56 protein-coding genes, 2 tRNA genes and 3 pseudogenes (2 of these 61 running past the window's edge) are annotated in these 56,128 nt (G+C 58.7%); 41 read left to right on the forward strand and 20 right to left on the reverse strand.

Translation table 11 applies throughout. The features are described 5' to 3' along the window. The 8 genes and pseudogenes from BM160_RS00525 to BM160_RS00560 form a co-directional block, all read left to right on the forward strand. Window positions 1-813, forward strand: the 3' portion of a protein-coding gene (locus tag BM160_RS00525) for a cytochrome b (RefSeq protein WP_091998706.1). The gene continues 621 nt to the left of window position 1, outside the view; the window shows 813 of its 1,434 coding nt (coding positions 622-1,434); its start codon lies beyond the left edge, outside the window; its stop codon occupies window positions 811-813. Between the two features lie 17 nt (window positions 814-830). Beyond that, window positions 831-1,586, forward strand: a complete 756-nt coding sequence (locus BM160_RS00530) for a cytochrome c1 (RefSeq protein WP_091998710.1) — start codon at window positions 831-833, stop codon at window positions 1,584-1,586. 87 nt (window positions 1,587-1,673) lie between these two features. Next, window positions 1,674-2,285 (forward strand): glutathione S-transferase N-terminal domain-containing protein, encoded by a 612-nt coding sequence (locus tag BM160_RS00535; RefSeq protein ID WP_091998714.1) that lies wholly within the window; start codon window positions 1,674-1,676, stop codon window positions 2,283-2,285. A gap of 42 nt (window positions 2,286-2,327) precedes the next feature. Further along, window positions 2,328-2,852: a ClpXP protease specificity-enhancing factor gene (locus BM160_RS00540; RefSeq protein WP_091998717.1), complete on the forward strand. Its 525-nt coding sequence runs from the start codon at window positions 2,328-2,330 to the stop codon at window positions 2,850-2,852. Window positions 2,853-2,864: 12 nt separating this feature from the next. Further along, window positions 2,865-2,940: transfer RNA gene (locus BM160_RS00545), tRNA-Thr, on the forward strand. Between the two features lie 174 nt (window positions 2,941-3,114). After that, window positions 3,115-3,504: pseudogene (locus tag BM160_RS00550) on the forward strand (Arm DNA-binding domain-containing protein); the annotation flags it as partial. A 360-nt stretch (window positions 3,505-3,864) separates the two neighbouring features. Beyond that, window positions 3,865-4,277 (forward strand): annotated as a pseudogene (locus BM160_RS00555) (IS5/IS1182 family transposase); the annotation flags it as partial. A 98-nt stretch (window positions 4,278-4,375) separates the two neighbouring features. Continuing rightward, a complete protein-coding gene (locus BM160_RS00560; protein WP_091998722.1) occupies window positions 4,376-5,092 on the forward strand; it encodes a Crp/Fnr family transcriptional regulator in 717 nt (238 codons plus the stop codon). A gap of 5 nt (window positions 5,093-5,097) precedes the next feature. Here BM160_RS00560 and BM160_RS22830 read toward each other — a convergent pair. From BM160_RS22830 to BM160_RS22835, 5 genes and pseudogenes are all read right to left on the reverse strand, one after another. Further along, window positions 5,098-5,220 (reverse strand): annotated as a pseudogene (locus BM160_RS22830) (IS6 family transposase); the annotation flags it as partial. 176 nt (window positions 5,221-5,396) lie between these two features. Then, window positions 5,397-6,221 (reverse strand): carbon-nitrogen hydrolase family protein, encoded by an 825-nt coding sequence (locus BM160_RS00570; protein WP_091998725.1) that lies wholly within the window; start codon window positions 6,219-6,221, stop codon window positions 5,397-5,399. Between the two features lie 89 nt (window positions 6,222-6,310). Beyond that, entirely contained in the window at window positions 6,311-7,306 is a 996-nt protein-coding gene (locus BM160_RS00575; protein ID WP_091998730.1) for a Bug family tripartite tricarboxylate transporter substrate binding protein, read from the reverse strand. 140 nt (window positions 7,307-7,446) lie between these two features. Next, the gene (locus tag BM160_RS00580; protein WP_091998734.1) at window positions 7,447-8,418 is read right to left on the reverse strand and encodes an IS481 family transposase; all 972 of its coding nucleotides are present in this window, start codon (window positions 8,416-8,418) and stop codon (window positions 7,447-7,449) included. Window positions 8,419-8,705: 287 nt separating this feature from the next. Continuing rightward, window positions 8,706-9,020 carry an endonuclease V gene (locus tag BM160_RS22835; protein ID WP_091998738.1) on the reverse strand — a complete coding sequence of 105 codons (315 nt, stop codon included), beginning with the start codon at window positions 9,018-9,020 and terminating at the stop codon, window positions 8,706-8,708. Window positions 9,021-9,469: 449 nt separating this feature from the next. Between BM160_RS22835 and secA the strand changes: the two genes are divergently transcribed. The 5 genes from secA (at window position 9,470) to BM160_RS00610 (ending at window position 16,444) form a co-directional block, all read left to right on the forward strand. Continuing rightward, complete coding sequence (gene secA / locus BM160_RS00590; RefSeq protein WP_091998742.1) at window positions 9,470-12,235, forward strand: preprotein translocase subunit SecA; 2,766 nt, start codon at window positions 9,470-9,472, stop codon at window positions 12,233-12,235. Window positions 12,236-12,296: 61 nt separating this feature from the next. Next, window positions 12,297-13,538 (forward strand): bifunctional glutamate N-acetyltransferase/amino-acid acetyltransferase ArgJ, encoded by a 1,242-nt coding sequence (gene argJ, locus BM160_RS00595; protein ID WP_091998746.1) that lies wholly within the window; start codon window positions 12,297-12,299, stop codon window positions 13,536-13,538. An 18-nt stretch (window positions 13,539-13,556) separates the two neighbouring features. Continuing rightward, window positions 13,557-14,507, forward strand: a complete 951-nt coding sequence (locus BM160_RS00600) for an ATP-binding protein (RefSeq protein WP_091998749.1) — start codon at window positions 13,557-13,559, stop codon at window positions 14,505-14,507. Between the two features lies 1 nt (window position 14,508). Further along, the gene (locus BM160_RS00605; protein ID WP_255368494.1) at window positions 14,509-15,009 is read left to right on the forward strand and encodes an NUDIX domain-containing protein; all 501 of its coding nucleotides are present in this window, start codon (window positions 14,509-14,511) and stop codon (window positions 15,007-15,009) included. An 85-nt stretch (window positions 15,010-15,094) separates the two neighbouring features. Further along, complete coding sequence (locus tag BM160_RS00610; protein ID WP_091998750.1) at window positions 15,095-16,444, forward strand: polyamine export protein PaeA; 1,350 nt, start codon at window positions 15,095-15,097, stop codon at window positions 16,442-16,444. Here the strand turns inward: BM160_RS00610 and BM160_RS00615 are convergent. Both BM160_RS00615 and BM160_RS00620 read right to left on the reverse strand, forming a co-directional pair. Continuing rightward, window positions 16,441-17,052 (reverse strand): lytic transglycosylase domain-containing protein, encoded by a 612-nt coding sequence (locus BM160_RS00615; RefSeq protein ID WP_255368496.1) that lies wholly within the window; start codon window positions 17,050-17,052, stop codon window positions 16,441-16,443. The genes BM160_RS00610 and BM160_RS00615 overlap by 4 nt on opposite strands. A gap of 127 nt (window positions 17,053-17,179) precedes the next feature. Further along, complete coding sequence (locus BM160_RS00620; protein WP_091998756.1) at window positions 17,180-18,922, reverse strand: proline--tRNA ligase; 1,743 nt, start codon at window positions 18,920-18,922, stop codon at window positions 17,180-17,182. A gap of 112 nt (window positions 18,923-19,034) precedes the next feature. Here BM160_RS00620 and BM160_RS00625 point away from each other — a divergent pair, with 112 nt between their 5' ends. Together BM160_RS00625 and BM160_RS00630 are read left to right on the forward strand one after the other, a co-directional pair. Beyond that, window positions 19,035-19,742, forward strand: coding sequence for an RNA pyrophosphohydrolase (locus tag BM160_RS00625; RefSeq protein WP_091998759.1), 708 nt, complete (start codon window positions 19,035-19,037; stop codon window positions 19,740-19,742). After that, the gene (locus BM160_RS00630) at window positions 19,739-20,245 is read left to right on the forward strand and encodes a CNP1-like family protein (RefSeq protein WP_091998762.1); all 507 of its coding nucleotides are present in this window, start codon (window positions 19,739-19,741) and stop codon (window positions 20,243-20,245) included. The genes BM160_RS00625 and BM160_RS00630 overlap by 4 nt, the downstream gene beginning before the upstream one ends. A gap of 25 nt (window positions 20,246-20,270) precedes the next feature. On the opposite strand, the gene proB is transcribed toward BM160_RS00630, so the two are convergent. From proB to rplU, 4 genes are all read right to left on the reverse strand, one after another. Beyond that, entirely contained in the window at window positions 20,271-21,407 is a 1,137-nt protein-coding gene (proB, locus tag BM160_RS00635) for a glutamate 5-kinase (RefSeq protein WP_091998765.1), read from the reverse strand. 96 nt (window positions 21,408-21,503) lie between these two features. Continuing rightward, window positions 21,504-22,589: an Obg family GTPase CgtA gene (cgtA, locus tag BM160_RS00640; protein WP_091998768.1), complete on the reverse strand. Its 1,086-nt coding sequence runs from the start codon at window positions 22,587-22,589 to the stop codon at window positions 21,504-21,506. Window positions 22,590-22,682: 93 nt separating this feature from the next. Next, complete coding sequence (gene rpmA, locus BM160_RS00645) at window positions 22,683-22,940, reverse strand: 50S ribosomal protein L27 (protein WP_091998773.1); 258 nt, start codon at window positions 22,938-22,940, stop codon at window positions 22,683-22,685. Between the two features lie 27 nt (window positions 22,941-22,967). Next, window positions 22,968-23,279: a 50S ribosomal protein L21 gene (rplU, locus tag BM160_RS00650; protein WP_091998776.1), complete on the reverse strand. Its 312-nt coding sequence runs from the start codon at window positions 23,277-23,279 to the stop codon at window positions 22,968-22,970. 175 nt (window positions 23,280-23,454) lie between these two features. On the opposite strand from rplU, the gene BM160_RS00655 reads away from it, so the two are divergent. The 10 genes from BM160_RS00655 to BM160_RS00695 all read left to right on the forward strand — a co-directional run bounded on the left by BM160_RS00655 (window position 23,455) and on the right by BM160_RS00695 (window position 30,795). Beyond that, window positions 23,455-24,438 carry a polyprenyl synthetase family protein gene (locus tag BM160_RS00655; RefSeq protein WP_177218868.1) on the forward strand — a complete coding sequence of 328 codons (984 nt, stop codon included), beginning with the start codon at window positions 23,455-23,457 and terminating at the stop codon, window positions 24,436-24,438. A 14-nt stretch (window positions 24,439-24,452) separates the two neighbouring features. Then, window positions 24,453-24,529, forward strand: a tRNA-Pro gene (locus BM160_RS00660). A gap of 24 nt (window positions 24,530-24,553) precedes the next feature. Continuing rightward, window positions 24,554-24,892 (forward strand): hypothetical protein, encoded by a 339-nt coding sequence (locus tag BM160_RS22050; RefSeq protein WP_143093152.1) that lies wholly within the window; start codon window positions 24,554-24,556, stop codon window positions 24,890-24,892. Between the two features lie 4 nt (window positions 24,893-24,896). Then, a complete protein-coding gene (gene pilB, locus BM160_RS00665) occupies window positions 24,897-26,627 on the forward strand; it encodes a type IV-A pilus assembly ATPase PilB (protein WP_091998782.1) in 1,731 nt (576 codons plus the stop codon). 84 nt (window positions 26,628-26,711) lie between these two features. After that, window positions 26,712-27,929, forward strand: coding sequence for a type II secretion system F family protein (locus tag BM160_RS00670; RefSeq protein WP_091998785.1), 1,218 nt, complete (start codon window positions 26,712-26,714; stop codon window positions 27,927-27,929). Between the two features lie 8 nt (window positions 27,930-27,937). After that, complete coding sequence (locus BM160_RS00675; protein WP_091999395.1) at window positions 27,938-28,783, forward strand: prepilin peptidase; 846 nt, start codon at window positions 27,938-27,940, stop codon at window positions 28,781-28,783. A 20-nt stretch (window positions 28,784-28,803) separates the two neighbouring features. Further along, window positions 28,804-29,409, forward strand: a complete 606-nt coding sequence (coaE, locus tag BM160_RS00680; RefSeq protein WP_091998790.1) for a dephospho-CoA kinase — start codon at window positions 28,804-28,806, stop codon at window positions 29,407-29,409. A gap of 43 nt (window positions 29,410-29,452) precedes the next feature. Then, window positions 29,453-30,208 (forward strand): cell division protein ZapD, encoded by a 756-nt coding sequence (gene zapD / locus BM160_RS00685; protein WP_091998795.1) that lies wholly within the window; start codon window positions 29,453-29,455, stop codon window positions 30,206-30,208. Between the two features lie 36 nt (window positions 30,209-30,244). Further along, window positions 30,245-30,460, forward strand: coding sequence for a DNA gyrase inhibitor YacG (locus tag BM160_RS00690; protein WP_091998800.1), 216 nt, complete (start codon window positions 30,245-30,247; stop codon window positions 30,458-30,460). Window positions 30,461-30,519: 59 nt separating this feature from the next. Next, on the forward strand, window positions 30,520-30,795 hold the full coding sequence (locus BM160_RS00695) for a hypothetical protein (protein ID WP_143093153.1): 276 nt from the start codon (window positions 30,520-30,522) through the stop codon (window positions 30,793-30,795). Window positions 30,796-30,842: 47 nt separating this feature from the next. On the opposite strand, the gene grxD is transcribed toward BM160_RS00695, so the two are convergent. The 4 genes from grxD to hemA form a co-directional block, all read right to left on the reverse strand. Next, complete coding sequence (grxD, locus tag BM160_RS00700) at window positions 30,843-31,163, reverse strand: Grx4 family monothiol glutaredoxin (protein WP_091998806.1); 321 nt, start codon at window positions 31,161-31,163, stop codon at window positions 30,843-30,845. 103 nt (window positions 31,164-31,266) lie between these two features. After that, window positions 31,267-32,145 carry a peptide chain release factor N(5)-glutamine methyltransferase gene (prmC, locus tag BM160_RS00705; protein WP_091998808.1) on the reverse strand — a complete coding sequence of 293 codons (879 nt, stop codon included), beginning with the start codon at window positions 32,143-32,145 and terminating at the stop codon, window positions 31,267-31,269. A 97-nt stretch (window positions 32,146-32,242) separates the two neighbouring features. Further along, a complete protein-coding gene (gene prfA / locus BM160_RS00710) occupies window positions 32,243-33,364 on the reverse strand; it encodes a peptide chain release factor 1 (protein ID WP_091998812.1) in 1,122 nt (373 codons plus the stop codon). A 74-nt stretch (window positions 33,365-33,438) separates the two neighbouring features. Next, the gene (gene hemA / locus BM160_RS00715; protein WP_091998815.1) at window positions 33,439-34,725 is read right to left on the reverse strand and encodes a glutamyl-tRNA reductase; all 1,287 of its coding nucleotides are present in this window, start codon (window positions 34,723-34,725) and stop codon (window positions 33,439-33,441) included. 235 nt (window positions 34,726-34,960) lie between these two features. Here hemA and BM160_RS23065 point away from each other — a divergent pair, with 235 nt between their 5' ends. Further along, window positions 34,961-35,131, forward strand: a complete 171-nt coding sequence (locus BM160_RS23065; RefSeq protein WP_369821731.1) for a hypothetical protein — start codon at window positions 34,961-34,963, stop codon at window positions 35,129-35,131. A gap of 3 nt (window positions 35,132-35,134) precedes the next feature. Here the strand turns inward: BM160_RS23065 and ugpQ are convergent, their stop codons facing one another. The 5 genes from ugpQ to ugpB all read right to left on the reverse strand — a co-directional run bounded on the left by ugpQ (window position 35,135) and on the right by ugpB (window position 40,218). Further along, complete coding sequence (ugpQ, locus tag BM160_RS00725; RefSeq protein WP_091998819.1) at window positions 35,135-35,899, reverse strand: glycerophosphodiester phosphodiesterase; 765 nt, start codon at window positions 35,897-35,899, stop codon at window positions 35,135-35,137. Between the two features lie 9 nt (window positions 35,900-35,908). Further along, a complete protein-coding gene (locus BM160_RS00730) occupies window positions 35,909-36,928 on the reverse strand; it encodes a sn-glycerol-3-phosphate import ATP-binding protein UgpC (protein WP_091998822.1) in 1,020 nt (339 codons plus the stop codon). A gap of 75 nt (window positions 36,929-37,003) precedes the next feature. Beyond that, complete coding sequence (gene ugpE / locus BM160_RS00735) at window positions 37,004-37,855, reverse strand: sn-glycerol-3-phosphate ABC transporter permease UgpE (RefSeq protein ID WP_091998826.1); 852 nt, start codon at window positions 37,853-37,855, stop codon at window positions 37,004-37,006. A 27-nt stretch (window positions 37,856-37,882) separates the two neighbouring features. After that, on the reverse strand, window positions 37,883-38,767 hold the full coding sequence (ugpA, locus tag BM160_RS00740; protein ID WP_091998829.1) for a sn-glycerol-3-phosphate ABC transporter permease UgpA: 885 nt from the start codon (window positions 38,765-38,767) through the stop codon (window positions 37,883-37,885). A gap of 137 nt (window positions 38,768-38,904) precedes the next feature. Next, complete coding sequence (gene ugpB, locus BM160_RS00745) at window positions 38,905-40,218, reverse strand: sn-glycerol-3-phosphate ABC transporter substrate-binding protein UgpB (RefSeq protein WP_091998832.1); 1,314 nt, start codon at window positions 40,216-40,218, stop codon at window positions 38,905-38,907. Between the two features lie 212 nt (window positions 40,219-40,430). On the opposite strand from ugpB, the gene BM160_RS00750 reads away from it, so the two are divergent. From BM160_RS00750 to BM160_RS00820, 15 genes are all read left to right on the forward strand, one after another. Further along, on the forward strand, window positions 40,431-44,375 hold the full coding sequence (locus BM160_RS00750) for a DUF3683 domain-containing protein (RefSeq protein WP_091998836.1): 3,945 nt from the start codon (window positions 40,431-40,433) through the stop codon (window positions 44,373-44,375). 2 nt (window positions 44,376-44,377) lie between these two features. Beyond that, window positions 44,378-44,806, forward strand: a complete 429-nt coding sequence (locus BM160_RS00755; RefSeq protein ID WP_091998838.1) for an HIT family protein — start codon at window positions 44,378-44,380, stop codon at window positions 44,804-44,806. Between the two features lie 34 nt (window positions 44,807-44,840). Then, on the forward strand, window positions 44,841-45,254 hold the full coding sequence (locus BM160_RS00760; RefSeq protein ID WP_091998841.1) for a gamma-butyrobetaine hydroxylase family protein: 414 nt from the start codon (window positions 44,841-44,843) through the stop codon (window positions 45,252-45,254). A gap of 156 nt (window positions 45,255-45,410) precedes the next feature. Then, window positions 45,411-46,142: a bifunctional demethylmenaquinone methyltransferase/2-methoxy-6-polyprenyl-1,4-benzoquinol methylase UbiE gene (ubiE, locus tag BM160_RS00765; RefSeq protein WP_091998843.1), complete on the forward strand. Its 732-nt coding sequence runs from the start codon at window positions 45,411-45,413 to the stop codon at window positions 46,140-46,142. Window positions 46,143-46,190: 48 nt separating this feature from the next. Continuing rightward, on the forward strand, window positions 46,191-47,201 hold the full coding sequence (locus tag BM160_RS00770; RefSeq protein WP_091998846.1) for a Tim44 domain-containing protein: 1,011 nt from the start codon (window positions 46,191-46,193) through the stop codon (window positions 47,199-47,201). 87 nt (window positions 47,202-47,288) lie between these two features. Then, window positions 47,289-47,918, forward strand: a complete 630-nt coding sequence (locus BM160_RS00775; protein WP_091998848.1) for a hypothetical protein — start codon at window positions 47,289-47,291, stop codon at window positions 47,916-47,918. Next, on the forward strand, window positions 47,915-49,468 hold the full coding sequence (gene ubiB, locus BM160_RS00780; RefSeq protein WP_091998852.1) for a ubiquinone biosynthesis regulatory protein kinase UbiB: 1,554 nt from the start codon (window positions 47,915-47,917) through the stop codon (window positions 49,466-49,468). The genes BM160_RS00775 and ubiB overlap by 4 nt, the downstream gene beginning before the upstream one ends. Before the next feature lie 140 nt (window positions 49,469-49,608). Next, window positions 49,609-49,965 (forward strand): FmdB family zinc ribbon protein, encoded by a 357-nt coding sequence (locus BM160_RS00785; protein WP_091998856.1) that lies wholly within the window; start codon window positions 49,609-49,611, stop codon window positions 49,963-49,965. Continuing rightward, entirely contained in the window at window positions 49,965-50,594 is a 630-nt protein-coding gene (locus BM160_RS00790) for a DUF502 domain-containing protein (RefSeq protein ID WP_091999400.1), read from the forward strand. Before BM160_RS00785 ends, BM160_RS00790 begins: the two co-directional genes overlap by 1 nt. 35 nt (window positions 50,595-50,629) lie before the next feature. Then, on the forward strand, window positions 50,630-52,435 hold the full coding sequence (gene aspS, locus BM160_RS00795) for an aspartate--tRNA ligase (protein WP_091998859.1): 1,806 nt from the start codon (window positions 50,630-50,632) through the stop codon (window positions 52,433-52,435). Window positions 52,436-52,545: 110 nt separating this feature from the next. Further along, the gene (gene nudB, locus BM160_RS00800) at window positions 52,546-52,986 is read left to right on the forward strand and encodes a dihydroneopterin triphosphate diphosphatase (protein ID WP_091998862.1); all 441 of its coding nucleotides are present in this window, start codon (window positions 52,546-52,548) and stop codon (window positions 52,984-52,986) included. A 168-nt stretch (window positions 52,987-53,154) separates the two neighbouring features. Further along, complete coding sequence (clsB, locus tag BM160_RS00805; RefSeq protein WP_091998866.1) at window positions 53,155-54,393, forward strand: cardiolipin synthase ClsB; 1,239 nt, start codon at window positions 53,155-53,157, stop codon at window positions 54,391-54,393. Window positions 54,394-54,550: 157 nt separating this feature from the next. Next, on the forward strand, window positions 54,551-55,273 hold the full coding sequence (gene folE / locus BM160_RS00810) for a GTP cyclohydrolase I (RefSeq protein WP_091998871.1): 723 nt from the start codon (window positions 54,551-54,553) through the stop codon (window positions 55,271-55,273). Window positions 55,274-55,277: 4 nt separating this feature from the next. Further along, entirely contained in the window at window positions 55,278-55,700 is a 423-nt protein-coding gene (locus BM160_RS00815) for a BLUF domain-containing protein (protein WP_091998874.1), read from the forward strand. Window positions 55,701-55,796: 96 nt separating this feature from the next. Beyond that, window positions 55,797-56,128, forward strand: the 5' end (the start) of a protein-coding gene (locus BM160_RS00820) for an EamA family transporter (protein WP_091998878.1). Its footprint extends 550 nt past the window's final position; the window shows 332 of its 882 coding nt (coding positions 1-332); the start codon lies at window positions 55,797-55,799; the stop codon falls past the right edge of the window.

Consider the following 56,128-nt stretch of genomic DNA (forward strand, 5'->3'; position numbering starts at 1 on the left):
GTGTTGCTGGGCTTGGTTGTGGCGCACATCATTGCATTGCATGAAGTTGGCTCCAACAACCCCGATGGCGTTGAAATCAAGGGCCCGAATGCGCCGCGTGATGCCAACGGCCACCCACTGGACGGTATCCCATTCCACCCTTACTACTCGGTGCATGACATTTTTGGCGTCAGCGTGTTCTTGATGATCTTCTCGGCCATCATTTTCTTCGCACCCGAGTTTGGTGGTTACTTCCTCGAATACAACAACTTCATTCCGGCTGATCCCTTGAAGACGCCGCTGCACATCGCTCCAGTCTGGTACTTCACGCCTTTTTATTCCATGCTGCGTGCCATTACCAGCGAGATGATGTATGCGCTGGTCGCCTGTGTGTTGGGTGCTGCCGTGCTGGGTGTGCTGAAGGCGAAAATCGCTGGCCTGTTCAAGGCCATCATCGTCGGTGCTGCGGTGGTGGTTGTGGCTTCCATGTTGATGATCGACGCCAAGTTCTGGGGCGTGGTCGTGATGGGTGGTGCCGTCGTCATCCTGTTCTTCCTGCCCTGGCTGGACAAGAGCGAGGTCAAGTCCATCCGCTATCGTCCAAGCTGGCACAAATATGTCTATGCGGTGTTTGTGTTCATGTTCCTGATTTTGGGATACCTTGGCATCCAGGCGCCAGGCGTTTGGGGTGAGTTCTTGGGCCAGGATATTGCACAGCGCGTCTCCCAACTGTTTACCCTGGGCTACTTCGGCTTCTTCCTGCTGATGCCCTGGTGGAGCCGCATGGGCACCTCCAAGCCTGTTCCTGATCGTGTGATTTTTTCCGCCCACTGAGCTGGAGAACAACAACAATGAAAAAATTGATCCTCGCCCTGATTACCGCGGTCGGCCTGATGGCCGGCGCACAGGCCTCTGAAGGGGGTATTGCCTGGGATAAAGCGCCCAACAAGACCAATGACCTCGCTGCCTTGCAACACGGCGCCAAGCTGTTTGTCAATTACTGCCTGAACTGCCACTCGGCTGCCTTCATGCGCTTTAATCGCTTGAAAGACATTGGCCTGACCGATCAGCAGATCAAGGACAATCTGCTCTTTACGACTGAAAAAGTCGGTGAGACCATGAAGGCCGCGATTGATCCCAAGCAGGCGAAGGACTGGTTTGGCGGCACGCCGCCCGACCTGACCGTGATTGCCCGTTCGCGCTCTGGCGCTGGCGGCACCGGGGCTGATTACCTCTATACCTATCTGCGTACCTATTACCGCGACGACACCAAGGCGACAGGCTGGAATAACCTGGCCTTCCCCAATGTGGCCATGCCGCACGCCTTGTGGGAACTGCAGGGTGAGCGCAAGCCGGTGTACTTCGAAAAGGAAGAGCATGGCCACAAGGTGTCAGTCTTTAAGGGCTGGGAGCAAGTGACGCCAGGCGCCTTGACACCATTGCAATACGATCAAGCCGTGGGTGATCTCGTGGGTTACTTGCAATGGATGGGTGAGCCGGCTCAAAATACCCGTGTACGCATTGGCGTCTGGGTGTTGATGTTCCTGCTCGTGTTGACCTTCTTTACCTGGCGCCTGAATGCGGCGTTCTGGAAAGACGTCAAGTAATTTTTTTCGCCGGGGTTTGCTTCCCGGCACCTTCTGGAGTGGATGCTTGCACTGTGTCCACTCCTTTGTATTTAGGAGTTCCGAACCATGATGGTCCTTTATTCAGGCACAACCTGCCCCTTCTCGCACCGCTGCCGCTTTGTGCTGTTTGAAAAAGGCATGGATTTCGAAATCCGCGACGTTGACCTGTACAACAAGCCGGAAGACATCAATGTGATGAATCCGTACGGTCAGGTGCCGATTCTGGTCGAGCGTGACTTGATCCTGTATGAGTCGAACATCATCAATGAGTACATTGACGAGCGTTTTCCGCACCCGCAACTCATGCCCGGCGACCCGGTTGACCGTGCACGTGTGCGCTTGTTTTTGCTGAATTTTGAAAAAGAGCTGTTCGTTCATGTCAGCGCGCTCGAATCCCGCGCTGCCAAGGGCAACGAGAAAGCACTGGAGAAATCCCGTGCACACATTCGTGATCGCCTGACGCAGCTGGCACCGATTTTTCTGAAGAACAAGTTCATGCTGGGCGACAACTTCTCCATGTTGGACGTTGCCATTGCACCGTTGCTTTGGCGCCTGGATTACTACGGCATCGAGTTGTCGAAAAATGCCGCGCCCCTGCTCAAATATGCCGAGCGCATTTTTTCGCGTCCGGCCTACATTGAAGCGTTGACGCCGTCCGAAAAAGTCATGCGCAAGTAATTGCCGCACTGAATTACAGGATCAAGCAACTTGGCTGAATTCATGAACGCGCCGGACGCCACCTCTACTCGCCCTTACCTGATACGTGCGCTCTATGAGTGGTGCACCGACAACGGCTTCACGCCCTATGTGGCCGTGTCTGTGGACGATAGCGTACAGGTGCCGCGCGAGTATGTGAAAAACAACGAGATTGTGCTCAATATCAGTTTTGACGCGACCAGTTCGCTGCAGCTGGGAAACGAGTTCATCGAGTTCAAGGCACGGTTTGCCGGCAGCGCTCGGGAAATCCTGGTGCCCATCAGCCATGTGATCGCCATTTACGCCCGAGAAAACGGGCAGGGTATGGCGTTCCCAATGGATACGGCACCACGAGGTTCTGTTGGCGATGCTGCTCACCCGGTACCGGGTATGGCGCCTTCTGCGTCGGGTCCTGCGGATGGGGTTGAAGGCAAGCTCATGCAACTGGTTCCGGAAAGCGGGTCTGGTGCTGCCGTGGAAGGCCCGGATACACCAGAGCCGCCCAAGCCACCATCACGTCCGCGGCCGTCGCTCAAGCGAGTGAAGTAAAATAGAATTTGTGCCGCTTTAGCTCAGTTGGTAGAGCAACCGCCTTGTAAGCGGTAGGTCGTCAGTTCGATTCCGACAAGCGGCACCATTTCACTGTTTCACACCATCTCAGAACCCCTCAGAACCCGCATGTTTATTGGCATGGCGGGTTTTTTGTTGTCTCACGCGGTTTCACCGGATACCATGAGATACCGTTAAAAAGACGGTATCTGTGACGGTATCTCACAGTACCGCAAACAGAGATACCGTTAAAGGGGCAGCAATGGCACTGGCAGACACATTCGTAAGGCAGGTGAAGCACACCGGCAAACCCACGGGTGACAAACACACCGACGGCGGCGGCATGTACCTGCTGGTGAAGGCGGGCGGCAAGTATTGGCGTATGGACTACACCCACGCGGACAAGCGCAAAACCCTGGCCTTGGGCGTGTACCCGACGGTCTCGCTGGCCAAAGCCCGGCAGCGGCGCGACAAGGCGCGGGAGCTGCTGGCGGACGGGATTGACCCCAGCACAGCCAAGAAAGAGGACAAGCAGGCCAAAGCCGACGCGGCGGTAAACACATTTAAGGCCGTCGCTCTGACGTGGCACACAATGAAGGCCAAAGGCGACACCTCTTCGACGACGTTAAAAAAGCGGCTGGCACACTTTGAAACCCATGTTTTCCCGGCCATCGGCAACCGTCCGGTTAATGCCATCAAGCCCGCAGAGATTCTGGCCTTGCTTCAAGCCGTAGCCGACAAGGGGACTGCTTACACGGCGGGGCGGTTGCGGGCGTTATGCGGGCAAGTGTTTTGCTTTGCAATTCAGACCGGGCTGGCAGAAAACGACCCGACCGTATCAATGCGCGGGGCCATCGAAAAACCGGCAGTGAAGCACCGGCCTGCACTGACGACACGGCGGGAGTTCGGGGAGTTTGTACGCGACCTGAGAGATACCACGCGGGCAGAGCCGTTAACCCGGCTGTGCGCAAGATTCGGCTTGCTGACCTGGACACGGCCGGGTGAGTTGCGGCATACGTTGGAAGAAACCCTGGAGCAGGTCGCCATCCTGGCCGAGCGAAAGCCCACGACGGCCATCGTGGACAAGGGCTATCGGGGCGTGGAGATCGAAGGCGTGCGCATCCTCAGATCGGGTCAAAAGCGAGGCATCACACGGACCTTGAAGGCGATGATCCATCGGCGCAGTGCCATCGAGCCGGCGATCGGGCACATGAAGATGGATGGGCGGCTGGGCCGCTGGGCCGCAATCCGCTCAAGGGTGCGTTGGGCGATGCGCTGCATGCGGTGATGTGCGGCGCGGGCCACAATCTGCGCTTGATCCTGGCGAAGCTGCGGCTTCTTTGCGCCCGCATCGGGCTGGATTTGCATTCGCTGCTGGCGGCACTCGTGCCATCCCAGCTTCGCGCTCAACTCCCCCGAGTTTGAAAACCGGATTGTTCAGGGCCGACGCATTATTCGCGTCGAGCCGATTCACTCAACTCCCCGAGGGCTGAAAACGGGATTGTTCAGGACGGACTAACTAAATGAACACATATAGCGATCCGCTGACGGTGCTATCCCTGATAGCCAGCATAACGATTTTCAGCGGATGGCCACCTCACCTTCTGGATCGGCTTCAAAGTCAGTCGCGCCGTTGGTTGCGCACCGAGGGCAGCATACTGCTTTCACAAGGGCAGACTGCTTCTGGCCTATTCATCATTCTGAAAGGCAGCGTGGAAGTCACTGCTTACAGCGACCAGGGGCAGCTATATATTCAACGATTTGCGCCTGCAGGCAACCTGTACGGATTGGTTAGTGTCATCGACGGTAATCCCAGCACATTCACCTATGTTGCGCAAACTGAGCTGGAATTGATTTTTATCCCCTCAGAGGTTTTCCTGGATGTCCTCGCGTCACAGCCCCACCTCTGGAAAAATATCGCCCTCTATGTTGCATCGGTTCAACGATCTGTTTTTGCAGCAGTCAGCGAACAAATGTTTGAAGGACTGAATGTGCGTCTCGTGAGAATCATTTTGAATCTCACTGAAACCCATGGCATTCGCGATTCCGAAACGGGGCACATACGAATTCGAGTCACGCAGGAGCAATTGGGAAATTTTCTGGGCGTTACACGTCAGACGATACACAAAGAGCTCAAGCATCTAGAGAAATTGAACTACATCGCGCTGGAGTATGGCGAATTGTTTGTGCTGGATAAAAAGGCGCTCGAAGGTGGGTGGGGACGGCAGCCTCAAATCTGAAGTGTCCACTTGCCCTTGATCTTCACGTAGGTTTCGTCGACGAGCCACGATCGACCGGCCTTGTGAGCGAATCGATTCCAGCGCTTATCGAGCTCAGGCACGAATCGCCGGACCCAGCGCACAATCGTTCCAGGGCAACCGCAGCGGCGCTATCGGGACCTGGAAAAACCGGGGACGCTCAATCCGGTGCTGCTATTGCGATAGAACCTTGTTTCGGAGATAAGCCGCTATGGCCGGGCCATGTGCGCACCCGCGAGCAACGTACAACTCGACACCATGCTCAAGAATTTACGGTTCTGGAACACTACATCAACGCATCGGCTTCGCGTGTAATCGCCGAATACAGATCAGGGCGTCGATCTCGCCAGCTTGGATATTTCCTTCTGGCAGAATCAATAACGGTATAGTCTAGTTCAGCCACGATAACGGTTTCAGTTTGTTTGTCGGCAGGCGCAGCGGCTAGCACTTTTCCAGTTGGGTCAATGATACAGCTTCCGCCCGATAGAATACGTTCGTGATACTGACCAACCTTATTGGCGGCGACAAAAAACACGCCATTATCAAAAGCTCGAGTTCGTATCATTTCCTGGAACATGAATGTTCTCGGTGTTGTAAATGGGGCAAAGATTATCTCCGCGCCATTGGCGGCAACGCAGCGCGACGCCTCGGGAAAGCCATTGTCGTAACAGATATTTATGCCGATACGCCAGTTCTTGAACTGTGCAGTGTCGAAGCGTGTGCCGTAGCGAAAGTATAGTTTCTCCAAACTATATACGGCAGCCGGATGTGTCTTGCGATATTTGAATATGATATCTCCCGATGCATCGATAAGTATTGCAGTATCGAAATACAAGCCGGGAGCCTCTTGTTCATAAATGGTGGCTATGATCGCAGCCTTGTTTCGAGTGGCAGATTCTCTCATTGCGGTAATGGTTGGGCCATCATCGCGCTCTGCAAGATTCATCATCTCCAGGTCTCTGTAATGCGCAAAATCAATCGTGTTGAAGAATTCTGGCAGAAGCACAATCTCTGCGCCTAAGGCCGCGCCTTGCGATATATAAGCGTCTGCTTTCTTTAAGTTCTCTGCCAGGTCATTGCCGCTGTGCATCTGAATACTTGCTACTTTCATTTCTATTGCTCCAGTTCTACGTGCAGTAAAGGTTATTTTGCGGATTATGCAGGAATGCGCAGAAGATCGTATTTAATCTCAAATACTGGTTACTGAAGTGGAATATTTGCCTCACTCAGAATAGTCCTGAATTTTTCAATCTCGGATGCAACGAATTTTTTGGTTTCTTCTGGATTCATTTTTGGGGCGGGGTCAAAGCCTAACGCTTCAAACTTACTCCATACTGCAGGATCCGCAAGAATTCCACTAACTGCTGCATTGAGCTTGTTGATGATATGTGGAGGGGTGTTTCTGGGTGCCGCCAATAGGGCCCATGTCGCCGGAACGATTCCGCGAATACCGGCTTCTTGAAATGTAGGTACGTCGGGGTGCTTCGGCGATCGCGTAGAGGCACCTATAGCCAGAGGCTTGATTGAGCCATTCACAATGTGCCCTTGAGCAAAGCCGAACGTTTCAAGCAGGAACTGAGTGTCACCTGAGAGCACCGATTGCAAGGCCGCGCTCGAACCCTTGAATGACACATGAGTAAGATCCATGCCTGTTCTGATGTTAATGATTTCTCCGTAGATATTTGACGTAGTGCCTATGCCCGCTGACGCAAACGCATTTTTCCCTGGCTCGGCTTTAATTTTCTTGACAAATTTCTCAAGTGTTGGGGGGCTATTCGGCCCCGCCAGCAGGACCAGCGCCTGTGTATTCAAAAGCGCTATGTGGCTAAAGTCTTCTAGCGCGTCATAAGGCAATGATTTCATTAGCGACGTGTTGATGGCATTTGTCGCTGCCGTACCTACCAGAAGTGTGTATCCATCAGGCTTGCTTCTTGCAACATACTGCGCGCCGATCGTGCCTCCAGCCCCTCCCTTGTTCAGCACAACCACCGACTGCCCCAATTTTTGAGTGAGATTGTCTGCCAGTACACGCGCGAAGTTGTCGGTGGGTCCGCCAGGATTGAAAGGCACCACTAAATTGATCGTCCGTATTGGGTACTCTTCTGCAGCATTCACCTCAGCCGTCCATAGCAGGGATAGCAGCATTCCGAATATGGAAAGACAATTGAAAATGCTTTTTGTTAGATAGTCATGCATATGAGGAGCTCCTGTTTTGCAAGTTGACAGCGTCAAAACATAAATAACTATTTGGCTTTTACTGGGGCATGCCAAAGTAGCGTACGGGATGCTCTTCGGTGAGACTGTCAAAGTATTTACAATCTCCTCTTTTCTCCTAACTAGTTGTCACATCCCGGACGATCATATGGCCGCTTATGAAACAAATCCGGATGCTCCTGGTACCACTCTTTCATGGCCTGCATCGGCGTCTTGCTGCCCAGTGCTGACTGCGGCAGTTGGTGGTTGTACAGGGCCACATAACGCAGCAGGGTTTCCTCCATGTCCTCACGGCTGTTGAATCTGTGGGTCTTCAGGACGTCCGCTATGCGGCCATTGAATCGCTCCACCATCCCATTGGTTTTTGGCGTCCTGGGCTTGGTCAGCCGGTGCTCGATGCCCAACTCCTGGCACAGCTGATCGAATTCATGGTTGCCGCTGGGCTCGCGTTCCTTGCTGGCAAACAGGCGGTCTGTGAACTCCTTGCCGTTGTCGGTCAGCAGCTTGTGGATTCTGATCGGGCAGGCCTTGTGCAGTGCCTTCAGAAAGGCCTGTGCGCTGGCAGCCGTCTTGTTGGCCTTGAGTTGCACAAACACCCATCGCGTGGCCCGGTCGATGGCAACGAACAGGTAGCGCCGGCTGCTCTCGTCCTGCATCTGGGGCAGGTACTTCACATCCATGTGCACGTAGCCTGGCTCGTAGCTCTTGAAAGCCTTGTGGGCCACCACAGGCTCCTGAGGCTTGAGGGCGTTGAGGTTGCCCGCCCCGTGGCGGCGCAGGCACCGGTCCAGGCCCGAGCGCGAGACATGGGGGCAAATGAACTCTCGCGTGACGGCAAGCAGGTCATCCAGGGGCAACAGCAAGGTATGCCGCAGGTGGACCACCACGGTCTCTTGTGCAGGCGTGAGTACCGTCTGCAGGCGGTGGGCCGTATGCGAGCGGTCGCCAAAGACAGAGCGCTTCTTCCACTTGTAGACGGTCTGTTCGGTGATGCCAAAGCGCTGGGCCAGGACACTGGCAGTCTCGTTGCTGGCCGCGATCTCGGCACGCACGGCAGGCGTGGTGCGTGCGTTCTTGTGCAGGGCAATCAACATGGTTTCACTCCCTGGGTGGATTGCAAGGACTCTATCAACTCTTGCAGAACGGCTCGGGCCATGAAGAGTGGATAGTTCTGTTGGTATGGCTAGAATTCAAACCAAAAATACCAACGGATAGCAGCACTTGGAGGCGGCACCATCCCTTCCGAGTTTCCAGGAAAACTCATCAAGCATCCTTGGTATCGATATTCAGCGGATGTCATGCGCTATCCATCAAGTAGCGCCTCCAGGCAGCAAAAAATATAACGACCAGACCACGCGTTCAGGTGGTGGTCTGCCGCAAATTATTTTGCCAGCAGTATCTTCAGCCGGATTGAGCTAACCTTCCAGCCCTTGCTGAGCAGACGGGCCTGGATCAAGGGGGTCAGTTGGCGTATTTTGGCTGCGGCCGCATTGCCGCTAACCAGCAGGCACCAGCTTTCGCCATCAATCGGTCCGGCCTTGACGGCAGCTCGCAGCGGTTCAGGTAGCAGTGACTCAATCGCCTTGAGCCTGTCATTGGACTCCCGGACCAATTCCGTCAGCCGAGCCAGGGACGGCGAGTTTCCGGCTGCTTGGAGAGCGGTCTGAGTCTGTGGAAGGCGCCTGTGTGTATTCACGGTGAGTTGGGCCGGCCCGGGTGAGCGCAAGCTTTATAAATGGTGGGCAAGTGCATTCGATTATCACGGATGCGTGTTTGGCGAGAAGTCGGACTACTGGAGCGGCAGAAAATTGTTGACGGGCCAGCATGTCGATTTGATGAGCGTTGCGGCGTCGTGCTTGGTGGATCAGAAGATAGGGCAAATGACGGTGTCTACCCGGGAACCTGTGGGTGACTGCAAGAAGGTGTGCCCTTGGCTGCATCATTCTGCGGGGTATTCTTTTGCGGCGGGAGCCGGCTCACAGGGCGTTTTACGCTGAATAGGCTCAAGGCTTCCGGGCAGCGCTAAAATCTAATGTTTGCGCACAGTTGAACTAATTGCTAGCGCCCACACTTAAGTTCCGTACTCAATAAGGGATTTCAGCCGCATTGCCAGCTCAAGGGAGCGGCTAAGGCGGCCTCGCATTTATGGCTTCCAACATCCTGACCAAAATTTTCGGTAGCCGCAACGACAGGCTGCTCAAAACCTACCGTAAAACCGTAGACCAAATCAATGCACTGGAAACACAGTACGAGAAGCTAGACGACGATCAGCTGCGCGCTAAAACCCAGGAGTTCAAGGATCGGGTAGCTGCCGGCGAGGAACTCGATGCGATTCTTCCCGAAGCCTTTGCCGTGGTTCGCGAGGGCGGCAAGCGCATCATGAAGATGCGGCATTTTGATGTCCAGATGCTGGGTGGCATGTCGCTGCACAACGGCAAGATTTCCGAAATGCGCACTGGTGAGGGCAAGACCCTGACCGCGACGCTGCCGGTTTACCTGAATGCCTTGACCGGCAAGGGCGTGCATGTGGTGACGGTCAATGATTACCTGGCCAGCCGCGATGCCCGTTGGATGGGCAAGCTCTACAACTTTCTGGGTCTGAGCGTCGGCATCAACCTGCCCAATATGTCGCGCGAAGAAAAGCAGGCGGCCTATAACTCCGACATCACCTACGGCACCAATAACGAGTATGGTTTTGACTACCTGCGCGACAACATGGTGTACGAGGTGGCTGACCGCGTGCAGCGCGGCCTGAATTACGCCATTGTCGATGAGGTGGATTCGATCTTGATCGACGAGGCCCGCACGCCACTCATCATCAGTGGTCAGGCCGAAGACCACACCGAGATGTATGTGGCGATGAACAAGGTTGTTCCTTCCTTGAAGCGCCAGGAAGGCGAAGCCGATCCACGCACCGGGGAAGGTGTCACCCAGCCAGGTGACTACACCATCGATGAAAAAACCCATCAGGTGTTTTTGACCGAGCAGGGACACGAAAACGCCGAAGGCATACTGTTCAATTTGGGCCTGATTCCCGAAGGTGCCACGCTTTACGATCCGGCCAATATCTCGCTGATGCACCATTTGTACGCGGCCCTGCGTGCCAATTTGTTGTATCACCGTGACCAGCACTACGTGGTGCAAGAGGGCGAGGTCGTCATCGTTGATGAGTTCACCGGCCGCCTGATGTCGGGTCGCCGCTGGAGCGATGGCTTGCACCAGGCCGTGGAAGCCAAGGAAGGCGTACAGATTCAGGCGGAAAACCAGACCCTGGCCTCGATTACCTTCCAAAATTACTTCCGTCTCTATAACAAGCTGTCGGGCATGACAGGCACGGCGGATACCGAAGCCTACGAGTTTCAGGAAATCTATGGGCTGGAAACCACCGTCATTCCCCCCAACCGGGTGAGCCGGCGTGACGACCAGCTGGACCGCGTTTACAAAACCACGCGTGAAAAATACGAAGCGGCCATCAAGGACATTCGTGAATGTTATGAGCGTGGCCAGCCGGTGCTGGTTGGCACGACCTCGATCGAGAACTCCGAAATCATCGACCAGTTGCTGCTCAAGGAAAACCTGCCGCACCAGGTGCTGAACGCCAAGCAGCATGCCCGCGAGGCAGATATCGTGGCGCAGGCCGGCCGGCCCAAGATGATCACCATTGCCACCAATATGGCCGGTCGCGGTACCGATATCGTGCTGGGCGGAAATGTTGAAAAATTGATTGAGGCGGTGGAGGCTGACGAGTCGCTGGATGCCGCTGCCAAAGAAGCGGAAATAGCCCGCTTGCGTGCCTTGTGGAAGCTGGAGCACGATCAGGTCACGGCATTGGGTGGTTTGCGTATCATCGCTACCGAACGCCATGAGTCACGCCGCATCGACAACCAGTTGCGTGGCCGCTCGGGTCGCCAGGGCGATCCCGGTTCCTCGCGTTTTTACCTGAGCCTGGACGACCCGCTGATGCGCATTTTTGCGGGCGATCGTGTCAAGGCCATCATGGAGCGGCTCAAGATGCCTGATGGCGAGGCCATTGAAGCCGGCATCGTGACGCGCAGCATTGAATCGGCGCAGCGCAAGGTGGAGGCGCGCAATTTCGATATTCGCAAGCAACTGCTTGAATACGATGATGTCTCCAATGACCAGCGCAAGGTGATTTACCAGCAGCGCAATGACATCATGGATGCCAGCAATTTGCAGGCACAAATTGCCTCGCTGCGCGAAGGCTGCTTCAGCGATCTGACGCGCCAGTACGTGCCGGCGGAAAGTGTCGAAGAACAATGGGATGTGGCGGGACTTGAGAAAGTGCTGAGTGATGAGTGGCAGATCGAGCTGCCGCTGCGCCAGGAACTCGAAGCTGCCACGGCCATTACCGACCATGATGTGCTTGAAAAAGTCGTGGCGGCAGCCGATGCCGCCTTTGCCGACAAAGTAGAAAAAATTGGCGAAGAAAATTTCATCCAGTTTGAACGAGTGGTGCTGCTGCAAAGCATAGACAGCCACTGGCGCGAACACCTGAGCGCGCTCGACTATCTGCGCCAGGGTATCCACTTGCGTGGCTATGCGCAGAAGCAGCCCAAGCAGGAATACAAGCGCGAAGCTTTTGAGCTGTTTGGCCAGTTGCTCGACAGTGTGAAAAATGCCGTCACCAAAATACTGATGACGGTCCAGATCCAGTCGAGTGAACAGCTGGAGCAGGCCGCGGAAGCCATGGAAAGCCGAGCTGAAAATATTGCCAATGTCACTTACACCGCACCAACCGAAACTGGTGGCGTAGAAACGACGGTTGATGAAGAGTCGCAGAAGCGGTCTCAGCCGGCGCCGGGAACGGCCACGGCGCGCGTCGGCCGCAACGACCCTTGTCCCTGCGGTTCGGGTAAGAAGTTCAAGCTCTGTCACGGCAAGTTGAGCTGATCCGCTGCGTAGTTCCTCCACCTTTCGTTGATCTCATCAGTCTTTTCCTGGAGCCAAGTTCATGCCTGTCAACCTGCTTGCCACGCCCGCCGCAGATCTTTACCCCGTGGCCGGTGTGCGCTGGGGTGTCGCTGAAGCCGGAATCCGCAAGGCCAATCGCAAAGACCTTGCCGTGCTGCTGCTGGACGAGGGTGCTTCGGTGGGCGCCGTGTTCACGCAGAACCGGTTTTGTGCCGCACCGGTGCAAATCTGCCGCGAGCACCTGGCCAAGAACTCGGGAAAAAGCCTGGGTATTCGTGCCATGCTGATCAATACCGGCAACGCCAATGCTGGCACCGGCGAGGACGGCTTGCATCGTGCGCAGGCCAGCTGCATCGCCTTGGCCCGCGAACTCAATTTGTCGCCCGAGCAAATCCTGCCGTTTTCCACCGGCGTGATCATGGAGCCCTTGCCGCATGAGCGCATCGCGGCGGGCCTGCCTGCGGCACTGGTCGATGCCGGGGCCGACAACTGGGCCACGGCCGCCGAAGCCATCATGACCACGGATACGGTGGCCAAGGCGTTTTCCACTCGCATCACATTGGGTGGAGTGAGCGTCACCATCACCGGCATCAGCAAGGGCGCCGGCATGATTCGCCCCAATATGGCGACCATGTTGGGTTTTCTGGCTACCGATGCCTGCGTCTCCCAGACCTTGATGGCACAACTGGCCAGGGAACTGGCCGAAGGCTCTTTCAACCGCGTGACGATCGACGGAGACACTTCCACCAATGATTCTTTCGTGGTGGTGGCGACGAATCAGGCCAAGCACCCGCAGATCACCTCGCTGGACAGCGTGGATGGTCAAGTGTTGCGTGCCGCCATGTTGCGCGTCGCCAAGCTCTTGGCGCAGGCCATCGTGCGTGACGGCGAGGGGGCGACCAAGTTCATTACCGTGCAGGTCGAGGGTGGAAAAACTGCTGAGGAATGCCGCCAGGTGGCTTATGCGATTGCCCATTCACCGCTGGTCAAGACGGCCTTTTTTGCCAGCGATCCCAATCTGGGGCGGATTCTGGCGGCCGTCGGCTATGCCGGCATCGCCGATCTGGATCAAACCGGCATAGATTTATACCTTGATGAGGTGCTGGTGGCTAAAAATGGCGGCCGTCATGCGGATTATCTCGAGGCCGATGGCCAGCGCGTGATGAAGCAAAGCGAAATCACCGTACGTGTGGTGCTGGGCCGCGGCGAGGCCATTGACACTGTCTGGACCTGCGACCTGTCCTATGACTACGTCAAGATCAACGCGGATTACCGCAGTTAAACCCTCAGGTCGCAGAACATGAACGAGCAGTTTGAACGCCTGATGCTTAGGGTCGAGTCGCTGATGACTCGCATTGAGTCCGTCTTGCCGCAACCCATGTCAGCGCCCGACTGGAGCCAGGCCGTAGCCTGGCGCTACCGCAAGCGCAGCTCGGGCCACGGTTCGTTGGAGCCGGTGAAACACCTGGGTGTGATGCGCCTGTTGGATCTTAAGGAAATCGACATCCAGAAGGAGAAGATTCAGCGCAACACCGAGCAGTTTGTGCAGGGTAAACCGGCCAACAACGTGCTGCTCACCGGCTCGCGCGGCACCGGCAAGTCCTCGCTGATCCGGGCCTGCCTGAATGAATACGCCTCTCAGGGCCTGCGTCTGATCGAAGTCGACAAGGCGGATTTGACCGACTTGCCCGACATCGTCGACGTGGTGGCCGGTCTGCCCGAGAAATTTATCGTCTTCAGTGACGACCTGAGTTTTGATGAGGGCGAGCCCGGTTACAAGGCGCTCAAGTCCATCCTCGACGGTTCGGTGGCGGCTACCGCGGCCAATGTGCTGATCTACGCCACCAGCAACCGCCGCCATCTGCTGCCCGAGTACATGAAGGACAACCTCACGTACAAGCACGGCGACGACGGCGAACTCCACCCGGGTGAAGTCATCGAAGAGAAGATTTCGCTGTCCGAGCGCTTCGGTCTATGGGTTAGTTTTTATCCCTTCAACCAGGACGAATACCTCGCCATCGTGGCGCAGTGGCTGTCGTCCTTTGGTGTGAATGCATCGGCGATTGCTGCTGCGCAGCCCGAGTCCTTGGTGTGGGCTCTGGAGCGTGGTTCGCGCAGTGGCCGCGTGGCCTACCAGTTCGCCCGCGACTATGCCGGCAGGTACACCGATAACCTGCCCGTGGCGCCGCAACGCACCAAGGTGGCGGACTACCAGCGCGGCAACCCCGCCGGCAACGCGCAGGACTACTGAGGTGGCTGTTCTGGTGGCACATGGCGACAGGCCGCGCGAAGGGCTGCAGGCCGGCCAGGAACGCAAGGTGGTGGAGGTGGCCGTGGGTGTGTTGCTGCGCCCCAACGGCGATTTCTTGCTGACTTCACGCCCGCTGGGCAAGGTCTATGAAGGCTACTGGGAGTTTCCCGGCGGCAAGCTGGAGCCCGGCGAAACGATAGAGCAGGCCTTGCGCCGAGAGCTGCAGGAAGAAATAGGTATCACCATAGGCGGCGTGCAGTCCTGGAAGGTCGAGCTGGTCGACTACCCGCACGCACTGGTCAGGCTTCACTTTTGCAAGGTGTTTGACTGGACGGGTGATTTGCAGATGCACGAAGGCCAGACCTGTGCCTGGCAGTCTTTGCCGGTTCAGCTGTCGCCCATTTTGCCGGGAACACTCCCGGTGCTGGATTGGTTTGCGCAAGAGCGCGAATTTGTCGGCCCAACCCACGGGGATGCTGCATCTGGCGCGCAGATGGCCTAGCACTTAAGTCATCGCAGTGCGGGCTGCGATGTGCCCCGTTACACTGGGGCATCGCGCGCCGTATGGGCCTACCAGCGCCTAAACCATGACACTAGCTCAAAGTCTTTTTGTGATTGGCATGCTGATTGCGGCCAGTGCTTTCTTTTCCGTGGCCGAGATTTCCCTGGCGGCTTCGCGTCGTCTGCGGCTCAGGCAAATGGCGGACGATGGCGATGGCCGCGCCGAACGCGTGCTACGCATGCAGGAGCAGCCGGGTGACTATTTCACGGTGGTGCAGATCGGTCAGAATGCCGTCGCCATTCTGGGCGGTATCGTTGGCGAAGGAGCGCTAAGCCCGCACTTCACCGCCCTGTTCAGTTTGTGGCTGAGTGCCGAGCCGGCGCAGACGGCAGGCTTTTTGGCCTCCTTCCTGGTGGTCACCTCGCTGTTCATCCTTTTGTCGGATTTGTTTCCCAAACGCCTGGGCATGGCCGAACCAGAACGGCTGGCCATGCGCCTCACCCAACCAATGGCGGCGTGCATGCTTGTGCTGCGCCCCTTGGTGTGGTTTTATAGCCGTGGGGCCGATGCTCTGTTTCGCCTTTTTGGCCTCTCCTCGCTACGCGACGACCGCATTACTTCCGACGACGTACTTGCCATGATGGAGGCCGGTGCCATGGCTGGCGTGCTGGCTGCGCGCGAGCAGCAAGTAATCACCAATGTGTTTGAACTCGATACGCGTACGGTGGCCAGCGCCATGTCGCAGCGCGATCGCATCGCTTTTTTCCTGCGTGACGAGTCGGATGCCGTGATTCGTTTGCGCATTGCGGCCGAGCCCTATTCCACCTACCCGGTCTGCGAGGGCGATATCGATCATGTGATTGGCTATGTCGATGCCAAGGATTTGTTCCAGCGGGTCCTTAACAATCAGCCGATCTCGCTGGCCGACGACAGTCTGATTCGCAAGGTGCTGATCGTGCCCGACAGGCTGACGCTATCCGAAGTGCTGGAGCAGTTCCGCCAGGCGCATGAAGATTTTGCTGTCATCGTCAATGAGTACAGCCTGGTGGTAGGCGTGGTCACGCTTAACGATGTGATGAGCACGGTGATGGGCGACTTGGTGTCGCCCTTCGATGAAGAGCAGATTGTGCGGCGCGACGACAAGTCCTGGCTGATCGATGGTGTGACGCCGATTGAGGACGTGCTGCATGCCCTTGCGCTTGACCATCTGCCGCATGCCGAAGATTACGAAACCCTGGCTGGTTTCCTGATGGTGATGCTGCGCCGCGTGCCACGGCGTACCGATAGCGTCATCTGCGCGGGTTACAAATTCGAGGTCTTGGACGTCGACAGCTACCGTATCGACCAAGTCATGGTGACCCGCCTGCCTGAGGGTCCGGTCTCGGCGGATGTGCCGAGTGGAGCGTCGCCGGCGTCGTCCGCTACGAGCCGCTAGCCAGCAGCAGCGCCCGAAGTTTTTCCGGTGGCGAGCTGCCCATCATGCAGCCAGTTGCGCTGCGCCGCAAACACCGCATCGGGGTAGGGCGAGCGACCACGGCTGCCGTTGTAGCGGCCCAGTCCCATGAATCGATCGCCGCGTTCACGGTCCAGGTAGTGGCGCAAAATCACGCAACCAAAACGAAGATTGGTCTGCATGTGAAACAGCTTGGCCGGGTCACCATCACCAATCACGCGTGTCCAGAAGGGCATCACCTGCATGTAGCCGCGCGCACCTACGCTGCTGACGGCAAACTTGCGGAAATTGCTCTCAACCTGGATCAGGCCCATGACCAGCGTCACGTCCAGCCCGGCGCGTTTGCTTTCGTACCAGACGGTTTGGAGGAATTCCTTGCGGATTTGCCACTCCGGTTTTTTCTTTTTCAGGCGCTCACTCATGGCCCCCAGCCAGCGTAGGTAGGCGATACGGCTTTCGGTATCCCTGAACTCGGGGATAGGGGGGGCTTGATTGGCGATGGCGGAGCTCAGCGCGGTACGCACCGAGTCCATCAGCGGCTCTTCAACTTGTCCGCCGGCGTTTGCGTGCTCTGAAAATAAGAGCGGCATGCAGCCGACTGGTAAGGCCTGCAGGCATTTTCTTCTTGAAAAAAAACTTGAAGCCGGTGGGCGGTCTGCAGCGGGCGCTCTCATGAGAGGCGCCCAGACCTGGCAAGGGCCTTGTCGCCGCTCACCGTCACAGGGCCAGTTTTCCCTTGAGGAAATCGAACACACCCGCGGCATCGACCTTGCTGGACTCGCTGTCACGGCGGTGCTGATATTCGATGTGGCCCTCTTTCAGGCCGCGGTCACCAATGGTGATACGGTGCGGCACGCCTATCAGCTCCCAGTCGGCAAACATGGCGCCTGGCCGTTCGCCACGGTCATCGAGGATCACGTCCACACCGGCCGTGAGCAATTGCTGGTAAAGCTGCTCGGCGGCTGCCTTGACATCCGGAAAGCGTTCAGGCGTGATGGGGCACAGCACGACCGTGAACGGGGCAATCGCATCGGGCCAGATGATGCCGCGCGCATCATGATTTTGTTCGATCGCCGCTGCGGGCAGGCGTGTGATGCCTATGCCGTAGCAGCCCATTTCCATGAATTGTGGCTTGCCGTTTTCACCGAGGAAGGTGGCGTTCATGGCCTGGCTGTATTTGGTGCCCAGGTAGAACACGTGGCCGACTTCGATGCCGCGCTCTATCGCCAGCACGCCCTTGCCGTCGGGCGAGGGATCGCCCGCGACGACATTGCGCAGGTCGGCCACCAGCTCGGGCTCGGGCAGGTCGCGGCCCCAGTTGACACCGGTGGTGTGGAAGTCTTCCTCGTTGGCACCGCAGACCCAGTCGGCCAGCGCCGCGACTTCGCGGTCCACCACCAGCGTGACCGGTTTTTGCAGGTTGAGCGGGCCGAGGTAGCCCGGCTTGCAGCCAAAGTGCTCCTCGATCTCGGTCAGCGTCGCGAAGCGGAAATCGGCCAGGCCGGCCACCTTGCCAACCTTGACTTCGTTCATGTCGTGGTCGCCGCGCAGCAGCAGCAGCCAGACCTGGGTCTTGACGATCTTGCCGGATTCATCCAGCGTATCGGTGGCCAGCACCAGCGACTTGACCGTCGTGTTCAGAGGTATGCCCAGAAGTTCGGCAACATCGGCGCAGGTGGCTTTGCCTGGCGTCGCCGTTTGGGTCATGGCTTGCGAGGCGGCCTTGCGTTCGCCCTGAGGCGCCAGCGCTTCGGCCTTTTCCATATTGGCGGCGTAGTCGCTGGTCGGGCAGTAAACAATGGCGTCTTCGCCGGTGGCTGCAATCACCTGGAACTCTTCGCTCAGGTCGCCGCCAATCGCTCCGCTGTCGGCGGCCACTGCGCGGTAGCTCAGGCCAAAGCGGTCAAAAATGCGCCGATAAGCCTGGGCCATGTTGTGGTAGCTGAGCTTGGCGGCGGCCTGGTCGCGGTCAAAGCTGTAGGCGTCCTTCATGATGAACTCGCGCCCGCGCATCAGGCCAAAACGCGGCCTGCGTTCGTCGCGGAACTTGGTCTGGATCTGGTACAGGTTTTTCGGCAGCTGTTTGTAGCTGCGGATGTCCTGGCGCATCACGTCAGTGACCACCTCTTCGCTGGTCGGCTGGACCACGAAGTCGCGGCCATGGCGGTCCTTGATGCGCAGCAGCTCGGGGCCCATTTTGTCGAAACGGCCGGTTTCCTGCCAGAACTCGGCGGGCTGGATCACTGGCATGCTCATCTCTATGGCGCCGGCGCGGTTCATCTCTTCGCGCACGATGGCCTCGACTTTGCGGATCACGCGCAAGCCCATGGGCATGTAGTTGTAAATGCCCGCACCCAGCTTTTTAATCAGACCCGCGCGCATCATGAGCTGGTGACTCACGATTTCCGCGTCGGCTGGTGCTTCCTTGAGGGTGGAAATGAAGAACTGGGAGGCTTTCATGGGCTTTTTTCTAGACTTTTGGAGGGTTTTAGGACTGTCGTCCTGCTGTGCGCTTGGCTCTGAGCATTCTGCTGTGCATAATGGACTCAGTTTAAAAAATTGAGGTTTGATTATGCTTGACCGGGACGGCTTTAGGCCCAACGTCGGCATCATCTTGCTCAACCAGAGAAGTCAGGTATTTTGGGGCAAACGTATCCGTACCCACTCATGGCAGTTTCCGCAGGGTGGCATTGATCGGGGCGAAAATCCCGAACAGGCCATGTTTCGCGAGTTGCACGAAGAGGTCGGATTGCATCCGCAGCACGTTCAGGTGCTGGCCCGTACCAGAGACTGGTTGCGCTATGAGGTGCCTGACCGGTTTATCCGCCGCGATGCGCGCGGACACTACAAAGGCCAGAAACAAATCTGGTTCCTGCTGCAACTGGTCGGACACGACTGGGATTTGAACCTGCGCGCCACAAATCACCCCGAGTTTGATGCTTGGCGCTGGAACGACTACTGGGTTCCGCTGGATGTCGTGGTGGAGTTCAAACGCGGCGTTTATGAAATGGCGCTCACCGAGTTGGCGCGTTTCGTGCCGCGCTCCGAGTTTCGCACCGACCATCGTCCGGATCTACGCAATCGCTACTTGCGTGGTGGCTTGCATCAGCGCGATCTAGCCGCAAGCCATGCTCCCGAATGCAATCTCCACCTAGCGGGTGACTCCATGCGTTCCTATGTGGCTAGACCCGGCCCGGCGTTTGAATTGCCCCCTGGAGCAACTTTTGAGCCGGACCCACAGACCAGCTTCGGCATTGATTCGCAGACGAAAAAGATATGACCTTCAAAACCCTGGCCGGTATTTTTCTGGGGCTCACGCTAAGCCTGAATGCGGTGGCTCAGCCGGCGCCGGATGAACCAGAGTGGCAGGAGTCCGAGTTGCCGCCGCCACCGGCTTTTGACGTCGGCAAGTTGATTCCCCTGGACGTGTCACCTAACTCTTCGCTGGTTTACGGCGTGGATCCGGCCTCTATAAGCATTTCAACCAAAGACGGGCTGGTACGCTACGTGATGGTGGCCACCAGTGCCAGCGGCGCCCGTAATGTGATGTACGAAGGTATACGCTGCGCGACCGGCGAATACAAGACCTATGGCCGCTACTCGTCAGACGGCCGTTGGAATATGGTCAGCAATCCCGAATGGCGGACTCTGTTTGGCAATATGCCATCCAAACATGCACTGCGCTTTGCCCGGGCGGGTGCTTGCGATAGCGCCGCGCCGGCACCGTCGGTTCATGTCCTGGTGAACCGGCTGAAAGACCCGAGCTTCAGAACAACGGAATAGCCGAAAGGGGCCGAGAAGGCTGGGCTTAACGGCTTAGAACCAAATTGGTTCTGTGCACCATTTCCGACTCACCGGTGTAGCCCAGCAACTTTTCAAATTCCGTGGATGCCTTGCGGCAGATCAGCCGGGCTTCGGCGCTGGAATAGTTGGCCAGGCCGCGAGCAATTTCTGTTCCGTCAATATCCCTGATGGCGATCACGTCACCGCGCGAAAAATCGCCCTCTACCCGGGTCATGCCTATGGGCAGCAGGCTCTTGCCTTCGTCGCGTACCTTGGCGGCTGCGCCGGCATCCACGCTGACCGAACCGCGTAGTTGCAGGTGATCTGCCATCCATTGCTTGCGCGCCTGCATCTTCTGGGTTTGCGCCACAAGCAGCGTGCCGATGGCCTCACCCTGGCTCAGCCGTATCAGGGCTTGCGGTTCACGGCCCCAAGCAATCACCGTGGATGCGCCTGAGCCAGCCGCACGTTTTGCGGCCAGGATTTTGGTGATCATGCCGCCCCGGCCTATGCTGGATCCGGCACCGCCCGCCATCGCTTCCAGCGCCGCATCGCCAGCCTTGGCCTGGTGGACGAATTGGGACGCTGGGTCTTTGCGCGGATCGGCGGTAAACAGGCCTTTTTGATCCGTCAGGATGATGAGGGCATCGGCTTCGACCAGGTTGGCGACCAGCGCACCCAGTGTGTCGTTGTCGCCAAACTTGATCTCGTCGTTGACGACGGTGTCGTTCTCGTTGATGACCGGCACCACCCCGAGCTGCAGCAAAGTCAGCAGGGTAGAGCGGGCATTGAGGTAGCGTTCGCGGTCGGCCAGGTCGGCGTGGGTCAGCAGGACCTGCGCGCTGCCTATGCCGTTTTCACGCAACTTGGTTTCGTAAACCTGAACCAGGCCCATCTGGCCCACTGCGGCGGCGGCTTGCAATTCGTGGATGGCCTTGGGACGGGTAGCCCAACCAAGGCGTTTCATGCCTTCGGCAACGGCGCCGCTGCTGACCATGATCACCTCGCGTCCGTCCTTGACCAGAGCCGCCAGCTGCTCACACCATTGGCCTATGGCAACGGCATCCAGACCGCGGCCTTCATTGGTGACGAGGCTGGATCCGACCTTGACCACAATGCGTTTGGCGTTACGCAGAACAGGGCTGCCTGTTTGATCTTGCATTTTCAGTGTTTTAGGGCTCTAGCCCAGTAGTAGTGGGCGATAGGTGCTATTGTTTGAATAGCATATTCGGCTGTGAGCTATGCGTTGGCCTGACGATCAAGTGGACGCAGGTGGCTCCGGCGGCAATTCGACAAACCGTGGATCGATTTCTTCCTCGGGCTGCTCATTTTTCTGAACTTGCTTGACGTGCTGGTAGATGGTCTTGACGAGCTGCTCGCAACCCTCGCGCGTCAGTGCTGAAATTTCAAAGACAGGGCCTTTGAACTTGAGGCGCTTGACGAAATCCTTGACCACGGCGGCGCGGTGATCGGCATCGACCATATCCAGCTTGTTGAGTACCAGCCAGCGTGGTTTGTTGTACAGCGCTTCGTCGTATTTCTTGAGCTCACCGACGATGGCCTTGGCTTGGGCGACCGGATCCACGTTTTCGTCAAAGGGCGCCAGATCCACAACATGGAGCAGCAGGCGGGTGCGCTGCAGGTGGCGCAAGAACAAGTGACCCAGCCCCGCGCCTTCCGAAGCACCTTCAATCAGGCCGGGCAAGTCAGCCACCACAAAACTTTGCTCCGGACCGACCCGAACCACGCCCAAATTCGGATGCAGGGTGGTGAAGGGATAGTCGGCAATGCGTGGCCGGGCATTGGAGACTGCTGAGATAAAGGTGGATTTGCCGGCATTGGGCATGCCCAGCAGGCCGACATCGGCCAGCACCTTCAGCTCTAGCTTGAGACTTTTGCGTTCACCGGGCCAGCCTGGGGTCTTGCTGCGCGGTGCTCGGTTGGTTGAACTTTTAAAGCGTAGATTGCCAAAGCCGCCATCGCCGCCTTTGGCGATCAGCAGGCGTTCACCAGGCACCAGCAGCTCAAACAGAACTTCGCCGGTTTCGCCGTCTGTCAGGATGGTGCCGACCGGCATTTTCAGGACGATGTCATCGCCCTTGGCGCCGAACATATCCGATCCCATGCCATGTTCGCCATTGCGGGCCTCGTGGCGGCGTGAGAAGCGGAAGTCCACCAGTGTGTTCAGGTTGACGTCCGCCACCGCATAAACGTGACCGCCGCGTCCGCCATCGCCACCGTTCGGGCCGCCGAACTCTTTGTATTTTTCGTGGCTGAACGAGACGCAGCCGCTCCCGCCATCGCCAGCGGCAATGTCAATATAAGCTTCGTCAACAAATTTCATGATGATGTGCGGGTAGTGCGGTGGATTGAAGGCTAGTTTACAAACAAAAAAGCCCCGACAGGTCGGGGCTTCGATGCCATCGAAGTGATCAGCTTACGCTGGTGTCACGTTGACAGTGTGCTTGTTCAGCGCGCCCTTGATGGCAAAGGAGACAGAACCGTCAACCAGTGCAAACAAAGTGTGGTCTTTGCCGATGCCGACATTGACGCCTGGGTGGAACTTGGTGCCACGCTGGCGCACGATGATGCTGCCTGCGTTGATCACTTCGCCGCCAAATTTCTTGACGCCCAGCATTTTGGGCTGTGAATCACGCCCGTTTCGCGTAGAGCCGCCGCCTTTTTTCTGTGCCATTTTCCGTTACTCCTGGTACTTTGCTGCTTAACCGACGATGGCGCCGATTTGCAACTCAGTGAAGTTTTGCCTGTGACCCTGGCGTTTTTGGTAGTGCTTACGACGGCGCATCTTGAAGATGCGAATCTTGTCGCCCCTGCCGTGAGACAGGACAGTTACCGTAACAGTTGCACCGGACACCAAGGGCGTACCGACCTTGATTGAACTGCCTTCGCCGACAGCCAATACCTGGTCAATAACGATCTCTTGGCCTACGTCCGCAGCAATCTGTTCTACTTTAATTTTTTCTCCAGCAGCAACTTTGTATTGTTTGCCACCGGTTTTTATGACCGCGTACATGTATGACCTCGTTTGTGAGTTCTGCGGACGGATTTCCACAGAGCCCAAGATTCTAGCATGATGCGTAAAAAATGACCAGCCGCTGCTATCGGGCCGCAGTTTTCGGTCCATTCCAGGATGGGTGGAGAAGCGGGGCTTTCTATAATCGGCCCAAACTCAACGTCTGGATTTTCTTTTGTCTGCCAATTCTTCAAGCACCGCTGCTGCCCTTGCACTGATCGCCGACGACATGAGCGCCATGGACGCAGTCATCGCCCGCAGGCTTCAATCGGAAGTACCTCTGGTCGCGCAAGTGTCGCAATACATCATTGCTGCGGGTGGCAAACGGTTGCGTCCGGCCCTGGTGCTATTGATGTGCGGTGCTTTGGGCTATCGTGGCGAGGAGCGCCTGAGTCTGGCGGCGGTGGTGGAGTTCATTCACACCGCGACCTTGCTGCACGACGATGTGGTTGACGAGTCGACGCTGCGTCGCGGCCGCTCAACCGCCCATGAAGTGTTTGGCAATCCAGCGAGTGTGCTGGTTGGCGATTTTCTGTATTCCCGCGCCTTCCAGATGATGGTTGAGGTCGGCGACATGCGCATCATGCAAACGCTTGCGGACGCCACCAACGTGATTGCCGAAGGGGAAGTACTGCAGCTCATGAATATGCATGATGCGGAGCTGTCCGAGGAGGGATATCTGCGGGTGATCCGATCCAAGACGGCCAAGCTCTTCGAGGCCAGTGCTAGGTTGGCTGCCTTGCTGTCGCAGTCGTCTGCGTCACTTGAACAAAACTGCGCCGAGTATGGTCAGGCTTTGGGCACGGCCTTTCAGGTGATTGATGATGTGCTGGACTATGACGGCGATGTTTCGGAAATGGGAAAGAATCTGGGTGACGACTTGCGTGAAGGCAAAGTGACGCTGCCGCTCATCATCGCGATGCAGCGCGGCACCGAGGCCGAGCGCAACATCATTCGTCAGGCTATTGAAACCGGCGGCACCGGGCAGATGGCCCAAATTGTTGCTATCGTTCAGCAGACCGGGGCTTTGGAAGCGACTCGGGGGGCAGCAGCAGCGGAGGCGCAGCGCGCCTTGAACGCCTTGCAGGCCCTGCCACAGAACGTGTACAGTGATTCATTGATGCAACTTGCCTCCCAATTGCTGGAGCGGCGCTTTTAGGCATCAATGCAAGCCGGGGTGTAGCTTAGCCTGGTAGAGCGCTACGTTCGGGACGTAGAGGCCGGAAGTTCGAATCTTCTCACCCCGACCAGAACTTGCTAAGTAGATCAACAACTTGGCAAAAGCAGATTCGGTGCGCCGCCTAAAAAAGCAGCGAAAACTGGCAATCGGTTCCAGAATTATTCCAAATCAGGGCTTTGACGCTTTCCTAGACCTTTATCTGGATGCGCCGAATTTTGCTCAAATTCCTCGCGAAGTATCAGCGAGCGCAGTCCATTTTTCGAGGCTGCATCTTTGGCGTCAATCGTTCGCTGTTCGAAAGGTGACGGCAGACCTTCGCAATTTTTATGCATTTCTTTGCATAGTTCCAACGCCGGATGCGATTGCTGGGCGTTTTCGATTTACACCCCGTAATCAATCAACGATGATGTTTTCATTTGACCTGAATGCATAGAACCATGGCCGCTATCGATACTGCTATCAACCCACCGCCGTCCATGGCCTTGCCGGGTTTGGGCCGGGCTTTGGTGGTAGCTGGCAAGTTGGGGCAAAAGGCGGCGGAAGACATTTTCCGTAAGGCACAAACCGGGCGTACCAGTTTTATTGCAGAGCTGACCGGCTCGGGCGCGGTGTCTGCATTCGACCTGGCGCACATCATGTCGACCGCATTTTCCGCGCCCTTGCTGGATCTGGATGCTATCGACGTGCAGCGTTTACCCAAGGGACTGCTCGACGCCAAGATTTGCTTGACCTACCGTATTGTGGTGCTGAGCAAGCGCAACAACCGTCTGATTGTGGCGACGGCTGATCCGTCCGATCAGGATGCGGCTGAGAAAATCAAGTTTTCCACGCAGATGGGTGTGGACTGGGTGATCGCTGAATATGACAAGCTGTCAAAACTGGTCGAGACGTCCAATGCCACGGCGGCCGAAGCCATGGAAAGCATCATCGGTGACGATTTTGAATTTGATGAAAACACCGAAGCGGCCGCAGAAGACAGCGAAGCCAGCGTTTCGGAGGTTGAAGACGCACCGGTAGTCAAGTTTTTGCAGAAAATGTTGCTTGACGCTTTCAATATGCGGGCCTCGGACTTGCACTTTGAGCCTTTTGAGCACACCTACCGCGTTCGTTTCCGGGTTGATGGCGAGTTGCGCGAAATTGCCTCGCCACCGGTGGCCATCAAGGAAAAGCTGGCGGCGCGCATCAAGGTGATATCCAAGCTGGATATTTCCGAAAAACGAGTGCCGCAAGACGGCAAGATGAAACTCAAGATTGGGCCGGATCGGGTTATCGACTTTCGGGTCAGCACCTTGCCCACCATGTACGGCGAAAAAATCGTCATTCGTATTCTGGACCCGAGCAGCGCCAAGCTGGGCATTGATGCGTTGGGCTACGAACCGGCAGAAAAAGAGCGCTTGCTGGCGGCGATCCAGCGGCCCTATGGCATGGTGCTTGTGACCGGGCCTACCGGTTCGGGAAAGACCGTTTCGCTTTACACCTGCCTGAATATTCTGAACCAGCCGGGCGTCAACATTGCCACGGCAGAAGATCCCGCTGAAATCACCTTGCCGGGTGTGAATCAGGTCAGCATGAACGAAAAGGCGGGCATGACGTTTTCTGTCGCGCTCAAGGCCTTTTTGCGACAGGATCCCGACATCATCATGGTCGGTGAGATCCGTGACCTGGAAACCGCCGATATTGCCATCAAGGCCGCGCAAACCGGTCACATGGTGATGTCCACGCTGCACACCAATGATGCGCCTACCACGCTGACCCGCATGCGCAATATGGGCATCGCGCCCTTTAACATTGCCTCCAGTGTGATCTTGATTACCGCACAGCGGCTGGCCCGCCGGCTTTGTCCCAATTGCAAGGCCCCGGCCGATATTCCCCGCGAAACCTTGCTGGAGGCTGGATTCAAGGAAGAGGAGGTAGATGGCTCCTGGACGCCTTATCGTCCGGTGGGTTGCTCTGCCTGTACCAACGGCTACAAAGGGCGCGTTGGTATTTACCAGGTCATGCCGATTTCCGAAGAAATTCAAAGAATCGTGCTACGTGACGGTAGTGCCCTGGAGATCGCCGCTCAGGCCGAAATCGAAGGCGTTAGAAGCTTGCGTCAATCCGGGTTGCATAAAGTTAAACTTGGCATGACTTCGCTGGAAGAGGTTTTGGGCTGCACCAATGTTTAAAGCGACGGACGTGAAAGTCGGAACATCGGCGTGTGACTGTAGCGACTGGGTGGCCTGAGAGCCTCCATACAACGAGAAGACACCATGGCAAGTGCGGTATCCAAAGGCATCAAGGAATTTGTTTTCGAATGGGAAGGCAAAGATAGGGGCGGGAAACAGGTTCGCGGTGAAATTCGAGCCGCAGGCGAAAATCAGGTCAAGGCTTCCTTGCGCAGGCAGGGCGTGTTGCCCACCAAGATCAAAAAACGTCGCATGCGCTCCGGTAGGTCTATCAAGCCCAAGGATATTGCCATCTTTACCCGCCAACTTGCCACCATGATGAAGGCTGGCGTGCCCTTGCTGCAGTCCTTTGACATCGTTGGCCGGGGAAATCCAAATGCCAGCGTCACTAAGCTGCTCAATGACGTGCGTACGGACGTGGAAACGGGGACTTCCCTGAGCGCCGCTTTTCGCAAACATCCGTTGTATTTCAATGCCTTGTATTGCAATCTGGTCGAGGCCGGTGAGGCCGCTGGTATTTTGGAAGCCCTGCTGGACCGCTTGGCGGTTTACATGGAAAAGACCGAGGCCATCAAGTCGAAAATAAAATCGGCCCTGATGTATCCGATTTCTGTGGTGGTGGTAGCTTTTGTGGTGGTTGCGGTGATCATGATCTTCGTGATCCCGGCGTTTAAAAGTGTCTTCTCCTCGTTTGGTGCGGACTTGCCGGCGCCCACGTTGTTTGTTATTGCGATCAGTGAGTTTTTCGTGGCTTACTGGTGGCTGATTTTTGGCGGCATAGGCGGGGGCTTGTATTTTTTCATGCAGGCTTGGAAGCGCAATGAAAAGATGCAGAAGTTCATGGACCGGCTCTTGCTAAAGGTACCGGTGTTTGGCCCCTTGATTGAAAAGTCCTGCATTGCGCGCTGGACCCGCACCCTGTCCACCATGTTTGCCGCTGGCGTACCGCTGGTGGAAGCCCTGGACTCCGTGGGAGGCGCTTCGGGAAACTCGCTGTATGCCGATGCCACAGAGAAAATCCAGCAAGAAGTCTCTACCGGTACCAGCTTGACGGCTGCTATGGGCAACGCCAATTTGTTTCCCACCATGGTGCTGCAGATGTGCGCCATCGGCGAAGAGTCGGGCTCGGTCGATCACATGCTGGGCAAGGCAGCCGACTTTTACGAGGCCGAAGTCGATGAAATGGTGGCTGGCCTATCCAGCCTTATGGAGCCGATCATCATCGTGTTTCTGGGGACGTTGATTGGTGGTATTGTGGTCTCCATGTATTTACCCATCTTCAAATTAGGCCAGGTGGTTTGATGGTGTTGATGGATTTGCCACTAGAACTCAATGCCGTCCTGGCGGGCCTGTTTGGTTTGTTGATTGGTAGCTTTCTCAACGTCGTCATCTATCGGCTGCCGAAGATGATGGAGCGGCAGTGGGCCGAGGAGTGTGCAGAGCTGGCAGAAAAACCACTGGCGTTGACAGAAAAATTCAATTTGCTGACGCCGCGTTCTCGTTGTTCCAGCTGCGGCCATGTCCTGCGTTGGTACGAAAACATTCCTGTCCTCAGCTACATGTTTCTGCGCGGCAAGTGCTCAGTGTGCGGCACCGCATATGGTTTGCGCTACCCGATCGTGGAGTTGTTCACTGGAGGCTTGTATTTTTTTTGCGTTTGGCGTTGGGGTTGGTCACCAACCGCGCTGGTCTGGTGCGGGTTTTCTGCGGCGCTGCTAGCGCTGGCCATGATTGACTGGGACACCACTTTGTTGCCGGACGACATCACCTTGCCACTGCTGTGGGCCGGCCTGGTGGCCGCGGCCTTGCAGTGGAATCCCGTGGTCACCTTGTCGTCCGCTCTGTGGGGCGCGGTGGCCGGCTATCTGTCCCTGTGGACGGTGTACTGGCTGTTCAAGCTTGTGACCGGTAAGGAGGGTATGGGCTATGGTGACTTCAAGCTGTTTGCCGCGTTGGGTGCCTGGTTCGGCTGGTCCGCGTTGGTGCCCATGATTCTGATGGCCTCGGTGATCGGAGCCATTGTCGGTATTGCGATGAAGTTTTCCACAGGCCTGCGTGAAGGTGGCTATGTGCCCTTTGGTCCTTTTCTGGCTGGCGCTGGATTTACCGCGCTGCTGTTCGGGCCTCAGTCGATTCTGCAGTTCGTCGGTTTGTGAACACATGTAAGACGGTAGCGATGACAGCCCTGCGCATTGGCTTGACCGGCGGCATAGGTAGTGGCAAAAGCACGGTGGCCCGTATGTTGATTGCCTGCGGCGCCAGCTTGGTGGATGCTGATGCGATTGCGCGTCAAATCACGATGTCAGGCGGTGCGGCAGTCAACGAGTTGGCCCGACAGTTTGGGGCAGAGATACTTACGGTTGATGGGGCCATGGACCGAGAGCGCATGCGGCAACTGGCCTTTGATGATCCGAACGTCAAGCGGCAGCTGGAAGCCATTGTTCACCCTTTGGTGGCCCAGGAAGTCAGCCGGCAGGCCCGTGAGGCGGTGCAAGCCGGCAGCGCCTGCATCGTCTTTGATATTCCCCTGCTGGTGGAGTCCGGGCGCTGGCGATCGCAGCTGGACCAGGTGTTGGTGGTGGACTGCTGCGAAGCCACTCAGATGGCCCGCGTCATGGCGCGTAACGGCTGGACCCAAGAGGTGGTTGAAAAAATCATTGCCGGACAGGCCAGTCGGGCGCAAAGACTGGCGGCGGCCGATATTTGCCTCTATAACGACAGCATTTCACTGGAAGCATTAGGCTTGCTGGTCAGGCAATTGGCTGGCCGCTTCGGGCTATGATGGGTCAACCAATAGGTTTCATAAAGTTGATGAAAATACCGCTGTGATTCTTTACGAGTATCCCTTCAACGAACGCATACGCACCTACTTGCGGCTGGAGCACTTGTTGCGCCGCTTGGGTGAGCTCGTAAAGCGGGAAAGTCCAACGGACCATCACTACGCCTTGACGACCATTTTCGAGGTCATGGATGTGGGATCGCGGGCGGATTTGAAGACCGACGTGCTCAAAGACCTCGAAAAACAAAAGCATGTACTCAATGGCTATCGCGGAAATCCGGCTATTTCCGAAGCGGTGCTTGATGAGGTCACGGCTCAGCTCGAAGAGTGCTTCGCCGCCGTCAACCATTTGCCAGGCAAGGTCGGGCAGTCATTGACCGAGAACGACTGGCTCATGAGTATTCGCAGTCGCGTCGGCATTCCTGGCGGGACTTGCGAGTTTGACTTGCCGGCCTACTATGCCTGGCAGCATTTGAGTGTCGCGCAGCGGCAGCAGGATTTGCACCGCTGGATGGCGCCCTTATTACCACTGGCCGAATCCATACGCGTATTGCTCAGGCTGCTGCGTGATTCCGGCGCACCGCAAAAAGTCGCGGCGCCGGCGGGGCAATACCAGCAGACGCTGCCTCAGGGGCGCAGCTTTCAGTTACTGCGGCTGCGTATTGACCCGGCGCTGGGCCTGATTCCTGAAATCAGTGGCAACCGCCTGATGGTTTCGGTGCGTCTGATGCGCCAGGAAAGCGATGGACGGCTGCACGCCAGCAATGACGATTCGATTTTCGAATTGACGCTGAGCTCCTGATAGCATCGGCAGTCTTTTTCACAGTTCTTGAAAACCATGTCTGCCATTTCAAAAGATCCGCTAGCCGTCAAGCATGTGGTGTGCCCCGGTTGCGGTGGTCAAAGCGTCTACGCCCCCAGCAATCCCTTTCGCCCTTTTTGCTGCGAACGTTGCAAAAACATCGATTTTGGTGCGTGGGCCAGCGAAGGTTTCCGCCTGCCGGCGGACGCACCCCCCGATGATGAGGTCTATGGCGATCCCAAATTGCAATGAGGTGTCAGCGCTATCGGTAACGCGGCGTTCTGCTGCATTCAGCAAGAGGGAGATGGGCGATGAAAACAGCTGTGATCAGGTCGGCCTGGGCGTTCATGGTGGCGGGCGCCATGTTGATGGGCAGTGCTCAGGCCAAGTCTGCGCCAGACGCGGGCGATAAGCCGGCCAGCGGAAAAGCCAAGAAAAAAGCCGCCAAGTCGGCCACTGCGGCTCAGGGCGGCAAAGTCAAGTTTCTGCCTGGTTCTGGCGAGACTGCCAAGGAGCGCAGCACGCGCTTGCAGCGCGAATGCAAGGGCCGCGTCAACGCAGGTGCTTGCGAAGGCTATACCCACTGAACCTATCACCCGCCCGCAGCGAGCGGGCTGAACTTATTGCTTATTGATTACGCAGCAGGCGTGCCCAGCATTTGCTGGAGTTCGCCGTTCTGGTACATCTCCATCATGATGTCGGAGCCGCCGACAAACTCACCTTTGACATAGAGCTGAGGAATGGTCGGCCAGTTGCTGTATTCCTTGATGCCGTGACGGATTTCCTCGTCTTCCAGCACGTTCACGGTGGCGGGTTTGGTCACGCCGCAGGCTTTGAGCACCTGAATGGCGCGGCCGGAAAAACCACACATGGGAAACTGGGCCGTGCCTTTCATGAAGAGGACGACGTCGGCGGATTTGACAATCTGGTCAATGCGTTGCTGGGTATCACTCATGATTCAATCCTTTGGGGTGTTGTGAGGTTTGCACGGCCAATGGCGGATGGGGCCGTGCGGGTTTCAATCAATGGAAACTGTGGGTCAGTATTCAATGTTGGGATTATCCCGCCGTTTCCGGCTGATCGCTTGAGGCTGGCCATTGCCCACCACTGCAGCGTGCTATGCCGGCCAGATCCTGTCGGCTCTGGACCTCCAAAAAGCCCTGCCTGGCCAGCAAGTCGTGGACCCGCTCGGCCTGGTCATAGCCGTGTTCCAGCAGCAGCCAGCCGCCGGGCCGCAAGTGCGCAGGCGCCTGTTCGATGATTTGCCGGATGTCATTCAGGCCGTCCTCTCCGGCCGTCAGGGCCGCCAGCGGTTCGTGCGCCAAGGCGGCCAGGTGAGGATCGGCGGCGGCGATATAAGGCGGATTACTGACGATCAGGTGAAAGTGCCCGCTGACTTTGTGCAGCCAGTGGCTTTCAAGAAATGCCACATTCAAGGCCAGTTGCCTGGCGTTTTCACGGGCCACAAGCAGCGCGTCGGCACTGGCATCTACCGCCAGGATATGGGCCTGGCGGCCAGCAGATTGCAGGCTGTGTGCAATCGCCAGGGCAATGGCGCCGCTGCCGGTGCCCAGATCCAGAATTTCTGGCGTGGCGGGTATGCCGGGAGCCTGCAGCAGGTCGAGCGACCATTGCACCAGCGTTTCGGTGTCCGGCCGCGGCACTAGCACGCGGCTGTCCACCTGCAGTTTCAGGCCGAAAAACTCCTTGCTGCCGACGATGTAAGCCAGCGGCTCGCCGCTGGCCCGGCGCAAGCTCAGCGCCCGGAAGGCTTGGGTGATCTCGTCGTTCAACTCGTCGGTATCGTGGGCCAGCAGCCAGGCGCGGGCATCGCCGGGTTTGCCCAGCGCATAGAGCAGCAGCAACTGGCCGTCCAGTCGTTCCAGACCCAGAGTCTGGGCGTTGGCCAGGGCTTGCGTGACAGTTAACTGGTTCATGGCATGGCGCTTGGTTCGCTATAAAAATGAGAGCTATCTTCGACCGTATTGATTGAGCTAGAGGCTGATTTCATAGGAAAACATAGGCTGCGCGCGCTCACCCGCCGTTGCTCGTGGTTTCCAGTTCGGCCAACTGCTCGGCGCCACGCGCCACCTGTAGCGCGGTGATGACGTCGTCCAGATCGCCTTCCATGATGGCCAGCAGCTTGTACAGGGTCAGGTTGATGCGGTGGTCGGTGAGCCGGCCTTGCGGGAAGTTGTAGGTCCGGATGCGGTCGCTGCGGTCGCCGCTGCCAATCAGGCCCTTGCGCATGGCCGCGTCCTTGGCGGCTTGCTCGGAGCGGTCTTTCTCGTGAATCCGGGCGGTCAGTACCTTCAGCGCCTGGGCTTTGTTGCCGTGCTGGCTGCGGCCTTCCTGGCATTCGGCGACGATGCCGGTCGGGATGTGCGTGATGCGCACGGCCGAGTCGGTCTTGTTGATGTGCTGGCCGCCGGCGCCGCTGGCGCGGTAGGTGTCTATGCGCAGGTCGGCCGGGTTGATCTGGATGGCGACCGCTTCGTCGGGCTCGGGCAGCACGGCCACGGTGCAGGCGCTGGTGTGGATGCGGCCCTGGGTTTCGGTGGCCGGCACGCGCTGCACCCGGTGGCCGCCAGATTCGAAGCGCAGCTTGCCGTAAACGCCCACGCCCATCAGGTCGGTAGCGCCGTCTATGCGCAGCACCACTTCCTTGTAGCCGCCCAGCTCGCTGGTCGACTCGCTGATGATCTCGGTCTGCCAGCGCATGCGCTCGGCATAGCGGGTGTACATGCGGAACAGGTCACCGGCAAACAGCGCCGATTCGTCGCCGCCGGCGCCAGCGCGGATTTCGATGAAGGCGGCGCGCTTGTCGTCCGGGTCCTTGGGAATCAGCATCAGCTGCAAGGCCTCGTCCAAGCTAGCGATGTCGGCCTTGGCGGCGTCTATCTCTTCCTCGGCCATGGCGGCCATGTCGGGGTCGGCCTTGGCCTCTGCCAGCATGCTTTCGGCGCTGATCAAATCGGCTTCGCGGCGGGTCAGTCGGGTGTATTGCTCGGCCAGCACGCTGGCCTCGGCATGTTCCCGGGTCATGGCGCGAAAGCGGTCCAGGTCGCTCACCACATCGCTGGCCGACAGCAGCGCGTCCAGCTCATGCAGGCGCAGCAACTGACGGTCCAGGGTTTGACGAAGAAAGGGTTTCATGGCGCAAAAGGAAAAATTCGTGAGAACCAGTGGGTAAAGCCGCTGGCAGGCGGGCGTATCGGCAGGCGCCGTCGCTAACGCTCTTGCTGTTCTTTGGCCTTGGGTGGCCGGCCGCGCAGAAACAGCCGCGACACCGCGTGCGCCGTGGCTTCGCGGCTGCTGGCATCTCCGGCATGCAGTTCGGCCAGTGTGCCGTGCAGCATTTTTTGCGTCAGGCCGCGCGTCAGCGCTTCCAGCACGGTGTCGACGGACTCGCCCCGAGCCAGCAGTTTTTTGGCGCGCGTGATCTCGGCGGCGCGCCATTCGTCGGTTTGCGCATTGAGCTGCTGGATCAGGGGCACGCTTTGCCGTTGGTCCAGCCAGTGCATGAAGTTTTGCACGCCGGCGTCGATGATGACCTCGGCCTGAGCCACGGCCGCCTGCCGGTTGTCCTTGCCGGTCTGCACCACATGCGCCAGGTCGTCCACGGTGTAGAGATAGATGTCGGGTAGGGCCTTGACTTCGGGCTCGATGTCGCGCGGTACCGCCAGGTCGACCATGAACATGGGCCGGTGTTTGCGCAGCTTGACGGCGCGCTCGACCGCGCCTAGGCCGATGATGGGCAGGGTGCTGGCGGTGCAGCTGATGACGGCATCGAATTCGTGCAGGCGGCTGGGCAGATCGGCCAGTCGCATCACTTCCGCGCCAAAGCGACCGGCCAGCTTTTCGCCGCGCTCCAGCGTGCGGTTGGCAATCGCCATGGCTTTGGGGTTTTTGGCGGCAAAGTGGGTGGCCGCCAGATCTATCATTTCACCGGCACCGACAAACAGCACCTTGATGTCGCTCAAGTCCTCAAACAGTTGGCCGGCCAGCCGCACGGCAGCGGCCGCCATGCTGATGCTGTGCGCGCCTATCTCGGTGCTGCTGCGCACTTCCTTGGCGACGGCAAAGGAGCGCTGGAACAACTGGTGCAAGGTGCTGCCCATGGCGCCGGCGTCTTCGGCGGCGCGCACCGCGTCTTTCATCTGGCCCAGAATCTGCGGCTCGCCCAGCACCATGGAGTCCAGCCCGCTGGCGACGCGAAAGGCGTGGCGGGCGGCCTGGTCGCCACGCAGGGTGTAGGCGTGCGAGCGCAGCAGGGCCGGCGAAACGCCGCCGCTATGGGCCAGCCACTGCAGCGTGTGCTCCAGGTCGTTGTGATCGCCGGCGCAGTAAATCTCGGTGCGGTTGCAAGTTGACAGCAGCGTGGCCTCGGGCTGGCGTGCCAGCGAGGCGCGCAAGCCGCGCAAAGTGGGCTCGACCTGGTCTACCGCATAGGCGAAGCGGCCGCGCAAATCGAGCGGTGCGGTGTGATGGTTTAGCCCAAGGGCCCAGACTGACATGGTCAGATTATAAAATTGAAGTGTGCAAGCAGTCCTTGGCCTGGATCAATCACCCTTGATTGATTTTTTACGGGTGATTTCCAAGGAACTTACCCGCCGACTTTGGATGGCTGCCATGACCGCTTATTTGCTGACCCTACATCTGCTCAACTTTATGACGCCGGCCGCTGTGGTGGCTTTGCTGTTGGTGCTTTTGTCACGGCTTTTTTTTGGAATTTTTGGATCAAAAAGGCCTATGGCTCAATCGTGGTGGGCGCAAGCAGCTATTGTTTTTATAGTTAACCTGCTGCTGTTGACGGCCGGGCTGCTGTTCTTCGGCCATGACGGGAAGATGCAGACCTACGCCGCCCTGGTGCTGGGCGCGGCGCTGTGTCAGTGGGGCCTGCTGCGCGGCTGGCGGGCCTGAAGCTCAGGCCTGCAGTTCGGGTTTGAAGATGTCGACCCGGTCGGTGATGATGGCATCGGTTCCCAGTTCGAGCAGTCGCTGCACCTCGGCAGGCTCGTTGACGGTGTAGCTGAGCGTTCTGAAACCGGCTTTTTTCGCCTGCGCTACGGTGTCGGCATTCCACAGCGTGTGCTTGCAGACCAGGGCCACGCATGCCAGTTCCTGGGCCGTGGCCAGGCAGTGGTCGGTCCAGGCATCGAGCAGCAGACCGCGTGGCAGTTGCGGCTGGGCGGCGCGGGCGGCCGCCAGCGCCAGCGGCTGGAAAGACGTCAAAAAGGGCGGTACCGCGGCGTTTTGCCAGAGCCTGGCGGCTTCATTGGCGGCCACGGTGCCGGTGCGGCTTTCCAGTCCTGGCGTGGGTTTGATCTCTATGTTCAGGAAATAACCCTGCTCCAGGCAGTAGCGAGCCAGGCTCTCGAAGCTGGGCAGGGGCTCGCCCGCAAAGGAGGGCGAATGCCAGCTGCCGGCATCGAGCCTGGACAAGGCTTGCCAAGGCTGCTCGCCGGCCACACCCTGGCCATTGCTGGTGCGCTCCAGCGTGGCGTCGTGCAGCAGAAACGGCACTTCATCGGCGCTCAGTTTCACATCGCATTCGAACATGCGATAGCCGTGGCTGGCACCCAGCCGGAAGGCCGCCAGCGTGTTTTCGGGCGCCAGCTTGCCGGCGCCACGGTGGGCGACCCAACGGGGGTAGGGCCAGTTGGCAGCGGTGACGGATGAAGTGCTCATGGGCTGATCCTAGAGGCGCTTGCCGCTGTCCGCGTCAAACCAGTGCAGGCGGTCGGTGCGTGGCGTGACATACAGGGTGGCGCCAATGGCCGGCGCGGACGACAGGCTTTCGTCGGTGCGTACGATCAGGGATTCTTCCCCCATGCGGCAGTAGACCAGACGTTCGGCGCCCAGCATTTCAATGGTCTCGACCTGCACCGCCCAGCCGCTATCGCCGACCAGCAGGTGTTCGGGGCGTATGCCCATGATGGCGCCTGGCTTGCCGCCGAAATCGGCGTTGGGGCCGTGCTTGAGCAAATTCATGGGCGGCGAGCCCATGAAGCTGGCGACAAAAGTGGTGGCGGGTCGGTTGTAGACCTCTTCCGGCGTGCCGAACTGCTCCATGTGGCCGCCGTTCATCACCATCATGCGCTGTGCCAGGGTCATGGCCTCGACCTGGTCGTGCGTGACGAAGAGCGAGGTGATGCCCAGCTCGCGGTGCAGCTTCTGGATTTCCAGGCGGGTTTGCACGCGCAGCTTGGCGTCCAGGTTGGACAGCGGCTCGTCAAACAGGAAGACCTGGGGCTGACGCACGATGGCGCGGCCCATGGCGACGCGCTGACGCTGGCCGCCTGAAAGGGCGCGCGGCTTGCGGTCGAGCAAGTGGCCGAGTTCGAGGATTTTTGCGGCCTTGTCGACGCGGGACTTGATTTCTGTCACGGGGACTTTGGCGATCTTCAGGCCATAAGCCATATTGTCGAACACGCTCATATGCGGATAGAGCGCGTAGTTTTGGAACACCATGGCAATGTCGCGTTTCGCCGGCTCCAGGTCGTTGACGACTTTTCCACCAATGGAAATGTCGCCTTCGCTGATTTCTTCGAGGCCGGCCACCATGCGTAGCAGGGTGGACTTGCCGCAGCCCGAGGGGCCGACGATGACGATGAACTCGCCGTCGCTGATGTCGGCATTGACGCCGTGCAGTACCTGCACCGCGGTCTTGCCTGCGCCATAGCGCTTGATAACGTTTTTGAGGGTAATCGATGCCATATTATTTATTTCACAGATGTGTTGCTGCGCCGCTAGGCGGTCGCCGGCAATGCGGCGACCGATCTCGGGAGGGGCTTATTTTTCGGTATCTACCAGGCCTTTGACAAACCATCGTTGCATCAGCACGACCACGGCCGTGGGGGGCAGCATGGCCAGGATCACGGTGGCCATCACGATGTTCCATTCGTTGCCGCCTTCGCCACCGGCAATCATGCGTTTGATGCCGATGACCACCGGGTACATGTCTTCGCTGGTGGTCGCGAGCAGCGGCCAGAGGTATTGGTTCCAGCCGTAAATGAACTGAATCACGAACAGCGCGGCAATCGATGTTTTTGACAGCGGCAGCAAGATGTCCTTGAAAAAGCGCATCGGGCCGGCGCCGTCCATGCGCGCCGCTTCAACCAGCTCTTCGGGCACGGTCAGGAAGAATTGGCGAAACAAAAAGGTGGCGGTTGCCGAGGCAATCAAGGGCACCGTCAGGCCGGCGTAGGTGTTGAGCAGTCCCAGGTCCGAGACCACCTGGTAGGTCGGGCCTATGCGCACCTCTACCGGCAGCATCAAGGTGACAAAGATGGCCCAGAAGAAAAACCCTTTGAAGGGAAAGCGGAAGTACACGATGGCAAAGGCCGACAGCAGGGAAATGGCGATTTTTCCTATGCTGATGACCAGCGCCGTGATCAAGCTCACCAGCATCATCCTGCCCACAGGGGCATTTGAGCCGGCACCGTTGCCACTGCCGGTGAGTGCAGCGCTATAGGTTGCCCAGAAGTTGCTGCCTGGCAGCAAAGGCATGGGCGCTTGCACAATGTCTTGCGCTGTGTGCGTAGACGCTATAAAAGCCAGATAGACCGGAAAGGCGACGATCAGGATGCCCAGAATCATCACGATGTGGGCCAGGATACCCAATGTGGGGCGGCGTTCAACCATGCTTCACCCCCTGCTTGCTTCGGTTCATCAGTATTGGACTTTCTTTTCTATGTAACGGAATTGCACGATGGTCAGGGCCACCACGATGATCATCAGCACCACTGACTGTGCGGCCGAGCCACCCAGGTCCAGCGCCTTGAAACCGTCGTAATAAACCTTGTAAACCAGAATGGCGGTATCCCGACCTGGCCCACCGTGGGTGGTCGCGTCAATGATCGCAAAGGTATCAAAAAAGGCATACACCATGTTGATGACCAGCAGGAAGAAGGTGGTGGGCGACAGCAGCGGAAACTGAATCGACCAGAAACGGCGCCAGGGTCCGGCGCCGTCAATCGCCGCCGCCTCTATCAGGGACTTGGGAATCGATTGCAGACCCGCCAGAAAGAATAGGAAATTGTAGGAAATCTGTTTCCAGACGGCGGCCGTGACGATCAGAGCCATGGCGTGGTTGGCGTTCAGCAGGTAGTTCCAGTCAAAGCCGAAGAAGTGGCTCAGGCCGTAAGCCACCACGCCTATCGACGGCGAGAACATGAAGATCCAGAGCACACCGGCCACGGCCGGGGCCACGGCGTAGGGGATGATCAGCAGCGTCTTGTAAAACAGCGCGCCCTTGGCGATGCGATCGGCAAAAACGGCCAGTAAAAGCGACAGGCTGATGCCGGAAACGGCCACCAACAGGGAAAAGAAACCAGTGGTCTTGAAGGACTCTAGATAGGCCTCGTCAGCAAACAGGGATTTGAAATTTTCAAACCCGACCCACTCGCGCGACAGGCCAAAAGCATCCTGTATCTGAAATGATTGCAGAACGGCCTGGCCGGCAGGCCAGAAAAAGAAGACCGAAATGATCAGAACCTGCGGCGCCAGCAACAGCCATGGCAGCCAGGTGGAGCGGAAAAGTACGCGTTTTTCCATAATATAAAACTCAATAAAAACAACCTGCTCTGCATACGTCTGCGGAACAGGTTGTCGGATTTTTAGCGCCAGTGGGTCAGGCTGGTCGGCCTGACTTGGGCGGGAAAGCTATTTTCGGATGACCTCAGGGGCTGGCCTCAGGACTTGTTGGCTTTCTGGAACTTCTCGAGTTGCTCGTTGCCGCGTTTGACCGCCGTATCCAGCGCTTCTTTCGCGGTTTTCTTGCCGGCCCAGATCTGTTCGGTTTCCTCGTCGAGGATGGTCCGGATCTGGACGAAGTTGCCCAGACGGATGCCGCGCGACTTGTCGGTGGTCTTGCGGATCATCTGCGTGACGGCCACATCGGTGCCAGGGAACTGCTTGTAAAAGCCCGATTTCTCGGTCAGCTCGTAGGCTGCCATCGTGATCGGCAGATAACCGGTGCTCTTATGGCTGGCAGACTGGATTTCGGGGCCGGACAGGAATTTGAAGAACTCTGCCACGCCCTTGTATTCGGCCGGCTTCTTGCCCGCCATGACCCACAGGCTGGCGCCACCGATGGCCGTATTTTGCGGCGCGCCGGCTACGTCAGGGTAGTAGGGCAGGGGTGCCAGGCCGTAGGCAAATTTGGCCTGCTTGCTGATGTCTGAGTAAGAGCCGGAAGAACCTGTGAACATGGCGCATTCGCCGGAAACGAAGGACGGCACGGCCACGCTGGCTCGGCCCTTGTAAACGAACAGGCCTTGCTTGGACATATTGGCCAGGTTCTCAAAATGGCGCAAATGCAGCGGCGAGTTGAATGCCAGGCGCGCGTTGGCGCCGCCAAAGCCGTTGTTTTGCGTGGCAAACAGAACGTTGTGCCAGGTCGAGAAGCTCTCCAGGTGAACCCAGCTCATCCAGCTGGTGGTGTAAGGGCACTTGTGGCCGGAGGCTTTCAGCTTGGCCGCGGCGGCCGTGACTTCTGGCCAGGTTGACGGTGCCTTGTTGGGGTCCAGTCCGGCGGCCTTGAAGGCGTCCTTGTTGTAGTAAAAAATGGTCGTGGAGCTGTTGAACGGGAAGGACAGCATCTGGCCGTTGGAGGCGGTGTAATAACCCGCCACGGCAGGCACATAGGCCTTGGGGTCGAAGGTGACGCCGCTTTCCTTCATGACTTCGCCGACGGGCTTGATGGCGCCCTTGGCCGCCATCATGCTGGCCGTACCGACCTCAAAGACCTGCAGAATGTGCGGCGCATTGCCAGCCCGGAATGCCGCGATGGCCGTGGTCATGGACTCGTCGTAATTGCCCTTGAAGGTAGGAACAATCTTGTAGTCTTTCTGGCTGTCATTGAACTGTTTGGCCTGGCCATTGACCCATTCGTTCAATGATCCCGTCATTGAATGCCACCACTGGATTTCGGTCTGGGCCTGGCTGGCCAGGGGCACGCATAGAACGCCAGCGGCGAGAGCTAGCGTGGATAGATGTTTTTTCATTCCTATGATCTCCTGATGGGGTGTGCGATACCCGCGTTGGCAAAGCATGCAGTCTAAATACAATTTGTGACGGATCATTGAAACAGCTTGATGTTTTTTGAACAAGCGGGGTTTCCATGAGGGCAATGCCGCGCTGCCTTGCGCAATTGTTGCGCTGCGATAATATCGGACAACAGCGCTGGGCATGGGTCCGAAGCCGCCTAATTTTCACGATGAACGCCCCTACTACCCTTCAAGAATTGAACGCTTTTGCCGCTGACGCAAAGCACGACGAAGCACGCATTCGCGAGATTCCCTACAACTACACCTCGTTTTCCGATCGGGAAGTGGTGATTCGCCTGCTGGGCGCACGGGCCTGGGACTTGCTGAACCGGCTGCGCGACGAGCGCCGTACCGGCCGGTCCGCCCGCATGTTGTACGAGGTCTTGGGCGACATCTGGGTGGTGCAGCGCAATCCCTATCTGCAAGACGATCTGCTGGAAAATCCCAAGCGCCGCAAGCTGCTGGTGGAGGCCTTGCAGCATCGCCTGTCTGAGGTTGGGAAGCGCCGCACCCCCGAGGTCGATAGTCACCGTGATGTCATCGTGGGGGAGTTGCTGGAAGCGGCCCGGGGCGCCGTCAGCCGCTTTTCAGCGTCGTTTGAGGAAATTGCCGCGCTGCGCCGGCAAACCGAGCGCAAGCTGCGCAAGCTGACGCTCAAGGACAACATCAAGTTTGACGGACTGTCGCGCGTCTCGCATGTCACCGATGCTACCGACTGGCGCGTCGAATACCCTTTTGTGGTGCTGACACCCGATACCGAAACCGAAATGGCTGGCCTGGTCAAGGCCTGTATCGAGTTGGGCCTGACGATTGTTCCGCGCGGCGGCGGTACCGGCTATACCGGTGGCGCGATTCCCCTGACCTGGAAGTCGGCCGTCATCAACACCGAAAAGCTCGAAGCCATGACCGAGGTGGAAATGGTCTCGCTGCCCGGCCTGGATCAGCCCGTGGCCACGGTGTGGACCGAAGCCGGTGTGGTGACTCAGCGCGTGGCCGATGCGGCCGAGCGCGGTGGTTTTGTCTTTGCCGTCGATCCGACCTCCGCCGAGGCTTCCTGCATAGGCGGCAATATCGCCATGAATGCGGGCGGCAAAAAAGCCGTGCTGTGGGGTACGGCGCTGGACAATCTGGCGTCCTGGCGCATGGTGACCCCGGATGCGCAGTGGCTGGAAGTCACGCGCATCAATCACAACCTGGGCAAGATTCACGACGCTGAAATGGCCAGCTTTGAGCTGAACTATTTTGAAGCCGATGGCAAGACGCCGGTGCGCACCGAACGGCTGGACATTCCCGGCCCGTCCTTTCGCAAGGAAGGCCTGGGCAAGGACGTCACCGACAAGTTTCTGAGCGGCCTGCCTGGCATTCAAAAGGAAGGCTGCGACGGCCTGATCACCAGCGCGCGCTGGATTGTGCACCGCATGCCGGCGCACACCCGCACCGTCTGCCTGGAGTTTTTCGGCAACGCCAAGGACGCGGTCCCCAGCATCGTCGAGATCAAGGACTTCATGTTTGCCGAGCAAAAGCGCGGCGGCGCCATCCTCGCGGGCCTGGAACACCTGGATGACCGTTATTTGAAGGCGGTCGGCTATGCGACCAAGTCCAAGACCCACGGCGGCCTGCCGAAAATGGTCTTGTTTGGCGACATTGCCGGCGACGATGCCGACGTGGTGGCGCGCGCGACCTCGGAAGTCGTGCGTATCGCCAATTCGCGCCAGGGTGAGGGTTTTATCGCCATCAGCCCGGACGCGCGCAAGAAATTCTGGCTGGACCGCAAGCGTACGGCGGCGATTTCGCGCCACACCAACGCCTTCAAGATCAACGAAGACGTGGTGATTCCGCTGCCGCGCATGGCCGAGTACACCGACGGCATAGAGCGCATCAACATCGAGCTGAGCCTGGCCAACAAGATCAAGCTGTGCGATGCGCTGGAGGCTTTTTTCCTCAAGGGCAATCTGCCCCTGGGCAAGTCGGACGACGCCAACGATATTCCTTCGGCCGAGCTGCTGGAAGACCGGGTGGCCCAGGCGCTGGCGCTGGTGGCCGAGGTGCGTAGCCTCTGGGCTGGCTGGCTGCAGGGTGTGGAGACCTTGTTTCCGCAACTGCAAGACCATTCGCTGCGCGCCAGCTGGAAAACCCAGCTGCGGGCGCCGCTGCAAGCCCTTTTCACCGGCGGCGCCTTCCTGCCCATCCTGGGCGAATGCAGTGCCATCCACAAGCGTGTGCTCAAGGGCCGCGTCTGGGCCGCCCTGCACATGCATGCCGGTGACGGCAATGTGCACACCAATCTGCCCGTCAACAGCGATGACTACGAGATGCTGCAAACCGCCCACGTGGCGGTGGCACGCATCATGGTGCTGGCGCGCTCGCTGGACGGCGTGATTTCGGGCGAACACGGCATTGGCATCACCAAGCTGGAGTTTTTGACCGATGCCGAGCTTCAGCCCTTTGCCGATTACAAGGTCAGGGTGGACCCGGAAGGGCGCTTCAATAAAGGCAAGCTGCTACGAAATAAGGAGCTGTCTGCGCCCGCCACTATTGGGCTAGAGGCTAAAAATGTTAATAAATCAGGCGCCGCAGACGCATTCTTCGCCGACCTGACCAACGCCTATACGCCCAGCTTTGGCCTGATGGGCCATGAGTCGCTGATCATGCAGCAGTCCGATATAGGCGCGATTGCCGACAGCGTGAAAGACTGCCTGCGCTGCGGCAAGTGCAAGCCGGTGTGCGCCACCCATGTGCCGCGCGCCAACCTGCTGTACAGCCCGCGCAACAAGATTCTGGCGACCTCGCTGCTGGTCGAGGCTTTCCTCTATGAAGAGCAGACCCGGCGCGGCATCAGCGTCAAGCACTGGGAAGAGTTCGAGGATGTGGCCGACCATTGCACGGTGTGCCACAAATGCCTGACGCCTTGCCCGGTCGATATCGACTTTGGCGAGGTGTCCATGAACATGCGCAACCTGCTGCGCAAGATGGGCCAGAAGTCCTTCCGGCCCGGCAATGCTGCCGCCATGTTCTTCCTGAATGCGACCAATCCGCAGACCATCAAGTTCATGCGCAGCGCCATGGTCGATGTCGGCTTCAAGGCCCAGCGCCTGGCCAATGAGCTGCTGGGCAGTTTTGCCCGCAAGCAGACGGCCAAGCCACCGGCCACGGTCGGCAAGGCGCCGGTCAAGGAACAGGTGATTCATTTCATCAACAAGAAGATGCCAGGCGGCCTTCCCAAGAAGAGCGCGCGCGCGCTGCTGGACATCGAAGACAAGGACTACGTCCCCATCATTCGCAATCCGAAGAACACCACGGCCGAAACCGAGGCGGTGTTTTACTTCCCGGGCTGCGGTTCCGAGCGCCTGTTTTCACAGGTTGGCCTGGCGACGCAGGCCATGCTCTGGCATGCCGGCGTGCAGACCGTGCTGCCGCCCGGCTATCTGTGCTGCGGCTATCCGCAAAAAGGCAGCGGCCAGTTCGACAAGGCCGAAAAAATCATCACCGACAACCGCGTGCTGTTCCACAGGGTCGCCAACACGCTGAACTACCTGGACATCAAGACCGTTGTGGTGAGCTGCGGTACCTGCTATGACCAGCTGCAGGGTTACGAGTTCGAGAAGATATTCCCGGGCTGCCGCATCATAGATATCCATGAGTACCTGCTGGAAAAAGGCATCACGCTGCGTACCGACCAACCCGGCCAGGGCTATCTGTACCACGACCCCTGCCACAGCCCGATGAAGCTGCAGGAGCCGATGAAGACTGTCAAGGCGCTGCTCGGCGACAACGTGCTGAAAAACGAGCGCTGCTGCGGCGAGTCGGGCACGCTGGGCGTCACGCGCCCCGATATTTCGACCCAGATCCGCTTTCGCAAGGAAGAAGAGCTGCAAAAAGGTGAGGCCGAACTGCGTGCTTCCGGCGCCCTGGGCGAAAAGGAAAACGTCAAGATTCTGACCAGCTGCCCGAGTTGCCTGCAAGGCCTGTCGCGTTACGGCGACGACATGAAAAACGGCTTGCTCGAAGCCGACTACATCGTGGTCGAAATGGCGAATCAGATTCTGGGCAAGGAATGGTTGCCGACCTATGTAGCAGCCGCCAACCACGGCGGCATAGAGAGGGTGCTGGTTTAAGCATGAATATCCGTGTTTGCCCCCTGTGTGAAGCCGACGGTGGGCTGCTGGTTTTTCGCAACGAAGAATTGCGGATCATCCAGGCCAGCGAAGCCGGTTTTCCCGCCTTTTACCGCGTGGTCTGGAACCGGCATGTGGCCGAGTTTTCCGAGCTCTCACCGGCTGAGCGCGAGGTTTGCATGAATGCCGTAGTGGTGGTCGAGCAGGTGCTGCACGCCGAGTTGCAGCCCACCAAGATCAACCTGGCCGCGCTGGGCAATATGGTGGCGCATCTGCACTGGCATGTGATTGCCCGCTTCGACTGGGATAGCCATTTTCCGGCGCCGGTCTGGGCCGCGCCGCAGCGTCCAGCTGAGGCGGATCGGCTGGCGGCCCTGGCGGCTCGTTGTCTGCAGGTCAACCGGCGGATTGCCCAAACCATGGCGCTTTAAGGCGCCGGATTTTTTTAAAAAGCGAGGCATCTCCATGGCAGGTCTTCAAGCTGGCTCACCCATCCCCACGGCGCTGACGGTTCACAGCCTGTCCCGCATCCTTGAAATCTCCTTCTCCGATGGCGCTGCATTCAAGATCCCGTTTGAGTTGATGCGTGTTTATTCCCCGTCGGCCGAAGTGCAGGGTCATGGCCCGGGGCAGGAGATTTTGCAGACCGGCAAGCGTGAGGTGAATGTGGTCGAGCTCGAACCGATTGGCAATTACGCCGTCAAGCCGGTTTTTTCCGATGGCCACGAGAGCGGAATCTTCTCCTGGGACTATCTGTATCACCTGGGCGCGGAGCAAGATCGCCTGTGGGACGAATACCAGCGCCGCTTGCTCGACGCCGGTGTGGAGCGTGATGCGCCCATGGTGAAGGCGGGCGCTCACGCCTGCGGTTCGCACTGACTACTGACGGCTGGTGATCCGCTCTGAGCCGGCGCGATGCGGCAGGGCGGCGTGGGTCGCTTGACTGTTGTTTTTCAGACATAAAATTTGGCAATGCCCTGTGTCCATGCAGGGTTGTCGCCAACAACTCGGGCTTTGCCCTCTAGCATTCAATTTATGACAACTACCCATTTCGGCTTTGAATCGGTCGAAGAGCAGGACAAGGCACGCCGTGTGCGCGGCGTGTTTGACTCCGTGGCGTCCAAATACGATGTCATGAACGACCTGATGTCCGTGGGCCTGCACCGTGCCTGGAAGGCCTATACCGTGCTGGTCGCCAATGTCAAGGAAGGCCAGCAGGTGCTGGACATTGCCGGCGGTACCGGAGATTTGTCGCTAGCCTTCGCTCCCAAAGTAGGGGAGAGCGGGCGGGTGGTGCATACCGACATCAATGAAGCGATGCTCAGGGAGGGGCGCAACCGCCTGCTCGATGCTGGCGTGTGCCTGCCAACGCTGGTCTGTGATGCCGAGCACCTGCCTTTCCCTGATGCCAGTTTTGACCTGGTCACGGTGGCATTTGGCCTGCGCAATATGACGCACAAGGACGGCGCGCTGCGCGAAATGAACCGTGTCCTCAAGCCCGGTGGCAAGCTGCTGGTGCTGGAATTCTCCAAGGTGGCCAAGCCGCTGGAGAAAATTTACGACTGGTATTCCTTCAAGGTCCTGCCCAAATTGGGCAAGTTGGTGGCCAATGACGACGCCAGCTACCAGTATCTGGCCGAGTCGATTCGCATGCATCCCAGCCAGGAAGAACTCAAAGCCCTGATGAAAAATAGTGGTTTTGGTCATGTGGACTATCACAACATGTCAGGCGGGATGGTGGCTTTACATGTTGGAATCAAGTGTTAAGTAGGTTTGCGGCTCGCGTCGCGATTCAGTTGTAATCAAGGAGACGATATGAAAAGTTGGTCGGTAATTCTTTCTGCGGTGCTCGCACTCACGCTGACCTTGGCCGGCCCAGCTGCCGAAGCCAAGCGCATGGGCGGAGGCTCTTCCTTTGGCAAGCAGTCGTCCAACGTCACGCAGCGCCAGGCGCCGGCCAATGGCGCCAACTCGGCGACCAATTCCGCAGCCAAACCGGCCACTCCGGCAGCCACGCCAGCGCCTGCGGCGCCGAAAAAACCATGGGGTGCCATGCTGGGCGGCCTGGCCGCAGGCCTGGGTCTAGCCTGGTTGGCGTCTTCCCTGGGTCTGGGCGGCGCCTTCAGCCAGATCATCATGTTTGCCTTGCTGGCGCTGGTGATCATGGTGGTGGTCGGCTTCGTCATGCGCAAGCTCAAGAGCAAGTCAGCTAATGCCGGCTCCGGCGGTGTAGCTCATACCCAACCGCCTTTTGCGTTTCAGGGTGCGGGTAATGCGGCCGAGGCCATGACGCCGCGCAACTACAGCCCGGCCAATGTGGGCAACGACGCCTCGGCGCGTCCCTGGGAGAGCAATAATACGGCCTTTGACAGTGCTGCCGCAGCGCCTGCCGCTGGCTCCATGATCGGTTCCGGTCTGCTGGGCGCGCAATCCTGGGGCATTCCGGCCGGCTTTGATTCCGAAGGTTTTCTCAAGGCCTGCAAGGCCAATTTCGTCACGCTGCAAGATGCTTGGGATCGCTCCGATATCCAGAATCTGCGCGCCATGATGACGGACGACATGCTGGAGCAGATCAAGACCCAACTGGCCGACCGTGAGACCCATACCGGCGGCGTTGCCAACAAGACCGACGTGGTGATGCTGGAGGCGCAGCTGCTGGGTATCGAGGAATTGAACGATGTCTACATGGCCAGCGTGGAGTTCTCCGGCATGATTCGCGAGGACGCCTCTGCTGGCGCCAGCCCTTTCCGCGAAGTCTGGAACATGACCAAGCCGCGCAATGGCGGCAGTGGCTGGTTGGTCGCTGGCGTGCAGGCGCTGCAGTAAATCTAGCCCGTCCGGCTTGACGCCGGGCCAAGGGCAGGCAGGGGATTTGGGGCAAAACCTCTTTTTATCCTGCAAAATCGGGGACGTATGAATAACACGTCCCCTTTTTCTTTTCTGGAATCCATAGCCCGCCGTCTTTTGCCTCCCGCCTGGGCGGTAGATGAAGGGCAGCAGCGTCTGGTTTTGTTCTTGAATCATGTCCTGCTGCAGGAAAAACAGGCCCAAGACCGGCTTTTGCGTCAAAAAGGCCGCGTTGTCCATGCTGAGTGGGGTTTGTTTGCTATTGATTTGATAGTTACCCCGGCCGGCCTGGTGGATCGCGCACCGCCGTCAGCCAAGCCTGATTTGCGGCTCTCGGTGGCCACCGAGTCCCCGCTGGTGGTGGTGCAGTCGGCCTTGGCGGGCAAGGCGCCGCCGGTCAAAATTGAAGGGGATGTGCAGTTGGCGGCCGAACTGGGCTGGCTGGCAGAAAATCTGCGCTGGGATGCCGAAGAGGATTTGTCCCGCCTGATTGGCGATGCCCCCGCCCATGCCGTGGCCGATGTGGGGCGACGCTTGCTGGCCGGCCTGAAGCAGTTTCTGGCCCAGGGGCCGCTGTCCTCCCCAGTCGCTTCGGCCGCGGTGTCGAATCCCTCCACGCCAGAACGCAGCCAGGCAGCGCAGGCACGTGAATCGACTAGCGCGCCAGCCACAGACGCCCCGAAGGCGTCTGCATGAGCCGCATTTTCAGAGGCATTTTCATCGTCTGGACCGTGCTGCGCTTCGGTCTGGACGAGTTGGTCTTGTCCAGCTTTGAGAAGCCCTGGGTCAGGCTGTTGACCCGTGTGGTCTCGGTCGGGCGCAATTTGAAAGCGCCCCGGGGCGAGCGTCTGCGTCAGGCGCTGGAGCAGTTGGGCCCGATTTTTGTCAAGTTCGGCCAGGTGCTGTCAACCCGGCGTGACCTGTTGCCACCCGATATTGCCGACGAGCTGGCGCACCTGCAGGACCGGGTGCCGCCTTTCGATTCGGCCGTGGCGGTGGCCATCATTGAAAAATCTTTTGGCAAACCGCTGGATCGCATCTTCCAGAACTTTGAGCGCACGCCCGTGGCCAGCGCCTCGATTGCGCAGGTTCACTTCGCCACCTTGCCCGATGGCCGCGAAGTGGCCGTCAAGGTGCTGCGGCCCAATATGGTCGGGGCTTTCAAAAAAGACCTGGCGCTGATGCGCATGATGGCCGGTTGGCTGGAGCGCGCCTCGGCCGACGGCAAACGCCTCAAGCCACGCGAAGTGGTGGCCGAGTTTGACAAATACCTGCACGATGAGCTGGATTTGCTGCGCGAGGCCTCCAATGCCGCGCAACTGCGCCGCAACATGCACAGCCTGAATCTGGTGATGATCCCGGAGATGCATTGGGACTATTGCATGCCCGACGTCATGGTGATGGAGCGCATGCAGGGTGTACCGATAGGCCAGACCCAGCGTCTGCGCGATGCCGGCGTAGACATGAAAAAGCTAGCCCGCGACGGCGTCACTATTTTCTTCACTCAGGTGTTTCGCGACGGCTTTTTTCATGCCGACATGCACCCCGGCAATATCCAGGTCAGTCTGGCGCCGGACACCTTTGGCCGTTATATTTCGCTCGATTTCGGCATTGTCGGGACCCTCACAGAGGTGGATAAGGAATATCTGGCGCAAAACTTCAGTGCATTTTTTCAGCGCGACTACAAGCGCGTGGCCGAGCTGCATATCGAGTCCGGTTGGGTGCCTGCGGCCACCCGCGTGGATGAGCTGGAAGCCGCTATCCGCTCCTGCTGCGAGCCCATGTTTGACCGGCCACTGAAGGAGCTGTCGCTGGGCTTGGTGCTGATGCGGCTGTTCCAGACCTCGCGGCGTTTTCAGGTGGAAATCCAGCCCCAGCTGGTATTGCTGCAGAAAACCTTGCTCAATATCGAGGGCTTGGGGCGAGAACTTGATCCTGATCTGGACTTGTGGAGCACCGCCAAGCCCTTTCTGGAGCGCTGGATGCTGGAGCAGGTGGGGCCTGAAAAGCTGCTGGCCCAGCTCAAGGCCGAAGCGCCGAATTATGCCAAGCTGCTGCCCGCCTTGCCGCGCCTGCTGGCGCAGTTCCTGAAGTCGACGCCTGGGAGCAACCGCCGTGAGCTGGAGGAGTTGCTGATGGAGCAAAAACGGACCAACAAGCTGCTGCAAGGCCTGATTTTTGGTGGTCTGGGCTTTTTGTTGGGCCTGATGGTCATGCAATTCGTGCTCAGGGTTCGCGTCTTTTAAGGCCGCTCCTGGAACCAATACCTGTTCTTGGGGTGACCCCGGCGCTTTCGTCGCGAATGCAGGGCAAGCCCTATAATTAAAGGCTTTGCACCGCCCGGCCTGTCGCCGGCGGAAATTCCCACGACACGAGCTTTAGCACCATGCCAATCTACGCCTATAAATGCGAGTCCTGTGGCTTTGCCAAGGACGTCCTGCAAAAAATGTCAGATGCGCCTTTGACGGATTGCCCGGAATGCGCAACGCCCAGCTTCAAGAAGCAGGTCACGGCAGCGGGTTTTCAGCTCAAGGGGTCCGGCTGGTATGTGACGGACTTCCGCGGTGGCAACACCGGGGCGCCGGCCGTCAAGCCTGCCACCACTGAAGCGGCAGGGACGGACAGCAAGGCAGCCGATAGCGGTGCCGCTGTCGCTGCGCCGGCCGCGTCCACCCCTGCGCCGGCGGCAGTGGCCCCCGTCAGCAAGAGCTCAAGCAGCGAGGCCTCGGCCAAGGCCGCATGATGGGCTCGATTCGCCGCTGGTTGCTGGCTGGCTTGCTGGTGCTGGTGCCGCTGGCCATCACCCTGGCGGTGCTCAACTGGATTGTGGCCACGCTGGATCAGACGCTGCTGATTCTTCCCGGTGCCTGGCACCCCGACAAGCTGTTGGGTGTTCACATTCCCGGCTTCGGCGTGCTGCTGACGCTGCTGATTATTTTGGTGATGGGTGCCATCGCCAGCAATTTTCTGGGCAAAAAATTGGGCGGCTGGGGCAATTTGCTGCTGCGCCGCATTCCGATTGTGCGTTCCATCTATTCCAGCGTGAAGCAGGTCTCGGACACCCTGTTTTCCGAGAGCGGCAATGCTTTTCGTCAGGCCTTGCTGGTGCAGTGGCCGCGTGAAGGCGTCTGGACGATAGGCTTTTTGACCGGTGTGCCTGGTGGCGACGTGGTCAATCACCTGCATGGCGACTACCTGAGCGTTTATGTTCCGACAACGCCCAACCCGACCGGCGGCTATTTCGTGATGCTGAAAAAAACCGACTGTATCGAGCTCAATATGAGTGTCGATCAGGCGCTGACCTATGTGATCTCCATGGGCGTTGTGGTGCCTCCCAAGCCCGCCGTTCAACCCCTCAATCCTCCCCTGTAAACGGCGCAGCAGCGCTGAAAATCTGAGTATTTCTTATGGCTATCGTTTCCCAAATGCGTTCCACCTATTGCGGTCTGGTGACCGAGAGCCTCACGGGCCAAACCGTCAGCCTGTGTGGCTGGGTCAACCGTCGGCGCGATCATGGCGGCGTGATCTTCATTGATCTGCGCGACCGCGAGGGCTATGTGCAGGTGGTGTGTGACCCGGACCGCGCCGAGATGTTCCAGATCGCCGAAGACGTGCGCAATGAGTTTTGCGTTCAGGTCAAGGGTGTCGTGCGCGCGCGTCCCGAAGGCACGACCAACGAAGGCCTGAAAAGCGGCAAGATCGAGGTCTTGTGCCATGAGCTGATCGTGCTGAACGCCAGCGTCACGCCGCCGTTCCAGCTCGATGACGACAACCTGTCGGAGACCACGCGTTTGACGCACCGGGTGCTGGACCTGCGCCGCCCCTACATGCAAAACAACCTGATGCTGCGTTACCGCGTGGCCATGGAAACGCGCAAGTTTCTCGATGCCAACGGTTTCATCGACATTGAAACCCCCATGCTGACCAAGAGCACGCCCGAAGGCGCGCGCGATTACCTGGTGCCCAGCCGCGTTAACGAAGGCCAGTTCTTCGCGCTGCCGCAAAGCCCGCAGCTGTTCAAGCAGTTGTTGATGGTGGCCGGCTATGACCGCTACTACCAGATCACCAAGTGCTTCCGCGACGAAGATCTGCGCGCCGACCGCCAGCCTGAATTCACCCAGATCGATATCGAAACATCTTTCCTGGGCGAGCAGGAAATCCGCGACATGTTCCAGGGCATGATCAGCAACATTTTCAAGACCGTGCTGGACACCGATCTGGGCGAGTTCCCGGTCATGGCTTACGCCGATGCCATGCACCGCTTCGGCTCCGACAAGCCCGACCTGCGCGTGAACCTGGAGTTCACCGAGCTGACCGATGTCATGGCCGATGTGGACTTCAAGGTCTTCAGCGCACCAGCTACCACTCCGGGCGGCCGCGTGGTCGGTTTGCGTGTGCCGGGCGGCTCGGAAATGAGCCGCGGCGAGATTGACGGCTACACCGAGTTCGTCAAGATCTACGGTGCCAAGGGTCTGGCCTGGATCAAGGTGAATGATGTCAGCAAGGGTCGCGAAGGCCTGCAAAGCCCCATCGTCAAGAATATTCACGATGCGGCGATTGCCGAAATCCTGAAGCGCACCGGCGCGCAGAATGGCGACCTGATTTTCTTCGGCGCCGACAAGGGCAAGATCGTCAACGACAGCATAGGTGCGCTGCGCCTGAAGGTCGGCCACAGCGAGTTCGGCAAAAAGACGGGCCTGTTCACCAAGGGCTGGAAGCCGCTGTGGGTGGTTGATTTCCCGATGTTCGAACACGACGAGGAAAACAACCGCTGGAGCGCCGTGCACCACCCCTTCACCGCGCCCAAAGATGGCCATGAAGACTGGATGGACACCGATCCCGGCAAGTGCATCGCCAAGGCCTACGACATGGTGCTCAACGGTTGGGAGCTCGGTGGCGGCTCGGTCCGTATCCATCGCGCCGAGGTGCAGAGCAAGGTCTTTAGCGCCCTGAAAATAGGCCCTGAAGAAGCGCAGGAAAAGTTCGGCTTTCTGCTCGATGCGTTGCAATACGGCGCGCCACCGCATGGTGGCCTGGCCTTTGGTCTGGATCGCATCGTCACCATGATGACGGGCGCCGAGTCCATCCGCGACGTGATTGCCTTCCCCAAGACCCAGCGCGCGCAGTGCTTGCTGACGCACGCTCCCAGCCCGGTGGATGAAAAGCAGTTGCGCGAACTGCACATCCGCCTGCGCAATCCGCAGCCGGTCTAAATGACCCACACGCTTTCGCGGCGTGTCATCTACAGCCCCTTCACGGGGCTGTTTTTGTTTGGCTGTGCCATCAGCGCTTGCCACTAGCGCAAAGGAGGCGGTTTGTGAGCATGTTCAAGATCCCCGAGTCGGTGCTGGTCGTCATTTACACGCCGCAGCTTGAGGTGCTGCTGATAGAGCGTGCCGGCCAGCCCGGTTTCTGGCAAAGCGTGACGGGCTCCAAGGACAGCCTGGACGAGCCCGCCCGGCAGACGGCGCTGCGCGAGGTGCAAGAGGAAACCGGCATTGTCGCCACGGCGGACCGCTTGCACGACTGGGCCTTGACCAACATCTACGAGATCTACCCAGTCTGGCGCCACCGTTATGCGCCTGGGGTCACGCACAACACCGAGCAGGTGTTTGGCCTGTGCCTGCCCGGCCCTTGCCAGGTGAGCCTGAACCCGCGCGAGCACACGGCCTGGCAGTGGTTGCCGCATGACGCCGCCGCCGATTTGTGTTTCTCGCCGTCCAATGCGGAAGCGATCTTGCTGCTGCCGCGCTTCATGGCTTGAGGGCCAGACGCTGTTGATGGGCGCCGAGCAGTGCCCATCCGTGCCAGATTGAGACAGGAGGGGTCTTGCGCCAGCCCTTCGGGCAGCGTCGGATAGGCAAATGTCGGGTGTTGGGTTTAAATGGACGCATCTCCAGTCACCCATCACACGACCACCTGCCACCCACCCATGCCCCCACTCCAGAAGTCCGAAGCGCTGCAATTGCTCCAGGGTGGGCAGGCGCTCTTCCCGGCACTGATCAAGGCTTTTGATGCTGCGACAACCTGGATACAGCTGGAAACCTACATTTTTGACTTTCACGGCGCCGGCGCGGATGTGGCCGAGGCCCTGGTGCGAGCGGCGCAGCGCGGGGTGATGGTGCAGGTGCTGGTGGATGCGATTGGCACAGACCCCTTGCCGGCCGCCTGGGAGAAGAAATTCAGCGACGCGGGTGTCGAGTGGTTCCGCTATTCACCGCTGACGGGCTTGCTCGGCTGGCTGGTGCCGGAGCGCTGGCGCCGCTTGCACCGCAAGCTGTGCGTGGTGGACCAGCGCATGGTGTTTTGCGGCGGCATCAACGTGCTGGATGATTTTTACGACCCCAACCATGGCCAGCTGCAGGCACCGCGCTTTGATTTTTCCGTGGCCGTGACGGGCGGGCCGGTGACCGCCGACGCGGCCGAGGCCGTGGCCCTGCTCTGGTGGCGCGTTCAGGCCGGCTACAGCGCGCGCATGCGCCATCTCAGCGACGCCTGGGAAAGCTTCAAGGCCGCCGGTTACGGTGGCCGCACCGACACCCGGCGGCTCGCCAATCCGGCGCTGGGCGCGCGTGCCGCGCCAGCCGGCGTACCCTTTCCCAGGGCGGCGCTGGTATTGCGCGACAACCTGCGCAATCGCGCCAGCATAGAGCGCGCTTACCGCAAGGCGATTGGCCGGGCCAGGCGCGAAGTGATCATTGCCAATGCCTATTTCCTGCCCGGCGGCAAGCTGCGCCGTGCCCTGATACGTGCGGCCAAACGCGGCGTGCGTGTGACCTTGCTGCTGCAGGGCCGTTACGAATACTTCATGCAATACCACGCGGCGCGGCCGGTGTATGGCGCGCTGCTGGCCGCGGGGGTGGAAATCCATGAATACGAAACCAGTTTTCTTCATGCCAAGGTGGCGGTGGTGGACGGGCATTGGGCAACGGTGGGCTCGTCCAACCTTGACCCGCTAAGCCTGCTGCTGGCGCGCGAGGCCAATGTGGTGATAGATGACAAGGCCTTTGCCGAAGACCTGCGGGGCCGCTTGTTACAGGCCATGGCCGCTCAGGGGCACCGTATTGATCCCGCCACCTACAGTCGGCGGCCCCTGGGTCTGCGTCTGCAGGGCTGGGTGGCTTACACCCTGGTCCGACTGGCGCTGCTGGTGGCCGGCCAGCGTTATTGAGCGGGCGCCGCCATAGAGGTGTTTTACTTGCGTCAGCAAGCGCGATGATTGCTATTAAATTAATAGCTATTGCCGCCCGTGGCGTAAGCGCTAGCGGCCTAAAATGGTCTTAATCCCGGGCCAAGACCGTTTTGGGTCAGGCTGGTAATATCTGGGCATGCTTATGAAATCCACCACGCCAGCGCAGGACAGCAGCGACGAAGGTACGCCAGTTTCCGTCAAAATTCGTGAGCGCCTGGCCCTGGCCCGCAAACGCTTCAATGCCAACGACAACATTTCCGAGTTCCTGCAGCCAGGTGAGTTGGAGAAATTGTTGGATGAGGTGGAAGTCAAGATGCAGGGCGTGCTCGACAGCCTGGTCATAGACACCGTTGGCGACCACAACACCAACAACACCGCGCGCCGCGTGGCCAAGATGTACCTCAACGAAGTGTTCAAGGGCCGCTATGTGCAGCCGCCCGCCATCACCGAGTTCCCCAACGCCGAGCATCTCAACGAGCTGATGATCGTCGGTCCGATTACCGTGCGCAGTGCCTGCTCGCACCATTTCGTCCCGGTGATAGGCAAGATCTGGATTGGCGTCATGCCCAACGAGCACACCAATGTGATCGGCCTGTCCAAATACGCCCGTCTGGCCGAGTGGGTAATGGGGCGGCCGCAAATCCAGGAAGAGGCGGTGGTGCAACTGGCCGACCTGATCATGGAAAAAACCCAGCCCGACGGCCTGGCCATCGTGATGGAAGCCAGCCACTACTGCATGGCTTGGCGCGGCGTCAAGGACATGGACAGCAAGATGATCAATTCGGTCATGCGCGGCGTGTTCCTGAAGGACCCGACGCTGCGCCGTGAGTTTCTCGCCCTCATTCCACGGAAAGGTTAATCCCATGTTAGTTCGCCTGCTCTATGCCAGCCGCGCCGTGGATACCAGCCCGGGTGCCATAGAGGCCATCCTGGCCCAGTCGCGCCAGTACAACCCGACCTGCGGCATCACCGGCATTCTTTGCTACGGCGGCGGCATTTTCCTGCAGGCCATTGAAGGCGGCCGCATGGCGGTCAGCGACTTGTACGGCCATATCCAGCGCGATTCGCGTCACAAGGACGTGGCCTTGCTGCATTACGAAGAAATTTCGGAGCGTCGCTTTGGCGGCTGGACCATGGGCCAGGTCAACCTGCTCAAGCTGAATCACTCCATCTTGCTGAAGTATTCGGAAAAGCCAGAGCTCGACCCTTATGCGGTGTCGGGCAAGGTGTCGCTGGCGCTGCTGGAAGAGTTGATGGCCACGGCCGCCATCATTGGCCGCGCCTGAAAATATCTGCCAAAACCGTCGCGCAGGCCTTCGCTGCCTGCGTGGCACCCGCAAGCGCCCTGACGCCTGCATGCTGCTTTTCCCCTACGCTTTTCCATGTCCTTTAACGCTCTTGCCCTGGTGCTGATTGCCGGGCTGATTCACGCCTGCTGGAATATCGCCGCCAAAAAGGCCGGCGGCGATGCGCGCTTCGCGACCTTCACCGGCCTGGTGATGGCGGTGGTGTGGGCGCCGCTGGGCATCTGGCTGGGCATAGAAGAGTTGCCGCGCTGGGGGCTGACGGAGTGGCTGGTGCTGTGCGCCAGCGCGCTGCTGCACACCGTCTATTACGTGACCTTGCTGCGCGGCTACCGCAAGGCCGATCTCACCGTGGTCTATCCGCTGGCCCGCGGCTCGGGGCCGCTGCTGTCCTCGCTGGTCGCGGTGGT

The sequence above is a fragment of the Polaromonas sp. OV174 genome, from assembly GCF_900112285.1.
In the GTDB taxonomy this organism is placed as follows: domain Bacteria; phylum Pseudomonadota; class Gammaproteobacteria; order Burkholderiales; family Burkholderiaceae_C; genus Polaromonas.

Coding starts and splice junctions, on each gene's coding strand:
- BM160_RS00560 (WP_091998722.1), top strand. CDS start 4,376: ATGAACACATATAGCGATCCGCTGACGGTGCTATCCCTGATAGCCAGC.
- ubiE (WP_091998843.1), top strand. CDS start 45,411: ATGACAACTACCCATTTCGGCTTTGAATCGGTCGAAGAGCAGGACAAG.
- BM160_RS00750 (WP_091998836.1), top strand. CDS start 40,431: ATGAACGCCCCTACTACCCTTCAAGAATTGAACGCTTTTGCCGCTGAC.
- nudB (WP_091998862.1), top strand. CDS start 52,546: ATGTTCAAGATCCCCGAGTCGGTGCTGGTCGTCATTTACACGCCGCAG.
- BM160_RS00575 (WP_091998730.1), bottom strand. CDS start 7,306: ATGCATGACTATCTAACAAAAAGCATTTTCAATTGTCTTTCCATATTC.
- BM160_RS00600 (WP_091998749.1), top strand. CDS start 13,557: ATGAACGAGCAGTTTGAACGCCTGATGCTTAGGGTCGAGTCGCTGATG.
- ugpA (WP_091998829.1), bottom strand. CDS start 38,767: ATGGAAAAACGCGTACTTTTCCGCTCCACCTGGCTGCCATGGCTGTTG.
- BM160_RS00615 (WP_255368496.1), bottom strand. CDS start 17,052: ATGCCGCTCTTATTTTCAGAGCACGCAAACGCCGGCGGACAAGTTGAA.
- folE (WP_091998871.1), top strand. CDS start 54,551: ATGCTTATGAAATCCACCACGCCAGCGCAGGACAGCAGCGACGAAGGT.
- BM160_RS00775 (WP_091998848.1), top strand. CDS start 47,289: ATGAATAACACGTCCCCTTTTTCTTTTCTGGAATCCATAGCCCGCCGT.
- ugpQ (WP_091998819.1), bottom strand. CDS start 35,899: ATGAGCACTTCATCCGTCACCGCTGCCAACTGGCCCTACCCCCGTTGG.
- BM160_RS00695 (WP_143093153.1), top strand. CDS start 30,520: ATGAAAACAGCTGTGATCAGGTCGGCCTGGGCGTTCATGGTGGCGGGC.
- BM160_RS00760 (WP_091998841.1), top strand. CDS start 44,841: ATGGCAGGTCTTCAAGCTGGCTCACCCATCCCCACGGCGCTGACGGTT.
- coaE (WP_091998790.1), top strand. CDS start 28,804: ATGACAGCCCTGCGCATTGGCTTGACCGGCGGCATAGGTAGTGGCAAA.
- BM160_RS00620 (WP_091998756.1), bottom strand. CDS start 18,922: ATGAAAGCCTCCCAGTTCTTCATTTCCACCCTCAAGGAAGCACCAGCC.
- BM160_RS23065 (WP_369821731.1), top strand. CDS start 34,961: ATGGCTCAATCGTGGTGGGCGCAAGCAGCTATTGTTTTTATAGTTAAC.
- pilB (WP_091998782.1), top strand. CDS start 24,897: ATGGCCGCTATCGATACTGCTATCAACCCACCGCCGTCCATGGCCTTG.
- rpmA (WP_091998773.1), bottom strand. CDS start 22,940: ATGGCACAGAAAAAAGGCGGCGGCTCTACGCGAAACGGGCGTGATTCA.
- BM160_RS00625 (WP_091998759.1), top strand. CDS start 19,035: ATGCTTGACCGGGACGGCTTTAGGCCCAACGTCGGCATCATCTTGCTC.
- grxD (WP_091998806.1), bottom strand. CDS start 31,163: ATGAGTGATACCCAGCAACGCATTGACCAGATTGTCAAATCCGCCGAC.
- BM160_RS00530 (WP_091998710.1), top strand. CDS start 831: ATGAAAAAATTGATCCTCGCCCTGATTACCGCGGTCGGCCTGATGGCC.
- BM160_RS00540 (WP_091998717.1), top strand. CDS start 2,328: ATGAACGCGCCGGACGCCACCTCTACTCGCCCTTACCTGATACGTGCG.
- argJ (WP_091998746.1), top strand. CDS start 12,297: ATGCCTGTCAACCTGCTTGCCACGCCCGCCGCAGATCTTTACCCCGTG.
- ubiB (WP_091998852.1), top strand. CDS start 47,915: ATGAGCCGCATTTTCAGAGGCATTTTCATCGTCTGGACCGTGCTGCGC.
- BM160_RS00675 (WP_091999395.1), top strand. CDS start 27,938: ATGGATTTGCCACTAGAACTCAATGCCGTCCTGGCGGGCCTGTTTGGT.
- ugpE (WP_091998826.1), bottom strand. CDS start 37,855: ATGGTTGAACGCCGCCCCACATTGGGTATCCTGGCCCACATCGTGATG.
- BM160_RS00755 (WP_091998838.1), top strand. CDS start 44,378: ATGAATATCCGTGTTTGCCCCCTGTGTGAAGCCGACGGTGGGCTGCTG.
- prmC (WP_091998808.1), bottom strand. CDS start 32,145: ATGAACCAGTTAACTGTCACGCAAGCCCTGGCCAACGCCCAGACTCTG.
- ugpB (WP_091998832.1), bottom strand. CDS start 40,218: ATGAAAAAACATCTATCCACGCTAGCTCTCGCCGCTGGCGTTCTATGC.
- BM160_RS00770 (WP_091998846.1), top strand. CDS start 46,191: ATGAAAAGTTGGTCGGTAATTCTTTCTGCGGTGCTCGCACTCACGCTG.
- aspS (WP_091998859.1), top strand. CDS start 50,630: ATGGCTATCGTTTCCCAAATGCGTTCCACCTATTGCGGTCTGGTGACC.
- BM160_RS00730 (WP_091998822.1), bottom strand. CDS start 36,928: ATGGCATCGATTACCCTCAAAAACGTTATCAAGCGCTATGGCGCAGGC.
- BM160_RS00630 (WP_091998762.1), top strand. CDS start 19,739: ATGACCTTCAAAACCCTGGCCGGTATTTTTCTGGGGCTCACGCTAAGC.
- BM160_RS00790 (WP_091999400.1), top strand. CDS start 49,965: ATGGGCTCGATTCGCCGCTGGTTGCTGGCTGGCTTGCTGGTGCTGGTG.
- BM160_RS00610 (WP_091998750.1), top strand. CDS start 15,095: ATGACACTAGCTCAAAGTCTTTTTGTGATTGGCATGCTGATTGCGGCC.
- BM160_RS00670 (WP_091998785.1), top strand. CDS start 26,712: ATGGCAAGTGCGGTATCCAAAGGCATCAAGGAATTTGTTTTCGAATGG.
- secA (WP_091998742.1), top strand. CDS start 9,470: ATGGCTTCCAACATCCTGACCAAAATTTTCGGTAGCCGCAACGACAGG.
- prfA (WP_091998812.1), bottom strand. CDS start 33,364: ATGAAACCCTTTCTTCGTCAAACCCTGGACCGTCAGTTGCTGCGCCTG.
- clsB (WP_091998866.1), top strand. CDS start 53,155: ATGCCCCCACTCCAGAAGTCCGAAGCGCTGCAATTGCTCCAGGGTGGG.
- BM160_RS00815 (WP_091998874.1), top strand. CDS start 55,278: ATGTTAGTTCGCCTGCTCTATGCCAGCCGCGCCGTGGATACCAGCCCG.
- BM160_RS00580 (WP_091998734.1), bottom strand. CDS start 8,418: ATGTTGATTGCCCTGCACAAGAACGCACGCACCACGCCTGCCGTGCGT.
- BM160_RS00785 (WP_091998856.1), top strand. CDS start 49,609: ATGCCAATCTACGCCTATAAATGCGAGTCCTGTGGCTTTGCCAAGGAC.
- BM160_RS00570 (WP_091998725.1), bottom strand. CDS start 6,221: ATGAAAGTAGCAAGTATTCAGATGCACAGCGGCAATGACCTGGCAGAG.
- proB (WP_091998765.1), bottom strand. CDS start 21,407: ATGCAAGATCAAACAGGCAGCCCTGTTCTGCGTAACGCCAAACGCATT.
- rplU (WP_091998776.1), bottom strand. CDS start 23,279: ATGTACGCGGTCATAAAAACCGGTGGCAAACAATACAAAGTTGCTGCT.
- BM160_RS00535 (WP_091998714.1), top strand. CDS start 1,674: ATGATGGTCCTTTATTCAGGCACAACCTGCCCCTTCTCGCACCGCTGC.
- BM160_RS00690 (WP_091998800.1), top strand. CDS start 30,245: ATGTCTGCCATTTCAAAAGATCCGCTAGCCGTCAAGCATGTGGTGTGC.
- hemA (WP_091998815.1), bottom strand. CDS start 34,725: ATGTCAGTCTGGGCCCTTGGGCTAAACCATCACACCGCACCGCTCGAT.
- cgtA (WP_091998768.1), bottom strand. CDS start 22,589: ATGAAATTTGTTGACGAAGCTTATATTGACATTGCCGCTGGCGATGGC.